Annotated in this window: 49 protein-coding genes (2 of these 49 only partly in view); 12 read left to right on the top strand and 37 right to left on the bottom strand. The window is 67.3% G+C overall.

Annotation, left to right across the window (positions count from 1 at the left end):
* A protein-coding gene (locus tag ACS5PM_RS15790; protein ID WP_439388606.1) for a GlxA family transcriptional regulator crosses the window boundary here: on the top strand, window positions 1-788 show its 3' portion. Its footprint begins 178 nt before the window's first position; 788 of the gene's 966 nt are visible here — the last part of the coding sequence; the start codon falls outside the window, past its left edge; the stop codon is at window positions 786-788.
* Window positions 789-791: 3 nt separating this feature from the next.
* On the opposite strand, the gene ACS5PM_RS15785 is transcribed toward ACS5PM_RS15790, so the two are convergent.
* From ACS5PM_RS15785 to tal, 3 genes are read right to left on the bottom strand one after another with little or no spacing between them, the layout of a single operon-like run.
* On the bottom strand, window positions 792-1415 hold the full coding sequence (locus ACS5PM_RS15785; RefSeq protein WP_439388605.1) for an HAD family hydrolase: 624 nt from the start codon (window positions 1413-1415) through the stop codon (window positions 792-794).
* Window positions 1412-3007, bottom strand: a complete 1596-nt coding sequence (gene pgi, locus ACS5PM_RS15780; RefSeq protein ID WP_439388604.1) for a glucose-6-phosphate isomerase — start codon at window positions 3005-3007, stop codon at window positions 1412-1414. The genes ACS5PM_RS15785 and pgi overlap by 4 nt, the downstream gene beginning before the upstream one ends.
* Window positions 3004-3957 carry a transaldolase gene (gene tal / locus ACS5PM_RS15775; RefSeq protein WP_439388603.1) on the bottom strand — a complete coding sequence of 318 codons (954 nt, stop codon included), beginning with the start codon at window positions 3955-3957 and terminating at the stop codon, window positions 3004-3006. The genes pgi and tal overlap by 4 nt, the downstream gene beginning before the upstream one ends.
* A gap of 172 nt (window positions 3958-4129) precedes the next feature.
* Between tal and zwf the strand changes: the two genes are divergently transcribed.
* Window positions 4130-5575 carry a glucose-6-phosphate dehydrogenase gene (gene zwf, locus ACS5PM_RS15770; protein WP_439388602.1) on the top strand — a complete coding sequence of 482 codons (1446 nt, stop codon included), beginning with the start codon at window positions 4130-4132 and terminating at the stop codon, window positions 5573-5575.
* Window positions 5576-5695: 120 nt separating this feature from the next.
* Window positions 5696-6565: a MurR/RpiR family transcriptional regulator gene (locus ACS5PM_RS15765; protein ID WP_439388601.1), complete on the top strand. Its 870-nt coding sequence runs from the start codon at window positions 5696-5698 to the stop codon at window positions 6563-6565.
* A 30-nt stretch (window positions 6566-6595) separates the two neighbouring features.
* Here the strand turns inward: ACS5PM_RS15765 and ACS5PM_RS15760 are convergent, their stop codons facing one another.
* From ACS5PM_RS15760 to ACS5PM_RS15700, 13 genes are all read right to left on the bottom strand, one after another.
* Window positions 6596-6871 carry an STAS domain-containing protein gene (locus ACS5PM_RS15760; RefSeq protein WP_439388600.1) on the bottom strand — a complete coding sequence of 92 codons (276 nt, stop codon included), beginning with the start codon at window positions 6869-6871 and terminating at the stop codon, window positions 6596-6598.
* Window positions 6872-6895: 24 nt separating this feature from the next.
* Window positions 6896-7525 (bottom strand): MlaC/ttg2D family ABC transporter substrate-binding protein, encoded by a 630-nt coding sequence (locus tag ACS5PM_RS15755; protein WP_439388599.1) that lies wholly within the window; start codon window positions 7523-7525, stop codon window positions 6896-6898.
* 126 nt (window positions 7526-7651) lie between these two features.
* Complete coding sequence (locus ACS5PM_RS15750; RefSeq protein ID WP_439388598.1) at window positions 7652-8464, bottom strand: MlaA family lipoprotein; 813 nt, start codon at window positions 8462-8464, stop codon at window positions 7652-7654.
* Window positions 8461-8952 (bottom strand): outer membrane lipid asymmetry maintenance protein MlaD, encoded by a 492-nt coding sequence (gene mlaD / locus ACS5PM_RS15745; protein WP_439388597.1) that lies wholly within the window; start codon window positions 8950-8952, stop codon window positions 8461-8463. The genes ACS5PM_RS15750 and mlaD overlap by 4 nt, the downstream gene beginning before the upstream one ends.
* A 24-nt stretch (window positions 8953-8976) precedes the next feature.
* Window positions 8977-9756: a lipid asymmetry maintenance ABC transporter permease subunit MlaE gene (gene mlaE, locus ACS5PM_RS15740; RefSeq protein WP_439388596.1), complete on the bottom strand. Its 780-nt coding sequence runs from the start codon at window positions 9754-9756 to the stop codon at window positions 8977-8979.
* Window positions 9753-10574, bottom strand: a complete 822-nt coding sequence (locus tag ACS5PM_RS15735) for an ABC transporter ATP-binding protein (protein WP_439388627.1) — start codon at window positions 10572-10574, stop codon at window positions 9753-9755. The genes mlaE and ACS5PM_RS15735 overlap by 4 nt, the downstream gene beginning before the upstream one ends.
* A gap of 113 nt (window positions 10575-10687) precedes the next feature.
* Window positions 10688-11200 (bottom strand): hypothetical protein, encoded by a 513-nt coding sequence (locus tag ACS5PM_RS15730; RefSeq protein ID WP_439388595.1) that lies wholly within the window; start codon window positions 11198-11200, stop codon window positions 10688-10690.
* A 31-nt stretch (window positions 11201-11231) separates the two neighbouring features.
* Entirely contained in the window at window positions 11232-15167 is a 3936-nt protein-coding gene (locus ACS5PM_RS15725; protein WP_439388594.1) for a pilus assembly protein, read from the bottom strand.
* A gap of 37 nt (window positions 15168-15204) precedes the next feature.
* Window positions 15205-15834, bottom strand: coding sequence for a pilus assembly PilX family protein (locus ACS5PM_RS15720; RefSeq protein WP_439388593.1), 630 nt, complete (start codon window positions 15832-15834; stop codon window positions 15205-15207).
* A 6-nt stretch (window positions 15835-15840) separates the two neighbouring features.
* Window positions 15841-17061 carry a PilW family protein gene (locus ACS5PM_RS15715; protein ID WP_439388592.1) on the bottom strand — a complete coding sequence of 407 codons (1221 nt, stop codon included), beginning with the start codon at window positions 17059-17061 and terminating at the stop codon, window positions 15841-15843.
* 2 nt (window positions 17062-17063) lie between these two features.
* Complete coding sequence (pilV, locus tag ACS5PM_RS15710) at window positions 17064-17501, bottom strand: type IV pilus modification protein PilV (protein WP_439388591.1); 438 nt, start codon at window positions 17499-17501, stop codon at window positions 17064-17066.
* Window positions 17498-18106, bottom strand: a complete 609-nt coding sequence (locus ACS5PM_RS15705; protein WP_439388590.1) for a GspH/FimT family pseudopilin — start codon at window positions 18104-18106, stop codon at window positions 17498-17500. Before ACS5PM_RS15705 ends, pilV begins: the two co-directional genes overlap by 4 nt.
* Complete coding sequence (locus ACS5PM_RS15700; RefSeq protein WP_439388589.1) at window positions 18100-18540, bottom strand: type IV pilin protein; 441 nt, start codon at window positions 18538-18540, stop codon at window positions 18100-18102. Before ACS5PM_RS15700 ends, ACS5PM_RS15705 begins: the two co-directional genes overlap by 7 nt.
* A 226-nt stretch (window positions 18541-18766) precedes the next feature.
* Between ACS5PM_RS15700 and ACS5PM_RS15695 the strand changes: the two genes are divergently transcribed.
* On the top strand, window positions 18767-20995 hold the full coding sequence (locus tag ACS5PM_RS15695) for a winged helix-turn-helix domain-containing protein (RefSeq protein WP_439388588.1): 2229 nt from the start codon (window positions 18767-18769) through the stop codon (window positions 20993-20995).
* Window positions 20996-21017: 22 nt separating this feature from the next.
* On the opposite strand, the gene ACS5PM_RS15690 is transcribed toward ACS5PM_RS15695, so the two are convergent.
* Window positions 21018-21554 carry a GGDEF domain-containing protein gene (locus tag ACS5PM_RS15690; RefSeq protein WP_439388587.1) on the bottom strand — a complete coding sequence of 179 codons (537 nt, stop codon included), beginning with the start codon at window positions 21552-21554 and terminating at the stop codon, window positions 21018-21020.
* Window positions 21551-22360, bottom strand: coding sequence for a helix-turn-helix domain-containing protein (locus tag ACS5PM_RS15685; RefSeq protein WP_439388586.1), 810 nt, complete (start codon window positions 22358-22360; stop codon window positions 21551-21553). The genes ACS5PM_RS15690 and ACS5PM_RS15685 overlap by 4 nt, the downstream gene beginning before the upstream one ends.
* A 283-nt stretch (window positions 22361-22643) precedes the next feature.
* Here ACS5PM_RS15685 and ACS5PM_RS15680 point away from each other — a divergent pair, with 283 nt between their 5' ends.
* Both ACS5PM_RS15680 and ACS5PM_RS15675 read left to right on the top strand, forming a co-directional pair.
* Window positions 22644-24755 (top strand): winged helix-turn-helix domain-containing protein, encoded by a 2112-nt coding sequence (locus ACS5PM_RS15680; RefSeq protein ID WP_439388585.1) that lies wholly within the window; start codon window positions 22644-22646, stop codon window positions 24753-24755.
* Between the two features lie 112 nt (window positions 24756-24867).
* On the top strand, window positions 24868-25539 hold the full coding sequence (locus ACS5PM_RS15675) for a TetR/AcrR family transcriptional regulator (protein ID WP_439388584.1): 672 nt from the start codon (window positions 24868-24870) through the stop codon (window positions 25537-25539).
* A 16-nt stretch (window positions 25540-25555) separates the two neighbouring features.
* On the opposite strand, the gene ACS5PM_RS15670 is transcribed toward ACS5PM_RS15675, so the two are convergent.
* From ACS5PM_RS15670 to ACS5PM_RS15615, 12 genes are all read right to left on the bottom strand, one after another.
* On the bottom strand, window positions 25556-27022 hold the full coding sequence (locus ACS5PM_RS15670; protein WP_439388583.1) for a glutamate synthase subunit beta: 1467 nt from the start codon (window positions 27020-27022) through the stop codon (window positions 25556-25558).
* Between the two features lie 13 nt (window positions 27023-27035).
* On the bottom strand, window positions 27036-31817 hold the full coding sequence (locus ACS5PM_RS15665) for a glutamate synthase-related protein (protein WP_439388582.1): 4782 nt from the start codon (window positions 31815-31817) through the stop codon (window positions 27036-27038).
* Between the two features lie 120 nt (window positions 31818-31937).
* The gene (locus tag ACS5PM_RS15660) at window positions 31938-32657 is read right to left on the bottom strand and encodes a transposase (RefSeq protein WP_439388581.1); all 720 of its coding nucleotides are present in this window, start codon (window positions 32655-32657) and stop codon (window positions 31938-31940) included.
* A 51-nt stretch (window positions 32658-32708) separates the two neighbouring features.
* A complete protein-coding gene (locus tag ACS5PM_RS15655) occupies window positions 32709-33890 on the bottom strand; it encodes a deoxyguanosinetriphosphate triphosphohydrolase (protein WP_439388580.1) in 1182 nt (393 codons plus the stop codon).
* Window positions 33891-33901: 11 nt separating this feature from the next.
* Window positions 33902-35020: a 3-dehydroquinate synthase gene (aroB, locus tag ACS5PM_RS15650; RefSeq protein ID WP_439388579.1), complete on the bottom strand. Its 1119-nt coding sequence runs from the start codon at window positions 35018-35020 to the stop codon at window positions 33902-33904.
* Between the two features lie 12 nt (window positions 35021-35032).
* On the bottom strand, window positions 35033-35581 hold the full coding sequence (locus ACS5PM_RS15645) for a shikimate kinase (protein WP_439388578.1): 549 nt from the start codon (window positions 35579-35581) through the stop codon (window positions 35033-35035).
* Window positions 35578-38001: a hypothetical protein gene (locus ACS5PM_RS15640; RefSeq protein WP_439388577.1), complete on the bottom strand. Its 2424-nt coding sequence runs from the start codon at window positions 37999-38001 to the stop codon at window positions 35578-35580. Before ACS5PM_RS15640 ends, ACS5PM_RS15645 begins: the two co-directional genes overlap by 4 nt.
* Before the next feature lie 34 nt (window positions 38002-38035).
* On the bottom strand, window positions 38036-40240 hold the full coding sequence (locus ACS5PM_RS15635) for a type IV pilus secretin PilQ (RefSeq protein ID WP_439388576.1): 2205 nt from the start codon (window positions 40238-40240) through the stop codon (window positions 38036-38038).
* Window positions 40237-40764 (bottom strand): pilus assembly protein PilP, encoded by a 528-nt coding sequence (locus tag ACS5PM_RS15630; RefSeq protein ID WP_439388575.1) that lies wholly within the window; start codon window positions 40762-40764, stop codon window positions 40237-40239. The genes ACS5PM_RS15635 and ACS5PM_RS15630 overlap by 4 nt, the downstream gene beginning before the upstream one ends.
* The gene (locus ACS5PM_RS15625; protein ID WP_439388626.1) at window positions 40761-41468 is read right to left on the bottom strand and encodes a type IV pilus inner membrane component PilO; all 708 of its coding nucleotides are present in this window, start codon (window positions 41466-41468) and stop codon (window positions 40761-40763) included. Before ACS5PM_RS15625 ends, ACS5PM_RS15630 begins: the two co-directional genes overlap by 4 nt.
* An 8-nt stretch (window positions 41469-41476) precedes the next feature.
* Window positions 41477-42097 (bottom strand): PilN domain-containing protein, encoded by a 621-nt coding sequence (locus ACS5PM_RS15620; RefSeq protein WP_439388574.1) that lies wholly within the window; start codon window positions 42095-42097, stop codon window positions 41477-41479.
* On the bottom strand, window positions 42094-43131 hold the full coding sequence (locus ACS5PM_RS15615) for a pilus assembly protein PilM (RefSeq protein WP_439388573.1): 1038 nt from the start codon (window positions 43129-43131) through the stop codon (window positions 42094-42096). Before ACS5PM_RS15615 ends, ACS5PM_RS15620 begins: the two co-directional genes overlap by 4 nt.
* A gap of 340 nt (window positions 43132-43471) precedes the next feature.
* Here ACS5PM_RS15615 and ACS5PM_RS15610 point away from each other — a divergent pair, with 340 nt between their 5' ends.
* A complete protein-coding gene (locus ACS5PM_RS15610) occupies window positions 43472-45829 on the top strand; it encodes a penicillin-binding protein 1A (protein WP_439388572.1) in 2358 nt (785 codons plus the stop codon).
* A gap of 105 nt (window positions 45830-45934) precedes the next feature.
* On the opposite strand, the gene cyaY is transcribed toward ACS5PM_RS15610, so the two are convergent.
* On the bottom strand, window positions 45935-46288 hold the full coding sequence (gene cyaY, locus ACS5PM_RS15605; RefSeq protein WP_439388571.1) for an iron donor protein CyaY: 354 nt from the start codon (window positions 46286-46288) through the stop codon (window positions 45935-45937).
* On the opposite strand from cyaY, the gene lptM reads away from it, so the two are divergent.
* Together lptM and lysA are read left to right on the top strand one after the other, a co-directional pair.
* Window positions 46287-46535: an LPS translocon maturation chaperone LptM gene (gene lptM / locus ACS5PM_RS15600; protein ID WP_439388570.1), complete on the top strand. Its 249-nt coding sequence runs from the start codon at window positions 46287-46289 to the stop codon at window positions 46533-46535. The genes cyaY and lptM overlap by 2 nt on opposite strands.
* Entirely contained in the window at window positions 46532-47803 is a 1272-nt protein-coding gene (gene lysA / locus ACS5PM_RS15595) for a diaminopimelate decarboxylase (protein WP_439388569.1), read from the top strand. The genes lptM and lysA overlap by 4 nt, the downstream gene beginning before the upstream one ends.
* A gap of 21 nt (window positions 47804-47824) precedes the next feature.
* Here the strand turns inward: lysA and ACS5PM_RS15590 are convergent, their stop codons facing one another.
* The 5 genes from ACS5PM_RS15590 to ACS5PM_RS15570 all read right to left on the bottom strand — a co-directional run bounded on the left by ACS5PM_RS15590 (window position 47825) and on the right by ACS5PM_RS15570 (window position 52936).
* The gene (locus tag ACS5PM_RS15590; protein WP_439388568.1) at window positions 47825-48841 is read right to left on the bottom strand and encodes an ABC transporter ATP-binding protein; all 1017 of its coding nucleotides are present in this window, start codon (window positions 48839-48841) and stop codon (window positions 47825-47827) included.
* Window positions 48838-49824: an ABC transporter ATP-binding protein gene (locus ACS5PM_RS15585; protein ID WP_439388567.1), complete on the bottom strand. Its 987-nt coding sequence runs from the start codon at window positions 49822-49824 to the stop codon at window positions 48838-48840. Before ACS5PM_RS15585 ends, ACS5PM_RS15590 begins: the two co-directional genes overlap by 4 nt.
* Window positions 49821-50774 (bottom strand): ABC transporter permease, encoded by a 954-nt coding sequence (locus ACS5PM_RS15580; RefSeq protein WP_439388566.1) that lies wholly within the window; start codon window positions 50772-50774, stop codon window positions 49821-49823. The genes ACS5PM_RS15585 and ACS5PM_RS15580 overlap by 4 nt, the downstream gene beginning before the upstream one ends.
* An 18-nt stretch (window positions 50775-50792) precedes the next feature.
* Window positions 50793-51776 (bottom strand): ABC transporter permease, encoded by a 984-nt coding sequence (locus ACS5PM_RS15575; RefSeq protein WP_439388565.1) that lies wholly within the window; start codon window positions 51774-51776, stop codon window positions 50793-50795.
* A 173-nt stretch (window positions 51777-51949) separates the two neighbouring features.
* The gene (locus ACS5PM_RS15570; protein WP_439388564.1) at window positions 51950-52936 is read right to left on the bottom strand and encodes a porin; all 987 of its coding nucleotides are present in this window, start codon (window positions 52934-52936) and stop codon (window positions 51950-51952) included.
* Between the two features lie 276 nt (window positions 52937-53212).
* Between ACS5PM_RS15570 and coq7 the strand changes: the two genes are divergently transcribed.
* Window positions 53213-53833 carry a 2-polyprenyl-3-methyl-6-methoxy-1,4-benzoquinone monooxygenase gene (gene coq7, locus ACS5PM_RS15565; RefSeq protein WP_439388625.1) on the top strand — a complete coding sequence of 207 codons (621 nt, stop codon included), beginning with the start codon at window positions 53213-53215 and terminating at the stop codon, window positions 53831-53833.
* Window positions 53834-53846: 13 nt separating this feature from the next.
* Here coq7 and ACS5PM_RS15560 read toward each other — a convergent pair whose 3' ends face one another.
* The gene (locus tag ACS5PM_RS15560; RefSeq protein ID WP_439388563.1) at window positions 53847-54272 is read right to left on the bottom strand and encodes an OsmC family protein; all 426 of its coding nucleotides are present in this window, start codon (window positions 54270-54272) and stop codon (window positions 53847-53849) included.
* A gap of 338 nt (window positions 54273-54610) precedes the next feature.
* Here ACS5PM_RS15560 and ilvA point away from each other — a divergent pair, with 338 nt between their 5' ends.
* Both ilvA and ACS5PM_RS15550 read left to right on the top strand, forming a co-directional pair.
* On the top strand, window positions 54611-56191 hold the full coding sequence (ilvA, locus tag ACS5PM_RS15555) for a threonine ammonia-lyase, biosynthetic (protein WP_439388562.1): 1581 nt from the start codon (window positions 54611-54613) through the stop codon (window positions 56189-56191).
* A 116-nt stretch (window positions 56192-56307) separates the two neighbouring features.
* Window positions 56308-56664 carry the start of a tetratricopeptide repeat protein gene (locus tag ACS5PM_RS15550; protein WP_439388561.1) on the top strand. It continues 825 nt past the right edge of the window, so 357 of the gene's 1182 nt are visible here — the first part of the coding sequence; it begins with the start codon at window positions 56308-56310; the stop codon falls past the right edge of the window.

Below are 56664 nucleotides of genomic sequence, written 5' to 3'. Positions count from 1 at the left end.
CCCTCTCGGGGCTGGAGCCTTTGCCGGACGAACTCGGTGCGCGCAGCTGGGTGGTGCTGCTGGGCCGGCCGGGCGAGGCTACGCAGGTGGTGCGTCGTCATCCAGCCTGGCTGTCGGCCAGGGATTGGCTGTCGCGCGTCGTGGCCCCGGCGATCGAGGCCCCCGAGGCATCCCACCGCCTCCTCACCGTCTGCGTCGGCTCGCTGCTGGCGGCCGATGCCGGCCTGCTGGGCCGGCGGGCCGTCACCAGTCACCACGAGCTGCTCGACGAACTCAGGGCCCTGGCGCCCGCCGCGCGCGTCGTCGGCAATCGCGTCTTCGTCGAGGACGGCCCGCTGGCCAGCAGCGCGGGCATCACCGCCGGCATCGATCTCGCGCTCCACCTGATCTCGCAGGAGCTGGGCGAGGCGCTGGCCTCGGCCGTGGCCCAGGTGATGGTGGTCTTCCATCGCCGCGCCGGGGACGATCCCGAACGCTCCCCCTTGCTGGCCGGCCGCAGCCACCTCCATCCGGTGGTGCATGCGGTGCAGAGCGCCGTCGTGGAATCGCCCGGCGAGGACTGGTCGCTCGAGCGCATGGCAGAGCTGGCTCACGTCACGCCGCGACACCTGGCGCGCCTGTTCCGCGAGCACGCAGGCGTGACCCCGCGCGAGCATGTGGAGCAGGTGCGCCTGGCGCTGGCGCAGCAGGCCCGCCAGGCGGGCTTGCGCACGCCGCAGGCGCTGGCTCTGGCGGGCTTCAGCTCGGACAGGCAGTGGCGCCGCGCGCGGCAGCGTGCAGGCAGCTGATCGTCAGAGCAGGCCGCGCTCCTGCAGCGCCTGTTCCAGCTTTTCGTGGCCGACGAACTGCACGGCCTGCCAACCCAGCGCACGGGCCGCATCGACGTTGGGCGCGTGATCGTCGATGAACAGCACTTGCGCCGGCGGCAGGCCGAACTGCTGCAGGGCATGGTCGTAGATCGCCCGCTCGGGCTTGTTCACCCTGGCTCGCGAAGAGAACACGCCGCCGTCGAACCAGTGCATGAATTCGTGGCTGCGCTCGAGGTGCTCGGCAAAGGGCGCCGGCATGTTGGAAAGGAAGTGCAGCCGCCTTCCGGCATCCTTGAGTCGCTGGATCAGGGCGATGGTTCCAGGCAGCGGCGTGAGCGAGGCCGGGGCCGCGTCGACCACCGCCTGTACCTCGGCCCCGGTGAGGCCCGTTCGGGCGGCGATGCGCTCCACCAGCGCGGGGATCTCGACCTCGCCGCGGTCGAAGTCGCCCCAGTCGCCCTGGTAGCCCTGGAAGATCTCGTTCGCCCAGTGGGCTGCGGCCTGCGGCGAGGACGCGCGTACAGGAAGGACCCGGGACACCAGCGCCTCGGGCTGCCAATCGAACACGACCCGGCCGAAGTCGAAGACGATCGCCGGATGGCTCATTTCAGGCGGGCCAGCAGGCCGGCGGTCGAGGCGTCCAGGCCGGCCGTGTCGCCCGACTGGAAGCGGGGCAGCAGCTGGTTGCACAGCGCCTTGCCCAACTCCACGCCCCATTGGTCGAAGCTGTTGATGCCCCACACCGCGCCGCTGACGAAGACGCGGTGCTCGTACAGCGCGATCAGCGCGCCGAGCGAACGCGGGTTCAGCGCCTGCAGCAACAGCGTGGTGCTCGGCCGGTTGCCCGGGAAGCTGCGATGGCGTGCCAGCACGGCGCGGTCCAGCGTCTTCGAGGCCGTCGGCGCCTGTTCGGTGGCCGCCTCGTCCGCCGTCTTGCCGAGCATCAGGGCCTGGCTCTGCGCGAGGCAGTTGGCGAGCAGCTTGGTGTGCAGGTCGGCGTGGCCGTGGCTCGGCGTGCGCACGGCGATGAACTCGACCGGAACGACGTCGGTGCCCTGGTGCAGCATCTGGAAGTAGGCATGCTGGCCGTTGGTGCCCGGCTCGCCCCAGACGACGGGGCTGGTGCCGAAGGGCAGCGGGCGGCCCTCGACATCGACGCCCTTGCCGTTGGACTCCATCTCCAGCTGCTGCAGGTAAGCCGGCAGCCGCGCGAGGCCCTGGTGGTAGGGCGCGACCGAGCGGCTGGTGAAGCCGTGGAAGTTGCGGTACCAGACGTCCAGCACGCCCAGTTGCACCGGCAGGTTCTGCGCGAACGCGGCGGTGGCGAAATGCTCGTCCATCGCCCGGGCGCCGCCCAGCAGCGAGCGGAAGCCTTCGGCGCCGATGGCGATCGCCAGCGGCAGGCCGATGGCACTCCACAGCGAGTAGCGGCCACCGACCCAGTCCCAGAAGCCGAAGGTCTCGGCGATGCCGAACTTCGCCGCCGCTTCGACGTTGGTCGTCACGCCGACGAAGTGGCGCGCGGTGTCCCGCCCGCCGTGGGCGACGAACCATTCGCGCGCCACCGCGGCGTTCGCCATCGTCTCCTGCGTGGTGAAGGTCTTGGAGGCGATGATGAAGAGCGTGCGCTCGGGCTTCAGGCCGTGCAGCACCGGCGTGATGTCGTGGCCATCGACGTTGGAGACGAAGTGCAGTCGCAGGCCGGGATGGCAGAAGGACTGCAGCGCCAGCGCCGCCATGCGAGGGCCGAGGTCCGAGCCGCCGATGCCGATGTTGACGATGTCGGTGAAGCCGTGGCCCGCCTCGGCACGGATGCGCTCGGCGAACGCCAGCATGGCGTCGAGCACCTCGTGGACATCCGCGCTGAAGGGGCCGGCACCGCGTGGAGCGCGCAACGCGGTATGCAGGACGGCGCGGCCTTCCGTCGTGTTGATCGGCTCGCCGGCCAGCAGCGCATCGCGCCGGGCGCCCAGCTGGCACTCCTCGGCCAGCTCCAGCAGCAGCCGGCGGGTGACTTCGTCCCACCGGTTCTTCGACAGGTCGGCGAAGACCTCCGGCGCCTGCAGAGAGAAGCGCGAGAAGCGCGCCGGATCGTCGGCAAAGGCCTGGCGCAGGTCGAGCGTCCGGCCGTGCGCCTCGTGGTGACCGCGCAGCGCGGTCCAGGCGACCGTTTCGTCGCAGCGCGGTGCCTTCGTCATCGTGAGGCCTCCAGGATCAGGTGGTCGAGCTTGGCCGCGTCCACGGCGAACAGACGGATGCCCTCGGCCAGCTTCTCGGTGGCCATCGCGTCGTCGTTGAGCGCGTAGCGGAAGCTCGCCTCGTTGTAGACGACCGCGTGCAGGTCCATCAGCTGTGCCTCGCGCACATCGAGCGCCGGCGTGACGGGGGCCTCGGCGGCCTGGAGCTGGCCCAGCAGGTCCGGGCTGATGGTGAGCAGGTCGCAGCCGGCCAGCGCCAGGATCTGGCCGGTGTTGCGGAAGCTCGCGCCCATCACCTCGGTCTCGATGCCGAACTTCTTGTAATGGTTGTAGATCTGCACCACCGACTTCACCCCGGGGTCGTTGGCGCCGGCCATCGCCACCTCATCCCACGAGGCGCCGGCCTGCTTCTTGTACCAGTCGTAGATGCGACCGACGAAGGGGCTGATCAGCGTGATGCCAGCCTCGCCGCAGACGACTGCCTGGCAGAAGCTGAAAAGCAGCGTGAGGTTGCAATGGATGCCCTCGTGCTCGAGGGCCCGCGCGGCCTGGATGCCCTCCCAAGTGGCGGCCACCTTGATCAGCACGCGCTCGCGCGGCACGCCCGCCGCTTCGTACAGCGCGATCAGGTGGTGGGCGCGGGCGATCGATGCTGCCGTGTCGAACGACAGGCGCGCATCGACCTCGGTCGAGACCCGGCCCGGCACGACGTTCAGGATCTCGCGCCCGAATCGCACCAGCACCTCGTCGACGAGGTCGGGCAGCGGCGCGCCACGGTGCGCCTGCACAGCCTCCTCCAGCAGGTGCGCATAGTCCGGCTGCTGCACGGCCTTCAGGATGAGCGATGGGTTGGTGGTCGCGTCCCGCGGCGCGTACTGCGCGAGCTGCTTGAAGTTGCCGGTGTCGGCCACCACCGTCGTATAGGCCTTGAGTTGTTCGAGCTGGTTCATGGTTTCCCGTCGGGCGCCGGATGAAGCTGGAAGGCGCAGCCGTGATTAGAAACCCTGCCCGGCGCCCGGCGGTTTCGGACCGGTTACGCCCTGCAGGGCAGTCGGCGTCGATTGACCGGTCGAAGAAACTCATGCATCATCAAGCGTGTAACTTTGTTTCACCTCCTCGAGCATGTCCTTCGATCTGGTTTTCTTCGGCGGCACCGGCGACCTGACCTGGCGAAAGCTGATGCCGGCGCTCTTCCAGGCCTTCCGCCACGGCAAGCTGCCGCCGGGCGGACGCATCCTGGCGGTGGCGCGCGACGAACGCAGCGACGACGACTACCGCGCCTTCATCCGCGATCGCTTCGCGGAAGTGGAGCAATCCAAGCGCCCGAGCGACGACGAGTTCGCGCGCTTCGCGGCCCTGCTTCACTACCGCCGCATGGATCTCTCGCAGCCCTCCGACTACGCCGGCCTGAAGGCCTGGCTGGACGAACGTTCGGCCGAGACCGCGGTGCTGTACCTGGCCACCAGCCCGCACCTGTTCCCGGTGATCTGCGAACAGCTCGGCGCGGCCGGCCTGAACGGCCCGCGCGTGCGGGTGGTGCTCGAGAAGCCCCTCGGCCATGACCTGGCGAGCGCCCAGGAGATCAACCGGGTGGTGCGTTCGGTGTTCAGCGAGCGCCAGGCCTTCCGCATCGACCACTACCTCGGCAAGCCGGCCGTGCAGAACGTGATGGCGCTGCGCTTCGCCAACGCCCTGTTCGAGCCGCTGTGGCGGCGCGAGAGCATCTCCAACATCCAGATCACCCTGGCCGAGTCGATCGGCGTGGGCACCCGAGGCGACTTCTACGATCGCACCGGCGCCCTGCGCGACATGATCCAGAACCACGCGCTGCAGCTGCTGACCATGATCGCCATGGAGCCGCCGTCGACCAACGATGCCGACGCGATCCGCGACGAGAAGCTCAAGGTGCTGAAGTCGCTCAAGCCTTTCACGCCGGCCAGCGTCGCCCGCGACGTGCTTCGCGGCCAGTACAAGGCCGGCACGGTCGACGGCCGGCCGGTACCCGGTTATCTGGACGAGACCAAGGTACCGCGCGGCAGCACGACCGAGACCTTCGTCGCCCTGCGCACCGAGGTGCAGAACTGGAGATGGGCCGGCGTGCCCTTCTTCCTGCGCACCGGCAAGCGCCTGGCCGCGCGCGATGCGCAGATCGTCGTCAATTTCCGCGAGGTGCCGCATCCGATCTTCCCCGGCACGACCCGCGCCAACAAGCTCGTGATCAAGCTGCAGCCGGAGGATGGATTGGAGCTGCATCTCCTGGCCGCCAAGGGCTCGGGCCAGGGCGACTCGCTGAGCCCGGTGTTCCTCGACCTCGATTTCGACAAGGCCTTCCCCAGCGAGCGCGTGGGCGCCTACGAGCGCCTGCTGCTGGATGCGATCGCCGGCCGCCTGAACCTGTTCGTGCGCAGCGATGAGCAGGAACAGGCCTGGCGCTGGGTCGAGCCCATCCTCGACAGCTGGGCCCAGGACTCGAGTGACCTCAAGACCTATGCCGCCGGCAGCTGGGGCCCTCCGGCCGCCAGCGCCTTGGTCGCGCGCGAAGGTTTCGCCTGGGCCGAGGAACAGTGATGTCGACCCCTCGCCCCATGAGTGGAAGGGTCGGTCTCCCGAGGGGACCGGGCCCGGCCCGGGAGCGGCCCTGCGCTGCGGCCCGAATCGTCTGCCTCCTCGCGGCCCGAAGGCCCTCCCATGCTTGACCGGATTCGCGCTTCCATCCCGGCCCTGCCTCCGGCCGAGCAGCGCGTGGCCAAGCTGGTCCTGTCGGATCCGCGCAGCTTCGCCTCGATGCCGGTCGGGGAGCTGGCGGAGCGATCGCACGTCAGCAAGCCCACGGTGGTGCGCTTCTGCCGTTCGGTGGGCTACGACGGCCTGGCGGACTTCAAGCTCAAGCTCGCCGGCACGGTGAACGAGGGCGTGCCCTTCGTCCACCGTTCGGTCGACGAGGACGACAAGCCCTCGGACATCATCGTCAAGGTGATCGACAACGCAGTCAGCGCGTTGCTCAAGTACCGCAATGACGCGGCGAGCCACGCCTTCGAGCGGGCCATGTCGGCCATGGTGGAGACAGCTCGACAGCAGGGCCGCGTCGAGTTCTACGGTGTAGGCAATTCCGGCATCGTGGCGCAGGATGCGCAACACAAGTTCTTCCGCCTGGACATCAATGCCGTGGCCCTGAGCGACGGCCATGTGCAGGTCATGAGCGCGACCATGCTCAAGCCGGTGGACTGCGCCGTCGTCATCAGCAACTCCGGCCGCAGCCAGGATCTGCTCGGCGTGGCCGAGATCGCGCTGAAGAAGGGCGCGACGCTGATCGTCATCACCGCCAGCGGGTCACCGCTGGCGCAGCTGGCGCAGGGGGCGGGCCAGGTGGTCCTGGCCGCCGACCACCCGGAGGACTACGACCGCTACAGCCCCATGGTTTCGCGGATGCTGCACCTCATGATCATCGACATCCTGACCACCGGCGTCGCGCTGCGCCTGGGCCAGGCCCTCAGGCCTGTGCTGCAGGAGATCAAGCGCAACCTGCGCACCCGGCGCTACGTGACCGCAGCAGGCTGAGCCGGCCGCTACCCACGCACGCGCCGACCATCAGTCCATGTGCAGCAGCTCGGCGACGCCGTAGAGCCTCGCCAGCTCCACCAGCCTGACCGGCGCGTTGCGAACCTCGAAGCCGCGCTGGCGTTCTTCGGCGAGGCGCCGGCATTGCAACAGCACGGCGAGGGACGCCGAGTCGATCTGGCTCAGGGCACCGGCGTCGACGGTGATCGTGGCCTCGTCCGCCTGCGCGATGGCGGGTTCGAGCGTGGCGAGCGCCGAGCGCGCATCGCGCAGCGTCAGCGCTGCCGGCAAGGTGAGGGTGGTCATCGTCGCGCCGTAGTCGAGCGGCCGTCAGCCCTTGGCTGCGGCCTTGTTCTTGTCGGCCAGCTTGTTGATCAGGCCGTCGATACCGACGGCACCGATCTCCTGGGCGAAGCTGTTCTTGTACTGCTCGACGAGCCACACGCCAAGCACGTTCACGTCGTAGATCTTCCAACCGCTGTCGCTCTTTTCCAGGCGGTAGTCCAGCTGGATCGGCTCGCCCTTGCCCTTGATCTCGGTGCGCACGACGACTTCGGTGTCGGTGGGCGCGGCGCGGTAGGGCTTAAGAGCCACACTCTGGTCGCGAACCTGCGTCAGCGCACCGGCATAGGTGCGAACCAGCAGGGTCTTGAACTCGGTCTGCAGCTTCTGCTGCTGTTCCGGCGTGGCGCTGCGCCAGTTGCGCCCGACGGCCATCGCGGTCATGCGCTGGAAGTTCACGTTGGGCATCACCTTGGTGTCCACCAGGGCGATGATCCTGGAGACGTCGCCCGACTGGATGGCCTTGTCGGCCTTGATCGAGTCGATGACCTCGGTCGACAGCTGCTTGATCAGGGCGTCGGGAGGCGTCACGTCGGCCCGGACAGCGAAGGGGCTGGCCAGCGCAGCGGCGGCCAGGGTGGCCAGGGCCAGGCGGCGGGTCAGGGCAAAGGCAATCATGCAGTCAATCCTTCCTTGGTCTGTGTGCGACGGCTGACATTCCACCGTCCCGGCAAACAACGCGCCAGCCCGATCGGCGGTTCACCCGGGCCGGTGACAAATTGCAGCGAGCACGCGCTCACTTGCCTATTTGGGCGGCGCGGGTTCGGGCTTCGCCGGCGGCTGATCTTCGTCTTCTTCTGCTTCCGGAGGGCTTCCGTCGTAGACCTGGCTTTGGCGCCGGGCCAGATAGGCATCGCGCAGGAAGCTGTACTTGTCCAGCGCGATGTCGTCGAGCACCCGACTGGCCCCGAGCAGGTTGGAGCGTGCATTGACCACCTGAAGGCCGGTCACACCCAGCACCGTCGCCGTCTTGTCGTCGATCAGCGAAGCGGGCGTGGCCTGCAGATCCAGGGGCAACGCTGCCGTGTCCCGCACGGTGGAAGGCCCGAGAACAGGCAACATCACGTAGGGACCGGCCGGGACACCCCACTTGCCGAGTGTCTGGCCGAAGTCCTCCGATTGCTTCTCCAGGCCGATTTCGCTGCCGATGTCGAGCAGACCGCCGAAGCCCAGCACGCTGTTGACGGCGAAGCGAAAACCCATTTGCAGGCCGCTCTCGACCTTGCCCTGGAGCAGGTGGTTGACCGCCGACCAGGCATCGGCGACGTTGCCGATGACATTGGTGACGAGGTTGCGAACGTACTCCGGCACCACGTCGTGGTAGGCCTGCGCTACCGGCTTCAGTACCGCGGCGTCGAGCGATTCGTTGAAGCCGAAGATCGAGCGGTTGAAGCTTTCGAACGGGTCGCTCTTCGAGACCGGCCGGGCCCCGCCGGAGCCCGCCGCCACTTCGCCGGCGGCGGACGCCGCAGACGCCGCCGGGGCTGCGTCACCCTCGGCCGCCAGCACCGGCGCCGTCAGCGCCAGAGCGAGCAGCAGCGCGGGCGCCGCTCTCACTTCTTTTCTCCGGCGGCCGGAGCCTCGTTGCTGGCGTCGGCAGCCTTGCTGAAAAGGAACTGGCCGATGAGGTTTTCCAGCACGACGGCGGACTGGGTCTGCTTGATGACGTCGCCGGCGACGAAGTTCTTGTCGTCCGCGCCGGGCTCGATGCCGATGTACTGGTCGCCCAGCAGCCCGGAGGTCAGGATCTTGGCCGAGGAGTCCTTGGGGAACTCGACGCCCGAATTGATGTTCAGCGTGACCACGCCCTGGTAGGTCTTGGGATCCAGCTTGATCGAAGTGACACGGCCGACCACCACGCCGGCGGAGCGCACCGGCGCGCGCGCCTTGAGGCCGCCGATGTTGTCGAAGCGGGCCTGCAGGGGGTAGGTGTCGCCATTGCTGAAGTTGCCGAGGTTGGCAGCCTTGAGGGCCACGAACACCAGGGCGGCGATGCCCAGCAGCACGAACAGGCCGACCAGGGTTTCGATGCTCTTCTTTGCCATATCCGAATCTTTCCTCGTCCTTCCCTAACGCGCCGAGAACATCAACGCCGTGAGGATGAAATCCATGCCCAGCACCGACAGCGACGAGATCACCACCGTGCGGGTCGTCGCGTAGGCCACGCCTTCCGGTGTCGCCTCGGTCGTGTAGCCCTGGTACAGAGCGACGGCGGTGCAGATGACGCCGAACACCGAACTCTTGACCACGCCGTTGCCCACATCGCGCCAGACATCCACCCCGTTCTGCTGGATGGACCAGAAGTTGCCGGGGTCGATGCCGATCAGCGCCACCGCCACCACCCAGGCGCCGATGATGCCGACGGCCGAAAACATGATGGCCAGCAGCGGCATGGAAATGATGCCGGCGATGAAGCGCGGGGCCAGCACGCGCTGGCGCGGGTCGATCGCCATCAGCTCCAGCGCCGCGACCTGCTCGCCGGCCTTCATCAGGCCGATCTCGGCCGTCAGCGAGGTGCCGGCGCGGCCGGCGAAGAGCAGCGCGGTGACCACCGGACCCAGCTCTCTGACCAGCGAAAGATTCACGATGAGGCCCAGCGACTCGGTGGCGCCGTAGGTGACCAGCGCGTAGTACATCTGCAGCGCCAGCACGAAGCCCACGGCCAGGCCGGAGGCCAGGATGATCAGCAGCGACAGGTTGCCGATCGCATGGATCTGATCCACCACGAGCCCGAAGCGGCGCATGGCGGCCGGCAGGGCCTTGACCACGTCGGCGAAGAACAAGCCGGCACGCCCCCACCCTCGAAGACTGCGAAGCGCCCAGGCGCCAATCCTCGCCAGGAAATTCATGCCGCCACCCCCAGGCCGAAGTCCTCGGCGATGGGGCGCGCGGGGTAGTGGAATTTCACGGGTCCGTCGGGCTCGCCTCGAACGAACTGGCGCACCTCGGGCTCGGTGCTGTTCATCAGCTCTTCGGGAGTGCCTTGCGCGACGATGCGCCCGCCGGTGGCCATCAGGACCACCCAGTCGCTGATCGCCATGCACTCGGGCACGTCGTGCGATATCACGAGCGAGGTCGCACCGGTCACGTCATTCAGGGTGCGGATGAGCTTGGCGGCCACGCCCATGGAGATGAGGTCCAGGCCGGCGAAGGGCTCGTCGTACATGATCAGCTCGGGGTCCAGCACGATGGCCCGCGCCAGCGCCACGCGGCGTGCCATGCCCCCTGAGACTTCGCTGATGCGCAGGTTCGCCGCGCCGCGCAGGCCGACCGCGTTCAGCTTCATCAGCACGATGTCGTGGATCAGCACCTCGGGCAGGTCGGTCATTTCCCTCAGCGGGAACGCCACGTTGTCGTAGACCGAAAGATCGGTGAACAAGGCGCCGAACTGGAACAGCATGCCCAGGCGGCGGCGCAGGCGGTAGAGCTGCTCGCGATCCTGGACGTTGACGACCTCGCCGTCGAAGACCACACGGCCCGAGTTGGGGCGGTGGACACCTCCGATCAGGCGCAGCAAGGTGGTCTTGCCGCAGCCAGAGCCGCCGAGGACGGCCGTGACCTTGCCGCGCATGAAGCGCAGGCTCACATCGTTCAGGATCGTCCGGCTGGCGTCATATCCAAACGTGACGTGGTCGATCTCAATGAATGGGTCGCTCATCTCTGGCAGGGATTTCCCGCAGATTCTCGCATGCGGTCTCGAATAGGCCGTTGCATGGCCAGGACTTTGCGCGTCTGCACAACGGCCCTTCGTGTGGCAACGGCCACAGCGAAGTGCCAGGCTCAGCCGCCGGGACCGAAATCCAGCGACACCACCTTGTCGGAGGCCACGTCTTCGCCATCGCGGCGTGCGGGCACATGCGGCGTGGCCAGCAGGATCTCGACCAGGCGCTGCACGAAGGCGGCGTCGCCAGGGTCGGATTCGAGCACGTCGACCGGGCCGACGCGGCCGTTCGCGTCGATGTGCAGGCGCAGGCGGATCGCCGCCGTGGGTGCCGGCAGCTCCGCCAGCGGCGCCAGGTCCGGAGCGGTGATCGGCAGCGCCGGCCGATCCGGCTGGCGTATCACCGGCGCGGATACCGGCTCCGCGGTCGGTGGCGGCAGGGGCATCGGGCGGCCCGTGTCAGTGGCCGGCTGTTGCACCGCCTGGGGCGAGGTGCCCGCGCCATCGCGCTCGCTGATCAGCATCACCTGCAGCGGCGGGGGCTCCACCGCTGGCGGCTCCCGCACCGGCACGCCGAGGCCCCAGCCCGCGGCGATCAGCAACCCGTGCAAGCCGACTGTGGCGGCCAGCATGAGCTGGCGCCACGTCGCTGTCGGGCGGGGTTCAATCCACCGTGGAGAGTTCACGCCAGCTGAGGAACTTGAACTTGGAGATGGCGTTGTCCACCTTGTTGGTGGTGACTGTTGCCGTCCCTTTGGTCACCCCGCCGCGGGTGAGCGACATGCTGCCGTCGGGGTCCTTGGTGAACAGCAGGTCGGTGGTGGTGTCGGTGCTGCTGATGTATTCGCTCACGTTGCCGCCCGAATCCACGAACGCGCTCTTGCCCGTCGCGAAGCGCACTGCGAAGGTCCGGCTCGACCCCCCCGGCGAGCAGGCGTCGCCGTCAGGCAGGTTGGCCGAGAAGCCCACCAGGCCCAGCGCCACGTCGCCCTCCACGTTCACCCTCTCGGCGATGCCGGTGCTGCCGCTGGACAGGTCGTAGTACCAGCCCATGGCGGAGGCCTCCTTGCCCAGCTCCGACTTGAAGCTGGTCACCGCGGTCAGGTCGCTGCGTGAGATGGGGAACTTGTAGGGCGAAGGCAGCGTCTTGTCGGTGAAGAAGCCACCCGTGTCGCCCGTGCCGTCGACGATGGCATAGAAGGCCTGCAGGGTCGTGCTGTTGATGTCGCTGTCCGACAGCTGCTGGCCGGTGCCGACCATCACGTAGCGCTTCTTGGTCGTCGGGTCGACGCCCAGCAGCGGCGGGGTGGTCGTCGGCAGCAGATCGCCGCTGGCGTTGGTGAGGGTGGCAATCTTCGTCGGCGCGGCGTAGGTGTCGCTGCCGGTGAGGTCGAAGCGCCAGAGATTGCCCCGCAAGTCGGCGGCGTAGACCGAATCTGCGGTGTAGTCGTCGTAGTCGTTGATGAAGGCGCGGATGTGGGCCAGGTTGATCGGCGACGAAGTGTCGCCGCTCGGCGTCGCGATCGCCTGCAGCAAGGCACCCGTGCCGGGGTTGACGATGAAGATGTAGCCCTTGCCGTCGCTGTTGTTGTAGCCGGACGGAAGGATCACGACCCAGCCGTACTTGGCCGTCTTCACCACGTGCGCGTCACCGAAGGTGTAGCCCATGCGCGAATCGGTGAACTCCCACAGCACCTTGCCGGCAACGGCGGATTCGCTCGTCCAGGTGGAAGGGTCGGTGACGTCGATGGCGTAGTAGCCCTTGCCGCCCTTGCCCATCCCGCCGATCAGCAGCGTGCGCCAGTTCGTGTTGTTCGATGTCGAGCCCGCCGCATTGGCCAGGTCGACGTCGAACTGCTTGGGCGTCGCGTTGACGAAGTAGTGGTGCGAATAGCTCGGGTTGCCGAGCGAGGCCAGGCCGTAGGTGCCGAAGTAGCGGTCGGACGTGGCCGAGTTGTCCCCGTAGGTGAAGCTCGGGATGTAGGCGAAGCGCTCCGTGCCCTTGGTCGTGCTGGTGAGCGAGCCGTCGAAGGCATGCATCATCCCGTCGTTCGCGCCGACGTAGACGATGGTGTCGCGCTTGGCGTAGCTGCCCTTGAAGCCGCTGTAGCCCGGGTTGTACTTGTCGAAGTAAGGGAAGCTCGGCGCCGCGACGATCTCGACCTTGGAGTCCACGATGTCGCCCAGCAGGAAGCTGCGCTTGCGATAGACGCCGCCGCTGCCCACTTCCTTGGTGGTGTCACCGCGGAGGTACGACACGAAATTGGCAGCCGACTGGCCGGTGGCAGCCACGCCGGGCACGCTCGCGAAGGACGTGTAGTTGGTGCGCGTGTTCAGGGTGGCTCCGCTCAGCGCGCTGCTCGTGAAGGGCAGCGCCGCACCGGCCGAGGTGCAGCAGGTGACGATCTTGCGGTCGCTCGGCTTCGTGTCCTGCAGGATGGTCTGTGCGTCCCAGATGTCCGTGCTGGTGGTGGTTCCGTCGGAATTGGCCACCAGCTTCGACGCGATCACCTTGCCGGTCCAGTTCGCCGGGTCGTAGCTGGCGCTGTAGTTCGCCATCCCGGCGGACGAGGTCTTGCGCGTGAGCGGGCTGAAGGCCGTCGTTGTCGTGGCGCTCGACTCCTTGGCGATCTTGGCGAAGGCCTTGGTCAGGCCATCCTTCATCAACTCGGGCCGGTTGCCGGGGAAGTAGTTGTCGGGCCGCTTGTCGCTGCCCTTCGACGAGTTCTGGCCTGCCACGTCGGTGGAATAGTTCAGACCGATCTTGCCGACCGCCAGGGTATCGGTGGAGGTGTACCAGGTCGATTCATCCAGCGTGCCGGTGCCATTGCCGCTGGCGTACGGAGAAAAGCCCGTCGGCACGTCGAAACCACCGTACTTGGCGGCCAGCCAGTACTGGTTCTTGTGCTGGAAGACCTGGTTCTCGAGCACGTCCATCCAGTAGGTGTTGACCGTCTGCTCGCCGGCCAGATCGCTGCGGATGTCCTTGGTATGCGAGTCGTAGGCCAGCCCGGCGACGTAGTACGAATGGCATTGGCTGCCGGAGTTGGCGCAGGTGGTGCCGTTCGAGTCACCGTAATAGTTGGCCAGGTTGCTGATGCCCTCGAGTGCGCCCACCATGTTGGTGGCCGTGGCGACGTTGACCGAAGTGTCGGCCGTGACCTCGCTCGGCAATGCCGGCTCGAGGCCGCTGCGAATGGTGCTGCCGTTCAGGTTGGCGTCACGGTGCGTGTTGACGTCGCCGATGCCCAGCACGAAGTTCTTCTGGCAGGTGTAGAGCAGCGGGTCGTCCCAGCTCGTGATCATCGGGAACCCGTCGAGCCAGCGTTGCGCGGTGGCGCTGCTGCCGGCATTCGACAGCCGCGTGTACGAGCTGACATTGCCCAGGTTCTTGAAGTACCGCAGGGCCGCGTAGTACATCTCGCTGACCGGGTCCTTTTCCTTGTAGCTCTGGGAGAAGTACCCGAACTTGTTCAGGTAGTTCATCACGCCACTGTTGTCCACGGACACGGTCCATCCGGCGCTCGCTGCCGTACTGACGGTGTCCTTGGCATCGGCGGTGTCCGGGTTCACCACCATGATGCCGGTGGTGCTGTCCCATTCGGTCGCGCCGTTGGTCACCGCTGCAGAGCCGGGAACGGGCTTGGTGGGGCCGATGTACTTCATCCGGGCCCGCATCACGCCGCCGTCGCGCTGCTGGCTCGTGTCGCCGTTGTGGTTCAGGTAGCCGAAGGTCGAGAAGCGCAGCTTAGAAGCGTAGGCCTGCATGAGGCCCTCGGGCTTGTAGCCGCCGGTGTAGGACGTGCAGTTGTCCTCCACACCTACCGTCGTGTCGCAGACCTTGACATTGACGTAGACCTCGTACGTCGTGGCCGGGTCTGCATAGTCGCTGCTGTTCTTCTTGACGTACGAGTTCTGGCCGTTGTACGCCACGATCTTGGCATCGGACTGGGCCGAACCCGAGGTGAACGTCGTGTCCGTTCCCGCGATCCACATCCGCGTGCCGAGAAAGCGCACCCGCGTCGTGGCGCCGGTGGTCCAATTGTCCGACGTGAACGGCGTCGCACCGGCCAGGGACGAGCTCGACAGCGTCCTCTCCGGCATCACCCCGCTGTTCTGTGCCGCGTAGGTCTTGGTCAAGACCGTGTTGTTGACGAGATCCACGCTCCGGTAGCCGCCCGTCAACACCCACCGGAAGGCATCCAGCGTCTGCATGGACGACCAGTTCATGTAGTTGCCGCTCCACAGCTGCACCGAGGAGCTGCTGGAACAGGTATGCGAGCTCGCCTTCCCGTAGGGCGTGAAGTAGCTCTTGGACGGCGTGGTCGAGTCGTAGACGTACCGGTAGCACTTGTTCGGATCGAAGTACCCGTAGAACGTGCTCGTCGCGGCGTACGCCGTCGTGCTGGGATAGGCCGGCGTCGTCGCCGTCGGCCATTCCACCGACAGCGCCAGGATCAGGTTGCCCGGCACCGAGATGGACGAAAACAGCGGCGAGTCCGCCAGGGTGACGGCGTTGGCCACCAGGGCCACCCCGGCCAGCGTGGCCGCCACCGCAGCGTGCCGGAATCGTTTCACAAGCGAGAAGGTCGGGTTCATCGATCGTTCTTGGAAGAGGCAGGGGCGGGCGGACGCGTCAGCGCGCCACGGTGGACTGGAAGAAGGCCTGGGTGCCGCGCGGGCCGTCGACCCGCACCGAGATCCGGTAGACGACCAGGTTGATCGAGCGGAAGGACGTGTCGGCCTTCTGCGAGTTGCTGTCCTGGCCGTTGTTCTGGACCACCACGTCGGTCTTGCTGCAGCTGGCAGCGTCGGTGGTGCCTGTGGCGAGACAGAGGCGGTCGATCACGTAGCGCGCCTTGACCCCCGAGGTGGCGTTGGCCTCGGAGCTGTCGGCATCGACGATGTTGACCGTGTAGCCGGCCGCCTTGAAGTCCGAATCGCTCTTCAGCAGGACCTTCGGGATGCCGTTGTCGTTGGCCTCGAGTTGAACCGCCGAGTAGTTGGACGAGGCCAGGCTGGTCAGGCGCGTCGTCGCGGCCGACAAGGCACCGGACTTCAGCGAGGTGATGGCCATCGACATGGCCCGCTCGCCCTGGTTCTTCAGGTCGCGGCGAAAGCCGATCTGGCCGGCCAGCGCGCTGGAGGTGTCCGACGAGCGCATGAGCGCCACGCCGCCCAGCAGCAGCACGGCCAGCGCGATCAGCGTGACCACCATGATGATGCCGCCTTGGCCGCGGCGGGATGAGCGTGAAATCGAGCGCATGCGGCGTCAGTCCTTCATCACCGTGTTGTTGCGCAGCACGAGCGTGGATTCCATGGTCCGGTAGCGATAGCGCAGTTCATCGCCCTTGAGGTCACGCGTATACGTCAGCGTCTCGCCCAGGTCCTCGAAGAGGTTCAGCGCTCCAGGGGTCGAGGTGTCCTCGGCGCTCTTCTCGGGCAAGGGGGTGCGCAGGATCAGGCCGATGCGTACGGCCTTGATGCGCTTGATCAGCGTCTGCGCCGCGGTCGTGCCGGCCATCAGCTTGGCCACCGCGTAGTCGCCGCCGTCCGCGCCGGTCACCCATTGGTCCACTTTGCCGTCCGCATCCTTGTCGACGCCGTACAGCGCGTGCATCTCGAACACGTTGTCGGCCCGCGCCTGCAGAGCTGAATCGGAGCCGGCGAGCTGAAGCAGGTCGTAGCTGTAGAGCGTGTTGTTGTCGCCCACGCCGAGCACCAGGAACTGAGGCGCGTTGGTGGTGGCCGAGCCCATCGGGAGCAGCACGCCGCTGTCGTGCTTGAAGCTCTCGGCGACCGATGTGCCGTCGACGGTCGCGGCGTAGAAGTCGCCTCCCAGCGTCAGCGTCGTGGCGGCGCCTTTGTCGCTCTTGAAGCTGCTCGAGACCTGGGTCAGCAGGCAGGTGCTGCCGACGGACTTGTCCGCCATCATCAGCAGGTCGCCCGCCGAGAAGGCCAGCGTGTTGTTCAGCGACAGGCTGTCCGACGAAGGATCGGCCGTCATCGACAGGCCCGCGCCGCCCATGCTCGACGCCCCAGCCATGATCACCAGCACGTCCGATGCCCTGCCGCTCTCGCCCGGTGTCGTCTTGCCCGGCAGGATCATCACCGGCATCAGCGGGAAGTTGCCTTCGCCGTCAGGGTCGACCGATGCGAAGGGCGCCGGCAGCGCCTCGGTGCGCGGCAGCGTCTGCTCGTTCTTCCGCATCGCGCGCAGCAGGCAGCCGTAGGCACTCTTGTCGACCACCGCGGTTCCGGAGAATCCGCTGCCCGCGCTGCGCACCCACTGGTCGAGCTGGTACAGCGAGAGGTTGCCGGCCTGCTCGAGGTCGTTCAGGCCCGTGGTGACCCGCTTGCGGCTTTCTGCCGTAGCGAGCACTCCGAAGACCGCCAGGGTGAGGACCATGCCGACGGCCAGGGCCACCATCAGCTCGACCAGACTGAAGCCGCGCTGGCTCGTGCGCGGCAGGTCATGAAGGGGGGACTGCATGCTCATTCCGTGTCGGGCGGCATCGCGAATTCGGTGATGTAGGTGCTCGTCACGTTGTCCCGCACCGGCGAGGTCCAGGTGATGGTGATCAGCACGCTGCCGGCGGCGTCATCCAGCTCGGTGATGACTCCCTTGCCATCGAGCAGGCCGGAGACCGTCGTGTCGGCCAGCCGGTCTCCCCAGGCCTGCACCACGTCCTCGCTGAGCGAGGTATCGCGGGCCTGCCACATCTGGGCGATCAGTTCGTTGGCCATCAGGGCAGCACGGCTGCGCTCGGAGGCATCGACGGACGTTCGCGTGGACATCGCCTGCAGTCCGGCCATGCCGAGGATGCCGACCGAGAAGACGAGCAGCGAGACGAGAACCTCGATCAAGGTGAAGCCGCGCGCCCGAGTCCGTGCAGGACGGCTCGACGCGCGGCGCGGGCGCAGGGTGCTCATGAGGCAGTCGACGGGCAACCGTCGGGTTGGGATTCGGAGAAGGTCTTCTCGGCGTCGCACAGCCGGACCTTGCCGCCCAGGTTGACCAGCACCTTGAGGGTGCGACCACTGATGCGGCTGAAACTGACGGCGGTGTTGTCGCTCTTGTCGCAGTCGACCGACAGGCCGTTGGCAGTGCCACTGAGCCCGGTCTGCTGGCCCAGGGCGTTGAAGCAGATCAGGCTGATGTCGCCGCCCACCGTCACGTCACCCGACGAGGCCTCGCCGCCGCCACGCACGAAGAGGCTGCCCTCGTCGTCGTCCGTCGTCGATCGCTCGAGCAGCCGGACCACCCACCTCTTTCCGTTCTTGTTCGGCTTGGCGTCGATCGATGGCGTGCTGTCGGTCAGCATCACGACCGCCGTGCGGCTGCGCTTGACCGCCTCCGCCTGAGCCAGCCGCACCGCGTTCTGGAAGGACTCGGCGGCCGTGCGCACACGCGCGTCCGACACCCAGCTCTGCAGGGCCGGCACGGCCACCAGCAGCAGCAGGGCGACGATGGTGATGGCGATGACCAGCTCGATCAGCGAGAAGCCTCGCTGGCCTTCCCGGGTCCTGGTCAGCATGTGCCACCCGGCTTGGTGATCCAGCAACCGGACTTCGCGGTGCCCCAGTCCGATGGCAGCCCGGTGGTCGCCATGGTGCCGCTGGCATTGATCGTGTACTCGAAATCAGACAACCCGCCCTGCCCCTTGGCCACGACGGTGTAGGCCGAGCTGCCCACGTCGGTGCAGCTGAACTTGAACTCCGTGGTGTCGTAGTTGCCGGCCGTCGAACAGGCGCTGGTCTTGCCTTCGTACGTCCGGTTGTCCTGGTAGAACTGCTCCATCTTGGCCCGCAGGAACGTCAGCTTGTTCGTTCCGTCGACGATCTTTCCGCGCAGCACGTAGTTGCGGTACGACGGCAGCGCGACGGCGGCCAGGATGCCGATGATCGCCACGACGATCATCATCTCGATCAGGGTGAAGCCGGCCGAGCGGTGGTTTCTGTTGGATTTCAAGCGATACCTCTAACGAACGAAGTCAGTGCCGGTCGGACTGGCGACGCGCAGTCTCGAAGGCTAAGGTTTCCGCGCCGCAACCCGTGTGTGTCATGGCGGACACACGGGACGTTGGGCGGATGAGCGGCACGGTCCTGGCGACGAACGGAGTCCGTGTCATCAGGGTGCAACGTGGTGTTCCCGCACGGCACAATCGATCAGGACTCCAGGACGTCTCGCGCCCCCGATGGAAGATCCCGAATACCGATTTGCAGACTGCTTGCTGGATGCCGCGCGACGCGAGCTCTGGCGAGCCGATGTTCGACAGCCCATAGAGCCCAAGCCCTTCGACCTGCTGCACTACCTGCTGCGCCACCGAAGCCGGGTGGTGAGCCACGATGAACTGCTGGCCGCACTGTGGCCTGGCCAGCGAGTGAAGGCCGGAACGCTGTCGCGTGCCGTCATGCTGGCGCGCCGCGCCGTCGGCGAAGTGGCCGGCTCCATGATCCAGACCTCGTCGCGCATCGGCTACCGCTTCGTGGGCCAGGTGGCGACTGCAGGCGAAGGCCGCCCGTTGCCGCTCGCCCTGCTTCCGTTCGACAACCAGACAGGCGATCGCCAGCTCGACTGGGTGGAGTTGGGATTGATGTCGCTGGTGGCGCGCGCGCTCGCGATGCAGCCGCACCTCGAAGTCGCTTCGACGGCCAACGTACTGTCGGCCCTCGAGAGCCTGCCGCCCGAAGCGCCGGCACGCGAACGCGCCGATGCCTTGCGTCGCCTGCTCGGTGTGCGACGCGTGGTGGCCGTCAGCGTGACCGGCCAGGCTTCGACCTTGTCCCTGCGCGCTCGATGGATCGGCGCGGACGATGCGGAGCGCGCCGAGGGCGGCTTCGTGACGGGCATCAGTGCCCGGCCCACGGAGCTGGCCACCGGCCTGGCCCGCCAACTGGCCGATGCCTTGCTGCCCGGACTGCGTCGCAGCGCCATGGGCGATGAACCGGGCGACCCGCTGATCGACGAAGCCATGGCCCGTGCGCTGCAGGCAGCCGCGGAACAACGCTGGCCGGCTGCGGTGAACCTCATGCGCATGGTGCTCGATGCGGCCCCGGACAACGAGACGCTGCAGCTCGAGCTGCTGCGCTGCCAGTCCGCGCTGGGAGAACCTTCGGCACAGGCGGCGGGCCAGGCCCTGCTGCAGCGCGCCGTCGCCAGGGGCGACCGCCGGCAGCAGGCCCGCGTGGAACAGGCCCTGGGCCGTCTCGCCCTCAACCAGGGCGCCTACGTCGAAGCCGGAGTTCATCTCGCTCGCGCGCTGGAGCTGGCCGACTCCCAGGAGCCGACCGCCTGGATGATCCAGACCTTGCTGTGGCAGTCGGCAGCCGCTCTCAGCCGGGGCGCCTGGGCCGAGGGCGAGGCGCCGCTCGATCGGGTGCGGCAGCTCTGCGAAGCCAGCGGCAACCGCATCGATGCCCTGGCCTGCCTCACGCACCGCGCGCTCATTGCCGCGAACCGGGGCGACCTGGCGCAGTCGATGGCGCTGTCGCGTGAGGTCATGCAGCGCAGCCGCGAACTGCGCCTGCATCGCTACTTCGTCGACGCGGCCAACAACCTGGCGGAGGACTACGCCGCCTTCGGGCGTCTGCATGAATCCGCCGACGCGTCGGAGCAGAGCATCGCCGCAGCCGCTTCGCTGCCCGACCACTATCACCTGGCCGCGGCCTGCACGCCGCTCGGATTGACCTGCTTCCACCTGCGCCGGGCCGACGCTTCCGATCGCCTGCTCGCGCGCCTGACCGGGCTCGGGCATGGTTCCGACCCGGAAGGCGACGAGATCGAACTGCTCTCGGTGCAGGCCTACAACGCCGCGGTCCATGGCAACGCGACCCGTGCGGCCAGGCTTCTCGAAGCGGCACGACACCGCTCGATCGAACGCGGCGAGCAACCGACACAGGCCGAGCTGTTGCCGTGGTGGCTCCTGTTCGCCATCCGCGCCGGCCAGCTCGATGAAGCGGAGTCCGTCCTGGCCGAGCAAGACCCTCGAGACGCAGCGGCGTCGCTGAAGGCAGGACTGGCGTATGCGCGCGCCACGTTGCTGCATGCCCAGGCAAGGCACGAAGCCGCCCGGCAGGACCTGGCCCGACTGATCGGTCAGGACGTGGCGCCGTGGTCCGCCCTGGCCGGCATCGACGCGGCTTGGCTCGACATCGAGGCGGGGGACCTGGAACGGGCCCGCCGACGGCTCGATGGCCTGGGCGCGTGGCACGACGAGCATCCGGTCGCCCAGGCCGTCGAGGCGCGCTGGCACGCCGCGCGGGGCGATATGAGAGCCGCGCAAATGTTCCAACGCCGGTTCGACGCGGTGGCGACCGCCCCCGCCGCCCGGGCACTCAGCGAGTTCGGGCGATGCTACGAGGCCGCCGCCGATGGCAGGGCGCTGGTCGTGCCGCCGGCGCCCTGGCTGCCGACCCTGTGGTGAAGACCTTTTCACCGCTCGCTTCCTAGGCGGCGCCGACCGGCGCGCGGACGCAGACATGGCAGGCCTGCGAGGCCCGGGCTTGCGCGAGCGCCGTCTCGGCGGCCTCGCGCATGGCCTTCGCACCACAGCGCGTACCCTGCACTCTCGAAGCGGCTCCGGTCGTCGCCGTCAGGCGCACCATGCGGCCATCGAAGCTGGTGACCTGCGCCGCGATCCGCCGCCGCAGGGCCTCGGCCAGCGACTGGCCCATGCTGGCGTTGGTACTGGGCAGCAGCAGACCGAAGCGGGGCCCCTCCAGGCGGAAGGCCTGCGCCGGCACGCGGCCCAGGCCGTCCTGCACGATCACGGCGACCTGCCGCAGGCAATCCTCGGCACGCGACGGACCGTGCCGCAGCACGAGGCGTTCGAAGCCGTCGAGTTCGAGGATGACCACCGACAGCGCGGACAGCGGCGCCGACTCGCACAGGGCCGACAGCGTCTGCTCGAAGTCCGCGGCATCGCCGAGCCGAGCCGGCTGCTCCTGGACCATGAGCGTCAGCGCCGACCGCGCCAGGCTCATGACGCACTCCATGAGGACTGCACTGCGAGGGCCCGCGCCTGGCGGGGCGCGCGGCCGTAGCGCTGGCGGAAGACCCGGCTGAAGTGCGATGGGTCGTTGAAGCCCCACTGCAAGGCGAGGTCGATGATGCGCCCCTGCCATTCCGGTCGCGCGAGCGTGTCGCGGCATCTCTCCAGCCGCCGGTCGCGGATCCATTGCGCCACCTTCAGGCCTTCGCGCTCGAACAGCAGGTGCAGGCTGCGCACCGACATCCCGTGCGCCGCGGCCAGGGACTGCGGCGTGAGGTCCGGATCCCCGAGGTGGGCATCCGCATGCGCCAGCACGCGGGCCAGCATGGGATGCGGGGCGGGAGCACCAGAGGCCAGACGCCGGCCGTCCACCCAGCGGTTCAACAGGGCCTGGGCCATGTCGACGACGATCGCCCCGTGCTGCTCGTCCATGTCGGGCAGTCGCCGGCCCAGGCCATCGAAGAATCCCGCCAGCATGGGACCGATGGGGCTGTCGTGGCAGATCCGGATGCAGGGCGCATCCTCGTCCGGATGAACGAGATGGGCCCACCGCCGCGGCGGAAGCGCCATCGACAGCAGGTGCAACTGACCGGTGACGTGAAGCGTGACTGAACGCTCGTCCGGCCAGATCGCGAGATCGCCGGCGGTCAAGGTCTGGCGCCGACGGCCGCTGGTGGCCAGGGCCGAGCCGTCCACCACATAGCTCAACCACAGGGCGCCATCGAGGCCGGCGGGTCGGCGGGCCGAGCAAGGCCCGAGCCGCATGGAGTCGACAGGGACGCCGTCCAGTGGCCGCACCGCATACTCACGCAGAGGCGGTTCGTCTGTCCTGGCGCGCAAACGCCAGCCCCCCGGGTGCGCCACGGGCATGGCGTCGGGCGGATCGGCGGCGAGATCTAGTTCAACTTCAAATGGACGCATGTCATTGACAAGGCTGTCATCATCACGTGTCCCGAAGACTAGGGGGGTGCTGAACACCCGTCATGATCGATTTCTGATGGAGTGCTGACGCCGGCCGAGTGCGCCGCCCCCGAACGGCAATAGTCAACGGATCGCACGTTCAGGACCCACCCCGACACAGATGCAAGACAAGGAATTCAGGTTCGAGGACTGGGAGCTGTGCCCCGGCCGGCGCGTGCTGGCTCGTGCGGGCCAGCCGGTCGCGCTCGAACCGCGCGTGTTCGACCTGCTGGCTTGGCTGGTACGCCACCACGACCGCGTCGTCACCAAGGAGGAACTGCTGGACGAGGTCTGGCCCGACGAGCCGGTGTCGGTGGGCGTCATCGCGCGCGCCGTGATGAAGGCGCGCCGGGCCCTGGGCGACGACGACCGCGACGGCAGGCTGGTGCGGACCGTGCCGCGCGTCGGCTACCGGTTCGTCGCCCCGGTGTCTGTCGTGCCCACGGCGATGCCGGGCCGGCGCGCGCAGACCGCGACCCCGTCCGTCGCGCTGCTGCCCTTCGAGAACCGGACCGGACGCCCGGAGTTCGACTGGGTCGAACTCGGGCTGCTGACACTGACCGTCAAGGCCCTTGCCGGCGATCCTCGCCTGGTGGTGGCGCCGGTCAGCTCGGTGCTCATGGCATTGAACGCCCTGCCGGCAGGCGCCGACGGGCCGGCGCGAGCGCAGGCGCTGCGACCCATGCTGGCGGTGCAGCGGGTCGTCCAGGGCATCGTCCTCGCCGAGGGCGTCGACTTCGCGCTCGACGTGACGGTGCACGGGGAAGACAGCAGCCGCCGCCATCGCCTGCAGGGCGCGGATCTGCCCTCGCTCGGGCGGGCCACGGCGGACTTGCTGGAGCATCTGCTGCTCGACCAGCGCGCGAGAAGCCTGCCGGCGGCCTATCCGGTGGCCGATCCCTTCGCGTCGCGCGCCCTGATGCGCGGCCTGCAGATGGCAGCCGAGCAGCGCTGGCGCGAGGCCGCCAACCTCTTCCGCGTGGTATTGGATGCGGAGCCGCAGGCGCGGGAAATCGAACTCGAGTATCTGCGGGCGTTGGCGCCGATGGGCGACGAGCGTGCGCTCGCGGTGGGTGACCGTCTCCTGGCCGATGCCCTGGCGGCAGCCGACTTCGCACGGGCCGCCGAGATCCGCCAGGCGCTGGGACGCACCTGGCTCAACAAGGGCCTGCTCGAGCCTGCCCGCGAGCAGCTCGACGCCGCCATCCGCCTGACGGCCGAGGCCGAACCGTCGGAGTCACAGACCCTGACGCTCCTGCTGCGCTCCACCCTTGCCATCCGTCAGCGCGACTTCGACCTGGCCCGGCAACTGCTGTTGCAGGCGCGGCAGTGCAGCGAGCGGCACGGCAATCTCCACCAGGGCCTTTGGGCGGAGGTGAGCCTGGCCAGTGTGCGTGCGCGCACGGGAGACCTGGAAGGCGGCTACGAGGCGATCCGCCTGGCCGCGCGTCAGTCGGACGGCGATCGGCTTCGCCGCGACCTGGCCTCCACCATCGACCTGGAAGGCCGGATGGCACTGCAGCTCGGCCGGCTGGACGAAGCCGGCGAATGTGCCGCCTCGGCGCTGCGTTCGGCCGACGAAATGAATGCGCTCGGCGTGCTGAGCTCGGCCGCAGAGACGCTTTGCCTGCTGGGCCGCCTGACGGGCGAGCCGGCACGCGGAGCGCAAGCCATCGCCGCACTCGCCCGCCGTGGCCTCAGCGGCCAGCCCGGCGCCGAAGCCAGCGCCAACATGGCCAGAGCCCATCAGGCATGGGCCGAGGGCCGGCTGCCCGAAGCCATGCTCACGATGGCTGAAGCGGTGTCGCGACACGAGCGCGCCGGAGCCTGGCTGCACGCACACGACACTGCTCCGTGGCTCGCGGCGCTGTATATGGACGCTGGCGAGCACGCCGCCGCCGCAGAAACCTTGACACGAATCGTTTCGTTCCCGGCGGCGCACCAGGACGCCGAGCTGCAGAGCGCGTTGACATGGCTTCGCGCGCGCCGCGCGGCGGCCGAGGGCTCGTCCGACACCGCGCTGGCCCTGCTGCGCGACGCGGCCGAAAGCGCGCCGGCGAGCGTGTGGCGTGCGCTGGTCATGGCGGACCTGGCACAGGCCCTGTTCGAAGGCCGCCAGTTCGCGTTGGCGGCCGGCGTGCTGCAAAGGCTGGGGGCGTGGGCGGAGGCCTTGCCCCCCTGCCGCGGGCTGGCTGCGGAGCTGGGTGTGGAAACTCACCCCCGCTTGCGCTGATCGTCAAGCCGGCTTGCGCCCACGTGCGAGACGCCTGGACGCTTGATCCGTAGTCTGAGGGTTCCTATGTTGTTCAGTGCCGGCCGCTCGCGCGGTACGGCCGCGTGCCCTGATGGAACTCTCCGAACCGCTGGTCCAGGACGAAGTCCGTTCCTGCCTGTCCTTCGATGCCGGCATGTCCTTGCGGCAACGGCGAATCCTCCGCGTGGCGTTGCGCCTGTTCGCCGAGAACGAGTACGCCGGAGTGTCCCTGCGGGACATCGCGAGCGAAGCCGGCGTGAGCCTCACGCTCATCGACCACCACTTCGGCGCCAAGCACGCACTGTTCGCCGCCGTGGTGCGAAGCTGGTGCCCCGTCTTCGGCCATGCAGCGCTGGAGATCAGGCATGCCCTGGCCCAGGCCCGCGTCGGCGATGCGCGAGAGCTCCTCACGATGGTGCTGAGTCCGGTCGAGACCCTGCTGGCCGATCCGGATGGCCCGCCGGTGCTGCGGCTGTGGGCCCGGCACCGCCACGGCACCGAGCTCGCCATCAGCGGCCCCATGGGGCTGGCCATCGAGCCGTTCCGCTCGATGATCGAGCGCGCTCTCGAACGAATCTATCCGGACAGCGCAGCGAACGATCGCGCCTGGGCGGTGGCTTTCGCCATCGCCGCGATCCTGGAGTTCGCCGTGGCCGAGCTCCCGGGAAGCGACCCGGCCCTGCCCGCCGGAACGCCGTCGGCCGGCCGGGGCCACCTGATGCGCCACATCGCCGCCGGCTGGCAGGCCAGCCTCGGCGGCTGACCCGCCATCCCCGCCCTCAGCGGGGCAGGCTGGTCGAGCCCATGAGGAACTCGTCCACCGCGCGGGCCGCCTGCCGGCCCTCGCGGATGGCCCAGACGACAAGCGACTGGCCGCGGCGCATGTCACCGGCGGCGAAGACCTTGTCCACGTTGGTCCGGTAGCCGGTGGCCGCATCGGTGCCGGCCTTGGCGTTGCCCCGCGCATCCAGCTCGACGCCGAAGCCCTGCACCACGGTGGCCACCGGGCTGACGAAGCCCATGGCCAGCAGCGCGAGATCGGCCTTGAGCACCTGCTCGCTGCCGGGGACCTCGTTCATCTTGCCGTTCTTCCACTCCACGCGGACGGTCTTCAAGCCGGTGAGCTTGCCCTTCTCGCCGACGAACTCCTTCGTCGCGATGGCGAACTCGCGCTGGCAGCCCTCCTCGTGGCTGGAGGAGGTGCGCAGCTTGTAGGGCCAGTACGGCCAGGTCAGCGGCTTGTCCTCCTGCTCCGGCGGCATCGGCATCAGCTCGAACTGCGTCACGCTGGCCGCGCCGTGGCGGTTGCTGGTGCCCACACAGTCGCTGCCGGTGTCGCCTCCGCCGATCACGATGACGTGCTTGCCGTCCGCGCGCAGCTGACCCTTGAGCTTGTCGCCCGCATTGACCTTGTTCTGCTGCGGCAGGAACTCCATGGCGAAGTGCACGCCATCGAGATCGCGGCCCGGCACCGGCAGGTCTCGGCTGGCCTCGGCCCCGCCGGCGAGCAGAACCGCATCGAACTGAGCCTTCAGTTCATCGGGCGTGACGGTCGACTTGGCCCAGTTCGTGACCTTCGAGCCCTTGGGCAACTCGCCGACCATGACGCCGGTGCGGAACACGACGCCCTCGGCCTCCATCTGGGCGACGCGGCGGTCGATGTGCGACTTCTCCATCTTGAAGTCCGGGATGCCGTAGCGCAGCAGGCCGCCGACGCGATCGTTCTTCTCGAACACCGTCACCGCATGGCCCGCACGCGCCAGCTGCTGCGCTGCCGCCAGGCCGGCCGGGCCCGAGCCGACGACGGCGACCTTCCTGCCGGTCTTGACGGCTGGTGGCTGCGGCACGACGAAGCCCTCTTCCCAGGCGCGGTCGATGATGGCGTGCTCGATCGACTTGATGCCGACCGGGTCGTCGTTCACGTTCAGCGTGCACGCGGCCTCGCACGGTGCGGGGCAGATGCGGCCGGTGAACTCGGGGAAGTTGTTGGTGCTGTGCAGCACCGTGATCGCGTTCTTCCAGTCGCCCCGGTAGACCAGGTCGTTGAAATCCGGGATCACGTTGTTGACCGGGCAGCCGCTGTTGCAGAACGGCGTGCCGCAGTCCATGCAGCGGGCGCCCTGCACCTTGGCCTGGTCGGCCGCCAGGCCGATGACGAATTCCTTGTAGTGCTTCAGTCGCTGCGGGACGGGCGCGTAGCCCTCTTCGATGCGCTCGTACTCGAGGAAGCCGGTGACTTTTCCCATGGTTCTCGTGCTCTTACTTGGAGGTCAACGACTTGCCGGTCTTGGCGGCACCCTTCTTCACCGCCGCCTTGCCTATCGCTTCGATGGTCTCGCGGGCCGCATGCAGCTCGCCCAGCGCCCGCTTGTATTCGGTCGGGAAGACCTTGACGAACTTGGAGCGCGAATCGGCCCAGTGGTCCAGGACCTCGCGCGCCCGCAGCGAGCCCGTCCACTTGTGGTGGTCCTCGATCAGCTTCTTCAACAGCGACTCGTCGGTCTGCTGCTGGTGCCAGATGGCCGGGTCGACGGTGTCTTCCTGCTCCTGGCCGGTCAGCACCTTCTCCAGCGTCACCATCGCGGTGTTGCAGCGCTTGGCGAACTGGCCGTCCTCGTCGAACACGTAGGCGATGCCGCCGGACATGCCGGCCGCGAAGTTGCGGCCCGTCTTGCCCAGCACCACCACCGTGCCGCCGGTCATGTATTCGCAGCCGTGGTCGCCCGTGCCCTCGACCACCGCGGTGGCGCCAGACAGGCGCACCGCGAAACGCTCGCCGGCCACGCCGCGGAAGAAGGCTTCGCCCCGCGTCGCGCCGTACAGCGCCGTATTGCCGACGATGATGTTGGCCGTCGCGTCACCGCGGAAGTCGATGCTGGGCCGCACCACCACGCGGCCGCCCGACATCCCCTTGCCGGTGTAGTCGTTCGCCTCGCCGATGAGGTAAAGCGTGATGCCCTGGGCCAGGAAGGCCGCGAAGCTCTGGCCGCCGGTGCCCTCGAGCTGGATGAACACCGTGTGGTCGGGCAGGCCTTCGGGATGGCGGCGGATCAGCTCGCCGGACAGCATCGCGCCCACCGAGCGGTTGACGTTGCGCGTGTCCTCCATGAACTGGATCTTCTCGCCGGCATCCAGCGCATCGCCGCAGCGCTTGATCAGCTTGCGGTCGAGCGACTTCTCCAGCCCGTGGTCCTGCTCCTCGACGTGGTAGCGCGCCACCTCGGCCGGTGCCTGCGGCCGATGGAAGATGCGGCTGAAGTCCAGGCCCTTGGCCTTCCAGTGGGTGATGGCCTTGCGGGTGTCCAGCAGGTCGGCGCGGCCGATGAGGTCGTCGAACTTGCGGATGCCCAGCTGCGCCATGAGCTGGCGAGCCTCTTCGGCCACGAAGAAGAAGAAGTTGACGACGTGCTCGGGCTTGCCGGCGAATTTCTCGCGCAGCACCGGATCCTGCGTGGCCACGCCCACCGGGCAGGTGTTCAAGTGGCACTTGCGCATCATGATGCAGCCCTCGACCACCAGCGGCGCGGTCGCGAAGCCGAACTCGTCGGCGCCCAGCAGCGCGCCGATCACGACATCGCGGCCGGTCTTCATCTGGCCGTCTGCCTGTACGCGCACGCGGCCGCGAAGGCGGTTGAGCACGAGCGTCTGCTGCGTCTCGGCCAAGCCGAGCTCCCACGGCGTGCCGGCATGCTTGATGGACGACCACGGCGAGGCGCCGGTGCCACCGTCGTGACCGGCGATGACGACGTGGTCCGCCTTGCACTTGGCCACGCCGGCGGCGATGGTGCCCACACCCACTTCCGACACCAGCTTGACGCTGATGGAGGCGCGCGGGTTGGCGTTCTTCAGGTCGTGGATGAGCTGCGCCAGGTCCTCGATCGAGTAGATGTCGTGGTGCGGCGGTGGGCTGATCAGGCCGACGCCCGGCACCGAGTAGCGCAGGAAGCCGATGTAGTCGCTGACCTTGCCGCCGGGCAGCTGACCGCCCTCGCCGGGCTTGGCGCCCTGGGCCATCTTGATCTGGATCTGGTCGGCCGAGACCAGGTACTCGGTGGTGACGCCGAAGCGGCCGGAGGCGACCTGCTTGATCTTCGAGCGCAGGCTGTCGCCTTCCTTGAGCTCGTAGTCCGAGGCCACCACGCCGTTGCCGATCACGTCCGACACCTTGGTGCCGGCGGTGATGGGAATGCCCTTGAGCTCGTTGCGATAGCGCGCGGGATCCTCGCCGCCTTCACCGGTGTTGCTCTTGCCGCCGATGCGGTTCATGGCGATCGCGAGCGTCGTGTGGGCCTCGGTGGAGATGGAGCCCAGCGACATGGCGCCGGTGGCGAAGCGCTTGACCAGCTCGACCGCCGGCTCGACCTCGTCGACCGGGATGGCCTTGGCCGGATCGAACTTGAACTCGAACAGGCCGCGCAGCGTGAGGTGGCGCTTGCTCTGGTCGTTGATGATCTGGGCGTATTCCTTGTACGTCTCGAACTTGCCGGTGCGGGCGCTGTGCTGCAGCTTGGCGATGGCGTCCGGCGTCCACATGTGCTCTTCGCCGCGGGTGCGCCAGGCGTACTCGCCGCCCGCGTCCAGCATGCTCTGCAGCAACGGGTCGTCGCCGAAGGCGGCGCGGTGGTTGCGCAGCGCTTCTTCTGCGACCTCGAACACGCCTATGCCCTCGACCTGCGTGGCGGTGCCGCGGAAGTACTTGGACACCATGTCCTTGTTCAGGCCTATGGCCTCGAACAGCTGGGCGCCGCAGTACGACATGTAGGTCGACACGCCCATCTTGGACATGATCTTCGACAGACCCTTGCCGATCGCCTTGACGTAGTTGTAGACGGCCTTCTCGGCAGACAGCTCACCCGGCAGCTCCTGGTGCATCTCCACCAGGGTCTCCATCGCGAGATACGGATGCACCGCCTCGGCGCCGTAGCCGGCCAGCACCGCGAAGTGGTGCACCTCGCGTGCCGAACCCGTCTCGACCACCAGGCCGGCCGTCGTGCGCAGGCCTTCACGCACCAGGTGGTGGTGGATGGCCGACAGCGCCAGCAGCGCCGGGATCGCGACCTGCGAGCGGCTGACCCGGCGGTCCGTGATGATCAGGATGTTGTGTCCGCTCTTGAGCGCATCCACGCTCTCGGCGCACAGCGAGGCCAGCTTGGCCTCGATGCCGGCCTTGCCCCAGGCCAGCGGGTAGGTGATGTCGATCTCGTAGGACTTGAACTTGCCGCCGGTCGAGCCCTCGATGGCACGAAGCTTGGCCATGCCCTTGAAATCGAGGATGGGCTGCGACACCTCCAGCCGCATCGGCGGGTTGACCGCATTGATGTCGAGCAGGTTGGGCTTGGGGCCGATGAAGCTGTTCAGGCTCATCACGATGGCCTCGCGGATCGGGTCGATCGGCGGGTTCGTCACCTGGGCGAACAGCTGCTTGAAGTAGTTGTACAAGGGCTTGTTCTTGTCCGACAGCACCGCCAGGGGCGAGTCGTTGCCCATCGAACCTATGCCCTCCTCGCCCGCCGTGGCCATGGGGGCGAGCAGGAACTTCAGGTCCTCCTGGGTGTAGCCGAAGGCCTGCTGGCGATCGAGCAGGGATTCGCTGGAAGCGGGCGGCTGCGCCTCGCTGGCGGGGATCGAATCCAGCCGCACGCGGACGTTGTCGATCCACTGGCGATAGGGCCGCGCGCTGGCGAACTGGTTCTTCAGCTCCTCGTCGTCGACGATGCGGCCCTGCTCCAGGTCGATCAGGAACATCTTGCCCGGCTGCAGGCGCCACTTCTTGACGATGCGGTTCTCGGGGATGGGCAGCACGCCGGACTCCGAGGCCATCACGACCAGGTCGTCGTTGGTGACGATGTAGCGCGCGGGGCGAAGACCGTTGCGATCCAGCGTGGCGCCGATCTGCTTGCCGTCGGTGAAGACCATGGCTGCCGGACCGTCCCAGGGCTCCATCATCGAGGCGTGGTACTCGTAGAACGCGCGGCGGCGCTCGTCCATCATCTCGTGCTGCTCCCACGCCTCGGGGATCATCATCATCGCGGCGTGGGCGAGCGGATAGCCCGACATCGTCAGCAACTCGAGCGTGTTGTCGAAGGTGGCGGTGTCGGACTGGCCGAAGAAGCTGATGGGATAGAGCTTCTTCAGGTCCTCGCCCAGCACCGGCGACTTCATCACGCCTTCACGGGCGCGCATCCAGTTGAAGTTGCCCTTGACGGTGTTGATCTCGCCGTTGTGGGCCACCATCCGGTACGGGTGCGCCAGCGGCCATTCCGGGAAGGTGTTGGTCGAAAAGCGCTGGTGCACCAGTGCCAGGGCCGACACGGTGCGCGGATCGGCCAGGTCCTTGAAGTACTGGCCGACCTGGGTGGCCAGCAGCAGGCCCTTGTAGATGATCGTGCGGCAGCTCATGCTGGGCACGTAGTACTCGCGGCTGTGCGTGAGCTTGAGCGCCTGGATGGCAGCCGAGGCGGTCTTGCGGATGACGTAGAGCTTGCGCTCCAGCGCGTCGGGCACGATGACGTCGGCCCCGCGGCCGATGAACACCTGGCGGATCACCGGCTCCTTGGTGCGCACGGCGGGAGACATGGGCATCTCCATGTCCACCGGCACGTCGCGCCAGCCGAGCAGCACCTGGCCCTCGGCCTTGATCGCCCGCTCCAGTTCCTGCTCGCAGGCCAGCCGGGACGCATGCTCCTTCGGCAGGAAGATCATGCCCACGCCGTATTCGCCCGGCGGCGGCAGTGTGACACCCTGGGCCGCCATCTCGGAGCGGAAGAAGTCGTCTGGGATCTGGATCAGGATCCCCGCGCCGTCGCCCATCAGCTTGTCCGCACCCACCGCGCCACGGTGGTCGAGGTTCTCCAGGATCTTCAGACCCTGGGTGACGATGGCGTGAGCCTTCTGGCCCTTGATGTGGGCGACGAAGCCGACGCCGCAGGCGTCATGCTCGTTGGACTTGTCATACAGGCCGTGGTGGGCCAGGGATTCGATTTCTTCGTGCCGCGTCGTCTCGACAGCGGCGGCGGGAAACTGCGGCGTGGCCTCGGGCATGGCAACGCTCCTCGACGTTGGCTAAGGGGAAACGCGAGGGTACGAGAAAGCCATGCGGGGGACAAGTGCTTTTAATGAGGGTCAGAGACGTATTATTAACTGCACCATTTCGAAACAGTTTTAATTGGGGACACTGTCGTGCGGGTCCGGAATCCGCACCTTCGGAGGGCGCCCTCGCTTCCGGGGCGCCAGGGACAGCCCCGTGAGCTTCTCGAGTTCGGCAAGATAGGCGGGATCCCCCAACGGACGTCCGCTCACCAGGGACGAGACCATGCGCTGCACTTCGGCCGCAGACACCCCTTGCTCCAGCCACGCCTGATAGGCCGCTTCCCGCTCGAATGGCGTGTTGCCCAGCGCCCAATACGGCGCAGGATCGGTGATCAAGGGATCCCTCGCGCCTCCCAGGTGATGAAGCAGGCTGGACCAGGCGTACTCGCGCAGGCCGGTGGCCAGGCCGACACGTTGGGGGTTGAGCTCGATGAATCGCATGCAGGCGAGCACGTTGCTGGCGCCTCCCAGCAGATGCGCCCGGTAGCGTCCTTCATAGAGCGTGCCGGACCGCCCGTGGCGGTGGTTGAAGGCCCCGACGTAGCGACGCCCGAGGTTCTGGACGCTCCGGCTCAGGCCTTCGGCGTTGTGCGGGGTGGCCAGCAGGTGAAGATGGTCCGGCATCAGCACATAGGCGTGAACCGCGACCTTCTGCTCTCTCGCCACCTCGGCCAGCAGGCTCAGCAGTCGGCGTCGGTCCTCGTCGTCGACGAAGATCGGCTGGCGGTTGTTGCCCCGGATGAGAAGGTGGTGCGGGTGACCTGGAAAGGTCAGTCTTGCTTGCCGTGCCATGACCGGAGTCTAGGCGGCTTCCCGACCCCGACCCCTTTTAGAAGGCTGGCGTCAATCGGCGAACAGCCGGGTGCCGGTGAGGCGGATGTGCTCCCGGATCGCGAATCTGTCCGTCATGCCGGCGATGTAATCGGCCATGGATCGCATCGGATCGGCCGTTCCGGCATGGTCCGGCGGCAGCTCGCCTGGGCGGTCGCGGTAGATCATGAACAGGTCGGCGATGACCTGCTTCGCCGCATCGGTGGTCGCCATCACCTGCGGGTGGCGGTAGAGGGCGCGGTACAGGAATCGCTTCATCTTGGCGCTGCCCTCGCGCATCGCCGGACTGAAGCCGACCAGCGGCGGCATCAATTTCACGGCGTCGGGGCTGTCAGGCCTGGCTTCGTCGAGCCTGGCCCGCGTCGTGTCGATCACGTCGTAGACCTGCGCAGAAAGCATGCGGCGCAGGATCTCTGCCAGCAGTCTTCGATCGCCTCTTGCCGCCAGCCCGGGATGCTGCGCAAGCGTGTCTTCGTGGAACCGCTCGAAAAGCTCCACCTCCCGAAGCTGGCTCATGGCCAGCAGGCCTGAGCGCACGCCATCGTCGATGTCGTGCGCGTTGTAGGCGATCTCGTCTGCAAGGTTGGTCAGCTGCGCCTCGAGGCTGGGCTGTTGGCCGCGCAGGAATCGCTGGCCGATCCCACCCGCTTCCGTCTCCTCCCAGCGGCGCGCCAAGGCCAGGGGACAGCGCTTGAGGATGCCCTCGCGGGTCTCGAAGCACAGATTCAGGCCATCCCACTCCGGGTAGCGCTGCTCGAGCTTGTCGACGACCCGCAGGCTCTGCAGGTTGTGCTCGAAGCCGCCGTGACCGGCCATGCACGCATTCAGCGCGTCCTGGCCTGCATGGCCGAAAGGCGTATGGCCGAGGTCATGGGCCAGTGCGATGGCTTCGACCAGATCCTCGCTGAGGCCCAGGCTGTGCGCGATCGACCGCCCCAGCTGGGCGACTTCGAGCGAATGGGTCAGCCGGGTGCGAAAAAGATCTCCCTCGTGGTTCAGGAAGACCTGCGTCTTGTAGACCAAGCGTCTGAAGGCGCTGCTATGGACGATGCGGTCGCGATCGCGCTGAAAGTCGGTGCGGGTCGGCGCCGGCGGCTCCGGGACCTTTCGCCCACGACTCGCGGCGGCGCTGCTGGCCCAGGGTGCGAGACCGGACTCGCGTGGCGCGGGTTCGAAGGGACCGGCGCCGGTCATGCTGCGGGCCCTCAGCCGCAGTGGGCCGCAATGCATTCGGCCACGAGGCCGTCTGGCGCGGTACGCAAGGCGGCCCGTCCCAGCCCCTCTATCACGACGAAACGGATATCACCCGCCTCGGCTTTCTTGTCGACGCGCATGTGGCGAAGGTATTCGTCCGTTCCCAGCGCGGGGCCGCGGGAAGGCAATCCCGCCCTCTCGATCAGCCGGGCCAGCCGCCGACACAGGCCGGGCGGCGTGAGGCCCAGCCGCTCGGAAAGTTCGGCGGCCATCACCATGCCCGCTGCCACCGCCTCGCCGTGCAGCCACGCCCCGAAGCCGAGTCCCGCCTCGATGGCATGGCCGAAGGTGTGGCCGAAGTTGAGGATGGCCCGCAAGCCGCCTTCTCGTTCGTCGGCCCCGACCACCTGGGCCTTGATCTCGCAGGATCGCCGGACGGCATGGACCAGCAGATCCGGCTGGCGCCTGCGCAGCCCCTCGATGTTCTGCTCCAGCCATTCGAGGAAGACCGGGTCCGCGATCGGACCGTATTTGATGACCTCCGCCAAGCCGGCACTCATCTCGCGCGAAGGCAGTGTGGCCAGGGTGTCCAGATCGCAGATCACCCGAGCGGGCTGATGAAAGGCCCCGACCATGTTCTTGCCCAGCGGATGGTTGATCGCTGTCTTGCCACCCACCGATGAATCCACCTGGGCCAGCAAGGTGGTGGGCACCTGGACAAACGGCACACCGCGCATGTAGCAGGCCGCCGCGAATCCTGTCATGTCGCCAACGACACCACCGCCCAGCGCGAAGAGCACCGTCTTGCGGTCGCAGCCCTCGGCCAGCAGTACGTCGAAGATGCGATTCAAGGTGGTCCAGTCCTTGTAGGCCTCGCCATCGGGCAGGCCCAGGAGGTGGACCTGGCGGTACGTCGCCGAAAGACGGGCCGCCAGTTTCTCGGCGTACAGCGGGGCGACCGTCTCGTTCGTGACGATCAGTGCGTGGCTTGCCGCCGGCAAGCCCTGCCACACGAGCTCATCCGCCAGCAGCCCCGGGCCGATGAGGATGTCATAGGACCGTTCGCCGAGGGAGACCGGCACTCGCGTGGGCAGCGGCTGCCCCATGCCCGGATTGGCCTTGGTATTCATAGGCGGGCGAGTTTAAGCGCCCGGCTGCGGCCCACCCGGCTTGGCATTCAGGCCCGCCATCTCGAGCTGCATGTGCAGCAGATTCACCAGCGTCGGCACGGAGGTGCGCCCCGTGTCGAGCACGAAGCTGGCAACCTCCCGGTAAAGCGGGTCCCGCTGCCGGAACAGGTCGCGCAGGCGCCGCAGCGGATCGCCCCCTTGCAGCAGGGGCCGGTGGGTGTCATGGCGCAGGCGCCGGGCCAGGTCCTCCGGCGTCGCTCTCAGGTAGACGACGTGGTTGCCCGGCTGCGCCAGGGCGCGCCGATTGGCTGGCCTCAGCACCGCCCCGCCGCCCGTGGCCAATACCAGCTGCGAGGGGCGGGCCAGGCGCTCGACGACCTCCTGCTCGATCTCGCGGAATCGCTCTTCACCCTGGCGATCGAAGAAGCTGCGGATCGAGCAGCCTATCTGCCTTTCGATCTCTGCATCCGAGTCCGCGAAACTCCAGCCCATCTGCCGCGCCAGCTGACGCCCGGCTGTGGATTTGCCACAGCCGGGCATGCCGACGAGGACGATGGTCACTGGCTACACTGGCTCTTGCCGGTGTCCGGCGTCGTCGCGGTCGTGACATCGAACGAGTACGACGTGGCGACACCCTTGGGCGAAGTGGTGGTCACCGAGATCGCGCCAGCCGCAGCGTCAGTGAACTTGTACAGGATGGACGCACCCGTGGCCGAGGAGGTGCTGGGGATCGGCGTACCGCTGACCGACACCGAGATGCCCGACGTGGCACTGACCGTGACCGCCGTGCCCGCCGGCATCGGGTTCAACCGGTTGGTGTTCGTGTCGGAGACCAGGAACTTCAGGCTGCCCTGGCTCGGCATGTTGTACAGCTTGCCCGCGCCCATCAGGAAGTAGGTGCCGCTCGCTCCACTGTCGCCGACCACCGAGAACGTCTGGCAATCGCTGTCGATCTTGGCCGTGCCGACATTGGCAATCACGCCGGCACCGGAGCGATACCACATCAGGCGCGACGTCGAGGTCGAGAACACCGTCTCGGTGGCGCGCCGGACATAGGCGCGTCCCCAGGCGCCGTCGCAGGTGGTGCCGGCCACCGACGGGATGGTCGCGTCCAGCGTCAGCAGCCCGCTCGGGTCCTTCACCGGATCAACTGCCGCGCAGGCCTTGGAGCCGGTGATGCCGAGCGAGATGAACTGGTCCAGCACCGGATCGTAGGTCTGGCTGAAGCTGCGGCTCAGGAAAACGTCGCCCAGGTCCTGGAACGTCTCGCTGCCGGTGGTGAAGATGTTGTCGCCATTGACGTCGAGGAAGGATTCCTCGCCGAGCGCGTAGGCCAGCACCGTGACCCGGCCGTCCGCGGGACGAGGCGACGAGGACCGGAAATTGACCGTGGCGCTTCCGATGCCGTCGGTGATGCTGATCTGCTTCGTGGACTCGATCTGGCCGCCTTCGGTGACGAAGTTGATCGACGTGCCGGCCGGCACCGGGTTGCCCAGGCGATCGGAGGCGTAGATGGTGTAGTTGTTGACCGTCCCGTCGTAGTCCATGCCCTCGATGTTGATCGTGGCCTGCGAGAGCGAGAAGTTGAGCTGCGAAGGCAGGCCCACCGCGATGCTCAGGCTGCTCGAGACGGTCGAGATGTTGGTCCCCTCGAGGGTGGCCTTGATCCGCACCGGGGTGGGCACCGTGCCGGAATTGATCCGCACCGTGACCTGCCCGTTGGAATCACTCAGCTTGGTCACCGCCGAAGAGCCGCCGTCCATCGTCAGGCCGCCGGCCAGCGTGGTCGGCTCCAGCACGACACTCTGGTTCGGCAGCGCGTTGCCCGCCTCGTCCTTGACCACGAAGGTGACCGTCGAAGTCTCAGTGAAGCCCGAGTTCTTCAGGTAGATCGTCTCGGGCGATGCCGACACGAAGCCCAGGCTGCTGGCGCTGGGCGAAGCCAGCGGGATGGTCAGCGAAGAGGACGTGGTGGTGCCGGTGATCGTCACCTGCACCGTGTCCGCGCTGTCGGTGGCGCCGCACTGGGCATCCTTGTAGGTGAAGCTGGCCGTGCCGTTGGTGGTCGTCTGCGCCTCCGGCGTGAGGGTCGCCTTGTTCTTGTTGGCGCACAGCGAGACGATGGACAGGGCCACCGGTGTCCCGGGCGTCGTGCCAGCCAGAGTCACGGTCAGGTTGGCCTGGCCATAGGCACTCAGCGTGCCACCGCCCAGGTCGGAGGTGAACGACGCGATGGTCACTTCCGTCGCCGTGATCTGGAAGCCGCTGGTCGCCGTGACCACGGTGCCATCGACCGTTGCACTCGCAGTCACCGTGTCGGCACCCGAGGTGGTGCTGGACGCCGGATACAACGCCACCGATGCCTGGCCGGACGTGTTGGTCAGCGCCGTGTTGGCGCTGAAGGTGCCCAGGCCGCCCACGGTGCCGAAGTTCACCACTGCGCTGGGAACGGCGACGCCCGAGGCGTCGCGCAAGGTCACCGTCACCGTCGCCGGCGACGTGGCGGTCACGGTCTGGCTGGAAAGGCTCATCACCATTTCCGGCGAGCCCCCGCCCGAGCCTTCGACGACCGCAAAGCTCTTGGTACGGGTCACGCTGCCGCTGGTGACGGTGATCGTGATCGTGCGGGGGGTCGTGTCGTCGCCGATGCTCACCGTGGCAGACACTTCGCCGCTGTCGTCCGTTTCGGTGCCGTCCGCTATGACCACACCACCGTTGTCGGCGGTGATGGTGACAGCCGCGCCCGAGACCACCTGGTTCGAGGAATTGACCGCGGTGACCGTCATCGACACCGGATCGGCCGATCCGTTGGCCAGCGACGTCGGGACGCCACTGATGATGAGGTTCGCGACCTCCGAACTTCCGCCGCCGCCGCCGCAGCCCAGAGCGCAGTCGCCTGCGCTGCCTCCGCCACCACCGCAACCGGCCAGCAGTGCGGTCATGGTCAGCCCGAGTGCCCAGGCCTTCATCCGTCGAATCATTGAGAGCTCCACTATGCGTCGTCAGCGAGCGCGATCAGCGCGCCGCCGAATGGTCGTTCACGATCTTCGGCGTGATGAAGATCAGCAGTTCGGTGCGTGTGCTGAGCTTGACCTTGTCCTTGAACAGGTAGCCGAGATACGGGATGTCGCCAAGGAGAGGAACCTTGTTGACGTCCTCACGATCGTTCTGCGTGAAGATGCCACCGATCACCACCGTGCCGCCGTTCTCGACCAACACCTCGGTGGTGACTTCCTTCTTGTTGATGGCCGGGCCGGCGGTCGTCGCCTCGCCGCGGCTGTCCTTCGACACGTCCACCGACAGGATCACGTTGCCCTCGGGCGTGATCTGCGGGGTGACTTCCAGCTTGAGCGTGGCATCCCGGAACTGCACCGAGGTCGCACCGCTGGATGTGGCCACCAGGTAGGGGATTTCCTCGCCCTGCTTGACGATGGCGCGCTTCTGGTCAGCGGTGATGACACGCGGGCTGGAAACGATCTTGCCGCGGCCTTCGGCTTCGAGGGCCGAGAGCTCGAGGTTCAGGAACCGATTCGCGGTGGCGCTGAACAGCGACAGCGCGAAGGTCGCCGCCGACGCGGTACTGATCGTGCCCGTGCTCGCCGGCAGGTTCACGAATTGGGTGTCGTTGTAGCTGGTGGGCGTGTTCGGCGTCTGCAGTGTCTGCACGCCCACGTTCGAATAGTTGCCCCCGACGGTGAGGTAGTTGCCGTTGCCCACCGAGTATCCCGGGATGCCTCCACGCAGGCCGCGAAGATCCGCACTGCCCAGCTTCACGCCGAGCGCGCGGCCGAACTTGTCGTCGGCCTCGACGATGCGAGCCTCGATCAGCACCTGGCGTACCGGCACGTCGATCTTGGCGATCATCACCGCGACTTCCTCCAGCTTGGAAGGGATGTCGGATACGAAGAGCTGGTTGGTGCGTCCTTCGGCCATGACACTGCCGCGCGGCGACAGGATGCGGATGTTGTTGGAGCCGGAGCCGGCGGTCGTCGTCACGCTGATCGCCTTGCCGTCGGCACCCACCATTTGCCCCAGCAGAGCCCGGGCGATGTCCTCCGACTTCGCATAGTTCAACTGGAAGGACTGGGTTCGCACCGGCTCGAGGTCGGCGATCTTCTTCTTCGATTCAAGCTCGACCTGCTCCTTGGCGGCGAGCTCTTCCTTGGGCGCGATCCACAGCACGTTGCCGGACTTTCGCATGCCCAGGCCCTTGGCCTGGAGGATGATGTCCAGCGCCTGGTCCCAGGGCACGTCCTTCAGGCGAAGCGTCACATCGCCGGTGACCGTATCGCTCGTCACCACATTGAAGTTGGTGAAGTCGGCAATCACCTGCAGCAGCGATCGCACCTCGATCTTCTGGAAGTTCAGCGACAGCTTCTCGCCTTGATAGCCCGGACCTTGGGTGACCTTGTTGGGGTCGAGCTTGACCGGCCGGACTTCGAGAACGAACTGCGTGTCGGTCTGGTAGGCACTGTGCTCCCAGGCGCCGCGCGGCTCGACGACCATCCGCACGCGGTCGCCGCTTTGCACCGTGGAAATGCCTTGGACCGGCGTGCCGAAATCGGAGACGTCGAGCTTTCGACGCAACGCTTCGGGCAGGGTCGACCTGAGGAACTCGACCACCAGGTTCTGCCCCTGCTGGCGCAGGTCCACGCCGATCTGGGTACTGGCCAGCCCGACGATGATGCGACCCGAGCCGTCTGCTCCGCGGCGGAAGTCGATATCACGCAGCGGCAGCTGCTCGACGTTCTGGCTGTTCGCAAAGTGGACAGGTTGCGACGGGGCCGCGCTGGCCACCGCCCCCGATGCCGACGGCTGATCCAGCGAGATCAGCAGCACCTTGCCCTGCAGTTCAGTGCGGTAGTTGGTCGCCTGCTTGAGGTTCAACACCATGCGAGTGCGCTCGCCGGCACTGGCGATGTTCACGCTGCGCACGTTGGCCGAATTGATTTCCACGGCCGATTTGCCCATGCCGTTGGCGACGTTGGGCAGGTCGATAGCCACACGGGGCGGGGCCTGGATGACGAAGCCTGCCGGCGCGGAAGCCAGCGGTTCGCTCAGCTCGACGCGGATCACCTCCCCCGTGGACTGCTGATTGCTGCTGATCGATCGGATCAGGTTCTGCGCCCAGGTCAGCCCCGGCATCGCGAGGCCGAGGGCCACCAGCAGCCCACCCACAGTCCAACTACGCATCTTGCGTGACTCCAACTCGTTATTCATCGCGCCTTCTCCTGCAGCTGGAGGGTCGTGGTGCGCTCGATCCATTCGCCCGCCGCGTCCTGCACGAGTTCGCGCAGCGACAGTTCCGTTTCGTCGATCTTGGTGATCTGGCCGTAGTTCTGGCCCATGTATTCGCCGGCCTTGACGTAGTGCAGCAGCTTGTCCACCTCGACGAGGGCATACGGGCGGCCCTGGCGTGACACCATGCCGACCATCTTCATCGCATCGAGGGGATAGGCCTCCAGCGGCTCCTTGCGGCGTCGCATCTGGGCGGCCAGCATGGGGTTGGACTGACCACCGTCCACGCGGGTGCCCGTCGCAATCTTCTGGATGCTGAAGGGTTCGACACCCGTGATTGCACTGTAGGGCTGGGGCGCGAACTTCTTGGGCGCGACGATGGGCTCGACGTTCGGCTTGGCGGCGCGCTTTTGCTGCTCCATCCACTGCGTCAGCTCGTCGATGTTGGCGCCGCAGCCGACGACCACGAACGTGGCGCCGAGCAGGCTCAGACCAAGGCGCTTCATGACTTCTTGCCCTTATCTTTTTGCTTCGCCTTGGCAGCCGCCGCCTTGACCTCGGCGACTTCTGCGGCATCGAGATAGCGGTACGTGCGCGCCGTAGCCTCCATCGTCAGATTGCCCGACGGATCCTTCTCCTTCGGCGGCGGTGTGATCGTGAGGTTGTGCAGGGTCACGATGCGCGACAGGTTCGCCACGTCGGCCACGAACGAACCCACGTCGTGGTAGCGGCCCGAAACCTTGATCGCGATCGGCAATTCGGCGTAGTAGTCCTTGACCACCACCTGACCGGGCCGGAACAGCTCGAACTGCAGTCCTCGCCCGATGCCGGCCTGGTTGATGTCGGACAGCAAGGCATCCATCTCGGCCTTGCCCGGCAGCTGCTTCTCGAGCTGGGTCACGTACTCCTGGACCTGCTCCTTCTGCCGCTTGAGTTCATCGAGATTCACGGCTTGCGCCAGCTTGGCGCTGTAGTCGCTCTTGAGCCGGGGCTCCTTGTCGCGGGCCGCCTGGAGGCCGGCATCCGCGTCGCTGAGCACGGCCACCCAGCCGAGCACGACGACGGCGATGGCCACGGCGATGCAACTGGCGATCTTCGGCAGGATGGGCCACTGGCCCGGCTCCTTCGGATTGAGCTCGCGGAACTGGGCTGATGCGCGCCGAAGGGCGGCGCCAACATCAATGCGGGGGGTAGTGGACTTGGTCGCCATCATGCGCCTCACGAGACCTTGGCGGGCTTGGCCTTGGGAGCGCTGGCTGCACTGCCCGCTCCTGTCGGCGCCTGCGGGCGCTTGATCGACACGCGCATCGAGAAATCGAACAGGCGGCGCGCCTCCCGGTCCTTGCCGAGCGTGACGGCCTTGATCTCCACCAGCTCGGGCCGCTCCAGCCACGGCGAGCTGTAGGCGGTGTTGCGCAACATTTCGGACACTCGCTCGTTGGTTTGCGACATGCCGCCGATCGTCACGATGTTGCCGCTCTGCTTGACCGAGGTGAGGTAGATGCCTTCGGGGGTCTGCTTGACGAGTTCGTCCAGCAGATAGACCGGCACGTTCCGGTCGGTCTGCAGATCCTCGACCGCCTTCTGCCGCGCCTTCAGGGCTTCGATCTCCGCCTTCAGCGTGGCCACGTCCTTGATCTGCTCTTCGAGCTTCTTGATTTCTTCGGCCAGGAACCGGTTGCGGGACTCCTGCGCCGAAGTCATCTGCTGCAACACGCCGAACCACAGGATCACGATGCCCGCGCCGACGAGTGCGGCCAGGCCCAGGGCCGAGAAGAAGGCCCTCTTGCGTTCCTGCCGGCGCGCCTCGCGGTGCGGGAGTAGGTTGATCAGGATCACTGCACGAACCTCCGCATCGCCAGACCACAGGCCGTCAGGTATGACGGCGCCTCGCGCCGGAGCTTGGCCTCGCGCACGGACGAACCGAGTTTCATGCTTTCGAATGGATTGACCACCTTGGACGCGAAACCGGTCACTTCCTTGACCCGCTCGCGCAGGCCAGGCATGGCCGCCGTCCCACCGGCCAGCATCACGTAGTGCACCTTGTGGTGCGGCGTGCTGGTGAAGAAGTACTGCAGGGCCCGCCCGATCTCGTGGGCCAGGCTGTCGACGAAGGGCGTCAGCAGCGTGGACTCGTAGTCCTCGGGGAGGTCGCCGCTGATCTTCTTCTGCTCGGCTTCCTCGTAGGAGAAGCCGTACTGACGCGAGATCAGCTGGGTCAACTGCGATCCGCCGAAGGATTGGTCGCGGTCATACAACATCTCCTCCTCGCGCAGGACCTTGAGGCTGGTGGTGTCGGCACCGATCTCGAACAAGGCCACGAGCGAATCCTTGCCTTCGTCCGGCAGGGCATTGATCAACCGGCCCATCGCGAGCCGGGAGGCGTGGGATTCGATGTCCAGGACCACCGGCGTCAAGCCGGCAGCCTCTGCCAGACCCTGGCGATCCTGCACGCGGTCCTTGCGCGAGGCGGCGATCAGCACATCGACGTCGCCAGCCGAATTGGCGTTCGGGCCGATGACGCAGAAGTCCAGACTCACTTCGTCCAACGAAAACGGGATGTATTGATGGGCTTCGGATTCGACCTGGAGCTCCATCTCGTCCTCGCGCAGCCCGGCCGGCAGCACGATCTTCTTCGTGATCACCGCCGACTGGGGCATGGCCATGACGACGTGGCGCGTCTTGGTGCCGCTTCGGCTGACGAGGCGGCGAACGGCGTCGGCGACCTCGTCGAATTTTTCGATCTGGCCATCGACGATCCAACCCTTTTCGAAGGGTTCGCTGGACAGACGCTCCAGAACCAGTTCGCCGGATGCGGACTGAGACAGTTCCACCAGCTTGACACTGGAGGAGCTGATATCGAGGCCAATCATCGGCGGATGCTTCTGGCCCAACAGGCGGTCAAGGAAACCCACGGATCGCGGCTCCAGCAGCGCCACAAGCGGACGCAAAGTTAACAAAGCACTTCAATGCTAGCAGTACAAGTGTTGGGAAACAAAGGAAAAACGGCCAGCAAATCACGCTCCTCGTTGTGAATCTCACACGTGTTTCGGTCATCTCCAAAAAGGCCCACCGAGGGTTTTCACCAGCGTCTGTGACCAAGCGTTTACGGACGCAAGCAACTGTTGGCACGGACCCATTTCAAAGGGCCGTCGACGGCTCCGGGTTCCATTTCCCCCATTTCTATAATCGGCCCGCCTTTGCAGGAGCCTCATGAGCGACGAGCGTGAAAAATCCCCTTCGACCACCGCGGGCGGAGCCGCCCGGAGCTGGTGGCGTCTACCGGCTCGTTTGCTGTTGGGGGCTCTGGGGCTGGTCACCGCCGGCGTCGCGGTCGTCCTGATCGGCGCGGCCATCGCCCTCGCGGTGGCCTACCCCAACCTCCCGGAGCTCGACTCGGTCACCGACTACCGCCCGCGGCTGCCGCTGCGCGTGTTGTCCGCCGACGGCGTGCTGCTGGGTGAGTACGGCGACGAAAAGCGAACCTTCACACCGATCGCCCAGATCCCGAAGGTGATGCAGGACGCCGTGCTGGCGATCGAGGATGCGCGCTTCTATCAACACAGCGGCGTCGACTACATCGGCGTGCTGCGCGCCGGACTCGCCCAGTTCGGCTCGGTCGGCAGCCAGGGGGCCTCCACCATCACCATGCAGGTGGCGCGCAACTTCTATCTTTCGACCGAGAAGACGCTCACCCGCAAGCTCTACGAGATCCTTCTGGCCCTGAAGATCGAGAGCCAGCTCAGCAAGGACCAGATCCTCGAGCTGTACATGAACCAGATCTACCTGGGCCAGCGCGCCTACGGCTTCGCGGCCGCCAGCGAGATCTACTTCGGCAAGCCACTGAAAGAGATCTCCATAGCGGAAGCTGCCATGCTGGCCGGCTTGCCCAAGGCCCCGTCCGCCTACAACCCGATCGCGAACCCGAAGCGCGCGACGCTGCGACAGCAATACATCATCGACCGCATGCTGGACAACGGCTTCATCACGGCCGAGCAGCACGCCACCGCCAAGGCCCAGGAGCTGAAGTACCGGGTCCAGACCGACGTGGCGGTTCACGCCGAGTACGTGGCCGAGGTGGCACGCCAGCTGGTCTTCAGCCAGTACGGCGCGGAGACCTACACCCGCGGCCTGCAGGTGCAGCTGACGGTGCGCGCCTCCGACCAGCTGATCGCCTACCGGGCGCTGCGCCGCGGTCTCCTGGACTACGAGCGGCGACAGGTCTATCGAGGCCCGGAGGCCTACATCGACCTGCCCGCCGACCCGAAAGCGGTCGATGCCCGTGTGGCCGAGGCGCTGGCGGACCATCCGGACAACGACGAGCTCAAGGCCGCCGTCGTGCTGGAAGCCGGGCCGAAGAAGGTCGTGGCCGTCCTGCAGTCGGGCGAGTCCATCACGGTGACCGGCGATGGACTGAAGCCCGTCGCCTCCGGGCTCGCGGCCAATGCCGATGCCAAGCGCCAGATCCGACGCGGTGCCGTCGTGCGGGCCATCAAGGGCACCAAGGGCGACTGGACCCTGACGCAGCAACCCGAGGTGGAAGGCGCGTTCGTGTCCATCGAGCCCGCCAACGGCGCCATCCGTGCCATGGTGGGCGGCTTCGACTTCGGCAAGAACAAGTTCAACCATGTGACGCAGGCCTGGCGACAGCCCGGCTCCAGCTTCAAGCCGTTCATCTACTCGTCGGCGCTGGAAAAAGGCTTCACACCGGCCACCGTCGTCAACGACGCCCCCCTGTTCTTCGATGCCGGAGCGACCGGCAGCCAGCCGTGGGAGCCCAAGAACTACGACGGCAAGTTCGAGGGACCCATGCCGCTGCGCACCGCGCTCGCCAAGTCCAAGAACATGGTGTCGATCCGGATCCTGCAGTCGGTGGGTGTCGACTACGCGCGCGACTGGGTCACCCGCTTCGGTTTCGACCGCGAGAAGCACGAGCCCTACCTCACGATGGCGTTGGGGGCCGGCTCCGTCACCCCGATGCAGATGGCCACCGCCTACAGCGTCTTCGCCAACGGCGGCTACCGCGTCACGCCGGTGCTGATAGAGCGCATCTACGACTCACGCGGCAAGGTCTTGCACCAGGTCGACCTGAAGTCGCCCGACGAATCGCAGCGCGTGATCGACGCACGCAACGCCTTCGTGATGGACAGCCTGCTGCAGGAAGTGACCCGCTCGGGCACCGCGGCACGCGCGCAGGCGACGCTGAAGCGGCCGGATCTCTATGGCAAGACGGGCACCACCAACGATTCGATGGACGCATGGTTCGCGGGCTTCCAGCCGAGCCTGGCGGCGATCGTCTGGATCGGTTACGACACGCCTCGCAAGCTGGGCGACCGTGAGACGGGCGGCGGCCTCGCGCTGCCGGTCTGGATCGAATACATGAGCCAGACGCTCAAGGGCGTCCCGGTGGCCGAAGCCAAGGTGCCCGAGGGCGTGATCAACGTGGCCGGCGAGTGGTACTACGACGAATACAGCCCGGGACAAGGCATCACGACCCTGGGGACCGAGGATGCCCTGCCGCAGGCCCCCACCGAAGACGAGAAGAAGGGCATTCTCGACTTGTTCCGCTGACCCCCACGCCCCCTTCCGGGGGCTGCCTCCTCGAGGGGCCTCTTGCAGCGGACCGGCCAACCCCGATCCGCGACAGCGGCCTGGATCCGATGGGCGCTTCGCGTGTCAGGCAGGCGCGGCGAATGCCAGCGGCTTGCCCGCTTGGGCGGTGGCCTGGTCGGACAGGCGCTGGAAGAAGTCGGCGCCGTCGCGGGTGTCGAGCCAGCGGCCGTCTGGCTGGAGGCGGAAGTGGTAGCCGCCGGCCTTGGCCGCGAGCCACAGTTCATGCAAGGGTGGCTGGGCATTGATGATGAGCTTGCTGCCGTCAGGCAGCGCCAGCTCTAGCAGCCCGCCGGTGCGATGGCTGTCGATGTCGATCACGTCCTCGTCCAGCCAGCGGTCGATCTGAAGCTCGATCGCGGCCAGCGCGGCATGGGCCCGCTGAAGGTATTCGGCATCGGAGAAGGAGGAAGCGGTCATGGTCGTCGGTACACTTCGCGGCATGCCGTACCGCGCCGCGTCGAGTGTAGTGGCGCCTGACCCGCGCCTCGTCCCCGGGGTCTTCCGCCACAGCACAGGAGCCCTCCTCGCGCTGGCTCTTCTGGCCGGATGCGGGCAACGCGGCCCGCTCGTGCTGCCCGGGGCAGCTCATGGTGCATCGTCGCCCGCCGCTTCGGCTCCCGCCGCCTCCACTCCACCGCCTGCTGCCGCCTCCGCTGCCCGATGACCCTGCCCGGCCACCCTTTCCTCGCATCGCACGACGATCAACTGACCCTCGAAGGTCACTCGCTGACCGAACTCGGGCGGCGCTTCGGCACTCCGCTGTACGTGTATTCGCGCAACGCGATGCGTGCCCAGGCGGCGAGCTACCAGCGCGCCCTGGCCGGCCGCTCGCACCTGGTCTGCTATGCCATGAAGGCCAATTCGAGCCTCGCGGTGCTGCAGACTTTCGCGGAGGCAGGCTGCGGCTTCGACATCGTCTCCGGCGGTGAGCTGCAACGGGTGCTGACGGCCGGGGGCCGGGCGGACCGCATCGTCTTTTCGGGTGTCGGCAAGACGGCCGAGGAGATGCGCCTCGCGCTCGATGCCCGGGTGCGCTGCTTCAACGTCGAGAGCGAAGCCGAGCTGTCCGTGCTGTCGGAGGTAGCCCACGCCATGGGACGCCGCGCGCCGGTCAGCCTGCGAGTCAACCCCGACGTCGACGCCGGGACCCATCCCTACATCTCGACCGGCCTGAAGGCCAACAAGTTCGGCATTGCGCACGAGCAGGCGCTGGCCGCGTATGCCCGTGCGCGCGCGCTGCCCGGCATCGAAGTGATGGGCATCGATTGCCACATCGGCTCGCAGATCACCAGCGCCAGCCCCTACCTCGATGCGCTGGATCGCCTGCTGGATCTCGTCGACGCGCTTTCGGCGCAGGGCGTAGACCTGCAGCACATCGATCTTGGCGGCGGGCTGGGCATCACCTACACCGATGAAGAGCCGCCCAGCGCCGAGGATCTGGTCCGCCAGATGCTGGGGCGCATCGACGCCCGCGGGCACGGTCACCGCGAGGTCCTCGTCGAGCCCGGCCGGTCGCTCGTCGGCAATGCCGGCGTCCTGCTGAGCTCCGTGCTCTACCTCAAGCCCGGGGAAGAAAAGAACTTCTGCATCGTGGACGCCGCGATGAACGATCTGGTGCGTCCCGCGATGTACCAGGCGTGGATGCGGATCGAGCCTTGCCAGCGTCGCGGCTCGACCGTGGCGCGCACCTGGGACGTGGTCGGGCCGGTGTGCGAATCCGGCGACTGGCTGGGTCACGACCGCAAGCTCGCGGTGGAACAAGGCGACGTGCTGGCGGTGCTGTCCGCAGGCGCCTACGGAATGACCATGGCCAGCAACTACAACACCCGGCCGCGCGCGGCCGAGGTGATGGTCGATGGCGATGCCGTGCACCTGATCCGCGAACGCGAGTCCATCGAGCAATTGATCGCCGGCGAGCGACTCATCGGCTGACGTCCCGGGCCGTCCGGTCGGTCAGATCCGCCCCTCCTCCACGGCGTGGCAGGCGATCTTGATGCCCTGCAACGACTGCCAGACCGGGCGCTCGCTGCGGCAGCGCGCATTCGCATGCGGGCAGCGCGGGTGGAACGCGCAACCGCCAGGCGGCTGCAGCGGGTTGGGCACCTCTCCCTGCACGGGCGTGCGCGGCCGCCCGCTCATGTGCAGGTCCGGGATCGCATCCAGCAGCATGCGCGTATACGGATGGCGCGGCGAAGCAAACAGCCGCGCTTTCGGTGCCAGCTCGACCAGCCGGCCCAGGTACATCACCCCGACTTCATCGCTGACATGGCGCACCACGGCCAGGTTGTGCGAGATGAACAGATAGCTCAGGCCGCGCTCGCGCTGCAGATCCTTCATCAGGTTGAGCACCTGGGCCTGGACCGACACGTCCAGCGCCGAGGTCGGCTCATCGCAGACCAGGAACGCCGGGCGTGTGGCCAGCGCCCGCGCGATCGAGATCCGCTGCCGCTGGCCACCGGAGAACTGGTGCGGATACCGGCGCGCATCCAGGGCGGACAGGCCGACGGCCCGCAGCAACTCGTCCACATTCGCATCGAGCTCGCCGCGATCGCGCACGAGCCCGTGCTCACGCAGGGGCTCGGCCACGATTTCGCGCACCCGCCAGCGAGGATTGAGGCTCGCGTATGGGTCCTGGAAGATCATCTGCATCCGGCGCCGCAAGGCCAGGGTGCGGGCCGATCGCTCGTGCCAATCGGCTCGCTGGCCGTCGAACAGCACCTCTCCACGCGTCGGCGCATGCAGGCCCACCAGCAGCCGGGCGACGGTGCTCTTGCCGCAACCCGATTCTCCGACCAGCGCCAGCGTGCGGCCCGCCTCGATGTCGAAGCTCACGCCGTCCACTGCGTGCACGTAGCGTCTCGGTTGACGTTCCACGAGGCGGTTCAGCCAGGGCGAGGAGACGTCGAACAGCTTGGCCAGATCGCGCACCTCGACGAGCGGCGGCTGCGTCTGCTGGTCCGCCTGCGTCACACGGCCCCCTCGGCGAGAAGCCAGCAGGCGGCGCGGGTGGCGCCCGCTTCCATCAACTCGGGGCGTTGCTGCGGGCAGCGGGGCATCACGCAGGCACAACGGGGGTGAAAGGCACAGCCGGTCGGGATGGCGTTCAGCCGCGGCATGGTGCCGTCGATCTGTGCCAGGCGCTCGCGGTCCTCGTCCATCGCCGGAATGGACCCCATCAGGCCGCGGGTGTAGGGATGCGCCGGCTGGTGGATCACCTGCTGCACCGGCCCTATCTCCACGATGCGTCCGGCATACATCACCGCGACGCGATCGCAGGCCTCCGCGATCACGCCCATGTCGTGCGTCACCAGCATCACGGCGGCGTGATGCTCGCGCGCCAGGCGCTTGAGCAGGAAGATGATCTGCGCCTGGATCGAGACGTCGAGCGCGGTCGTGGGCTCATCCGCGACGATCAGGCGCGGCTCGGCAGCCAGCGCCAGCGCGATCACCACCCGCTGCCTCATGCCGCCCGAGAACTGGTGCGGGTACTGGTCGATGCGCGCCTCGGGCGCGGGAATGCCGGTCTGGCGCAGCAGGTCGATCGCCCTTTCGCGCGCCTGAAGGGCCGACAGCGGCAGGTGCGTGCGAATGGTCTGGACCAGTTGGTGACCGACGGTGTAGAGCGGGTTCAGCGAAGTCAGCGGATCCTGGAAGATGGCGCCGATCTGCCGACCCCGCACGCGCCGCATCTCGGCCGGTGGCAGATTGTCGATGCGACGGCCGTCGAGCCGGATCTCGCCGCCGGCGATGCGCCCGGGCGGCTCGATCAGGCCGATGATGGCCGCGCCGGTGAGCGACTTGCCCGCCCCGGATTCGCCCACCACGCCGAGGATCTCGCCTGCAGCGATGGAGAAGCTCACCTCGTCAAGGGCGAGCAGGGCGCCACGCCGGGTCGGAAACTCGACGCGAAGACGCTCCACCTCCAGCAATGGGACCTGGGCCTCCGACCTCACTGCAGCCTCGGGTTGAGCGCGTCGCGCAGCCAGTCGCCCAGCAGGTTCACGCTGAGGGCGATGATCATCAGCATCGCGCCGGGGAAGACGGTGATCCACCACTCGCCAGAAAACAGGTGGTCATTGCCAATGCGGATGAGCGTCCCCAGGGACGGGCTCGTGGGCGGCACGCCCACGCCCAGGAAGGACAGCGTGGCCTCGATGATGACGGCCGAGGCGACATCGATGGTGGCCAGCACCAGCACGGGCCCCAGCACATTGGGCAGGACGTGCCGCCCCATGATGCGCCAGGGCGCCACCCCTATCACTCGAGCGGCCTGGACGTACTCCTTGTGTCGCTCGACCATCGTCGAGCCGCGTACCGTGCGGGCGTACTTCACCCAGCCGGTCAAGGCGATGGCCAGGATCAGCACCGTGAAGGCGAGCGTGTCATGCGCATTGGGAAACAAGGCCCGGCCGACTCCATCGATCAGCAGCGCGACCAGGATGGCCGGGAACGAGAGCATCACATCGCAGACCCGCATGATGAAGGCGTCGACATAGCCGCCCGCGAATCCCGCCAGCAGCCCGAGGACCACGCCCACCAGCAGGGACAGCACGACCGCCGCCATGCCGACGAACAGCGAGATGCGAGAGCCGTACATCAGGGCCGAGAGGATGTCGCGACCCTGCTCGTCGGTGCCGAGAAGGAAGCGCACATTGCCGCCATCGAGCCAGGCCGGGGGCAAGCCGGCGTCGGCCAGCTCCACGGTCGCCAGGTCGAAGGGATCATGCGGCGCCACCCAGGGCGCGAACACGGCGCAAAAACCGGTGATCAGCACCAGCAAGGTCGCCACCTGCGCCATCGGCAACTGGCGGAAGCTGTACCAGAGATCACCTTCCCGGAACCGGCGCCAGAAGCCGGCCGCTTCCGGGACGGCCGATGGGCCGGGCGGCCGGGGGTCTGGCATCAACTCCGCCATCTCGACTCAATGGGCCGTGACGGCGCGGTCCACCCGCAGCCGGGGGTCGACCGCGAAATAGAGCAGGTCCACCACGAGGTTGATGACGACGAAGATCAGCGAAATGAGGCAGAGGTAGGCGGCCATCACCGGGATGTCGGCGAACTGGACCGCCTGCACGAACAGCAGGCCCATGCCCGGCCACTGGAACACCGTCTCCGTGATGAGGGCGAAGGCGATCAGGCCGCCGAGCTGCAGGCCGGTGATCGTCATCACCGGGACCAGCGTGTTCTTCAGGGCATGACCGAAGTGGACGGTCCGCTCGGCCAGGCCCCGCGCCCGGGCGAACTTGATGTAGTCCGTCTGCAGGACCTCGAGCATCTCGGCGCGCACGAGTCGCATGATCAGAGCCAGCTGGAACAGGGCCAGCGTCACGGCCGGCAGCACGAGGTGGCGCCAGCCGTCGACAGTGAGCAGGCCGGTGGTCCAGTAGCCGAGCTGTACGACCTCCCCGCGGCCGAAGCTCGGCAGCCAGTTCAATGCCGTGGCGAACAGCAGGATCAGCAGGATTCCGATCAGGAAGGTAGGCAGCGACACGCCTATCAGCGAGAACGCCATCAAGGCCTGCGACAAGGGATGGCCTCGACGCAAGGCGGCCACCACGCCCATGGGTATGCCCAGAGCCAGGGCGAGCAGCGCTGCGATCAAAGACAGCTCCAAGGTTGCCGGCAGTCGCTCGGCGATCAAGCTCGACACCTTCCGCCCCTGCCGCAAGCTGAGCCCGAACTCGCCATGCACCGCGTTGGCCGCGAATCGCGCGAACTGGACGAACGCCGACTGGTCCAGGCCGAGGTCTGCACGAAGCTGCGCCCGCTGCTCCGGCGTCGCCTCCTGTCCCATCAGGTTGTTGACGGGATCACCCACGAACTGGAACAGGGCGAAAGCGATCAGGCCGACCGACACCATCACGACAAGCGCTTGAACGAGGCGACGGATGACAAAGGCAAGCATGCTGGGTCGGAGCTTCGCAAGCGGCATGCCGGATTGGCACGCCGCGGCGAGTGTAGCGGCGCCTGCAGTTCCGGCCGCCCCGGCGTTTGCCCGGGGCCGAACCAGCACCCCATGAAAAAAAGCCGCCCGAGGGCGGCTTTGGATCCAGGCATCGCGCCGTGGCGCGAACAGGCTTAGAAGGTGTGCTTCAGGCCCAGGTCGTAGCCGGTCTTGTTGTCCAGTGCGCTGGTGGCGCTGCCGCCGATCTTCGCGACGTCGGCATAAATCTTGGTGCGCTTGGAGAAGTTGTAATGCGCGCCGAGACCGACCTTCTTCGTTTCGCCGATGCCGTCGATGTCGTTCGTGGCGTACACGCCCTTCAGGTCGAATGCGCCGAGCGGCACGGTCGCGCCAACCAGCCAGCCCTTGGCATCCGCCCCGGCGGCCGTCGTGCCCTTGGTGTAGCCAGCGGCGAAGGTGGCGAAGCTGAAGGTGTAGCGCCCGCCGATGTTCCAGCCCTTGTCGTCGGCGTCCGCCGGATTTTCGTAGCCGACACCGATCCAGAACGGGCCAGCTGCGTAGTTGCCGGCAATCGAGAACGGCTTCTTGTCAGACACTCCGCCGTTGTTGCTGGCGCTCTCAGCGACCGAAACGCCGAGGTTGAAGCCGGCGACGGACAGGTCGTAGCGCACTGAATCGACTACGCGAGTCTTGTAGATTGCGGAAGCAGTAGAGCCGCCAGCGCCCACCACGCCATAGCGAAAACCAACCTCACGACCCTGGGCGACCGTCTCGCCGCCGAACGGGTCGATCTGGTTCTGGATCATCGTGAACGCGGGAACGTACTGGTAGCCGAGGTTCACGGCGCCGAAAGGCGTGACCAGACCCACGGTGCTGTAGCCGCGCCAGAAGGTGGCGTTGTTCTGGTTGCCCGTGTCAGCGTTCAGGCGATGCTCGAGGCCGAAGGTGGCCTTGTAGCCGTTGCCGAGATCTTCGACGCCACGGAAGCCCAGACGGCTGCCGCCACCGTAGAAGGAGCCGTCAGCAATCATCTTGTCTTCGCTGGCGTACGGCTTGGTCATCGACTGATCGATGAAACCATAAACGGTGACCGACGACTGCGCCTGGGCGGCACCGGCGAACGCGCCCAGCGCGGCCAGAGCGATCAGAGATTTATTCATGTCAGAGATCTCCTAGGTTTTGAACAAGAGGTCCCGATCGAGGGAGAAACCCGGATCACCGAAGCTGGTGGGGCCGATCAGGCCAACCTCCTCATCGGAAGTTGCCGCTATTGCACCAGAGCCCCTCTGGGGGCGCAAAGAAATCGCCCCGTTCGAGGGCGCACTTGTTGTCGTGCAACAACGGGTCGCACAGGCCTGGGCGCACCAATATGGCGCAGCGGCAACAGGACCTGCCCCGATGGCGGGTATGCTGGCGAAATGGCCACCCTGTCACCGCTGGACAACTGCCTCACCGCTCTGGACAACGCCATCCGGACCGTCTCCGGCGCGGCCCATGCCAGCCGGCCGGCACCTGGCAATGCGGACCTCCGCGCGCCCGCGCTGACATCGGACGCCAAGCGGCTGTCAGGCGCTCTCATGCGCGTCAACCACGTCGGCGAGGTCTGCGCACAGGCCCTGTACGAGGCTCAGGCGCTGACCGCGCGTAGCGAAGCGGTGCGGCGGCAGATGGAACATGCCGCACGCGAGGAGACGGACCATCTCGCCTGGACCGCTGACCGCCTCGAGGCGCTGGGCGACCGGCCGAGCCTGCTCAACCCTCTTTGGTATGCGGGTGCGTTCGCCATCGGACTCGCTGCGGGCCGGGCCGGCGATCGTTGGAGCCTGGGCTTCCTGGTCGAGACGGAGCGCCAGGTGGAGGAACACCTCGCCGGGCACTTGGACCGCTTGCCGCCGGAAGACCACGTCTCGCGCGCCATCGTCTCGCAGATGAAGACCGACGAGGCGGGGCACGCGGATGCGGCCCTCGCGGCCGGTGCAGCGCCCTTGCCGGCGCCGCTGCGCTGGCTGATGCGCGGCGCTGCCAAGGTCATGACGACCACGGCCCACTACGTCTGAAAAGGCGGTCCCTTCAGGCCGCTTCGCGCAGTTCGACGCTCGTGGTGATGCTGGCCGTGTGACCGATCATGGCGGTGGCGGAGCAGTACTTTTCGTGCGACAGGGCCACGGCCCGTTCCACCGCCGCCATGGCCAAGCCGCGGCCGCTCACGATGAAGTGCATGTGCAGGGCGGTGAAGACCTTGGGATCCGTCTGGGCACGTTCGGCACGCAGTTGCACCTGGCAGCCCGTGACGTCGTGCCGCCCGCGCTTCAGGATCAGGACCACGTCATAGGCGGTGCAGCCTCCGGCGCCCGCCAGGAGTGTCTCCATCGGCCGGGGAGCCAGGTTGCGGCCGCCGCCATCGGGCGCGCCATCCATGGTCAGCGTGTGTCCGCTGCCGGTTTCGGCCAGCATCGCCATGCCGGCGTCGGCCACCCAGTGCACGGTGCATTCCATCGTCGTGTGCCTCGCGGCGTGCTGCAATGCAGTGCATTATCGACGCCTGGAGCGGCCTCTCCAGCGGAACATATTGCGGTGCAACAAAAGCCGCGCTAGACTCGTCTTCATGCAGCGGTGAAAGCGCTCTCGCGCCAACCCGCTTCTCCTCTTGTCTCCTCCACCTCCTGACGGTGGATTCAGCCCGGGCCCTCACGGACCCGGGCTTTTTTCTGCCTGGTCCGCCGCCGGATCCGGCCGCCGGAGCAGCGGCAGGGGTGGCATATCATGCGGCGCCGCAGCACGACCGGCCAGGTCGAGTGTCCAGAAGCAGTTCCAAACGACGAGGAGAGACGCCCATGGCCGGCGCCGCCCGCAAGTCCCGTGCGCCGTCGACGGCCCGTGACCCCTTTCCCAGCTCCGCCGACTACTTGCGCCGCATCCTGAATGCGAAGGTCTACGACGTCGCCAAGGAAACGCCGCTGGACCCCGCACGGGCCCTGTCCCGGCGGCTGAACAACAGCGTGCTGCTCAAGCGAGAGGACTGCCAGCCGGTCTTCAGCTTCAAGCTCAGGGGCGCCTACAACAAGATGGCCCACCTCTCGGCCGAGGCGCTGGCCCGCGGGGTGATCTGCGCCTCTGCCGGCAACCACGCGCAGGGTGTCGCGCTCGGGGCCCACCGGCTGAAATGTCGCGCCGTGATCGTGATGCCGACCACCACGCCCAAGGTCAAGGTCGATGCCGTGGCGGCCCTGGGCGGTGAGGTGGTTCTGCACGGCGACAGCTACTCCGATGCCTACGTCAGGGCGCTGGAGATCGAGAAGGCTGAAGGCCTGACCTTCGTCCACCCCTTCGACGATCCGGACGTCATCGCCGGCCAGGGGACCATCGCCATGGAGATCCTGCGCCAGCACCAGGGTCCGATCGACGCGATCTTCGTCGCCATAGGCGGCGGCGGGCTGATCTCCGGCGTGGCGGCCTACATCAAGGCGGTGCGGCCGGAGATCAAGGTCATCGGCGTGCAGACCGTCGACTCGGATGCCATGGTGCGTTCGGTCAGGGCCGGCAAGCGCGTCCAGCTGGCGGACGTGGGCCTGTTCGCGGACGGCACCGCCGTCAAGCTCGTCGGCGAAGAGACCTTCCGCCTGGCGCGCGAGCTGGTCGACGACTTCGTGCTGGTCGACACCGACGCGGTTTGCGCGGCGATGAAGGACGTGTTCCAGGACACCCGCTCGATCGTCGAGCCTTCCGGCGCCCTGGGCGTCGCCGGGATGAAGCAGTATGTCGAGACCCACCGGCCCAAGGGCAAGACCTTCGTCGCCGTGACCTGCGGCGCCAACATGAACTTCGACCGACTGCGCTTCGTCGCCGAGCGGGCCGAGTTCGGCGAGCAGCGGGAGGCGCTTTTCGCTGTCACCATCCCGGAGGAGCGGGGCAGTTTCAGGCGCTTCTGCGAGTTGATAGGCACGCCGGGGAATCCCCGCTCGGTCACGGAGTTCAACTACCGCATCTCCGATGCGAAGGTCGCCCACGTCTTCGTCGGCATCACGATCCACAAGCGTGAAGAGGCGGACAAGATTGCCCGCAACTTCATCCGCCATGGCTTTCCCACCGTGGACCTGACCGACGACGAGCTGGCCAAGGAGCACGTGCGGCACATGGTGGGAGGGCGCAGCGAACTGGCACGCGACGAGCGTCTGTACCGCTTCCAGTTCCCGGAGCGTCCCGGCGCGCTGATGCGCTTCCTGGCTGCCATGCATCCGAGCTGGAACATCAGCCTGTTCCACTACCGCAACCAGGGCGCCGACTACGGCCGGATCCTGGTCGGGATCCAGGTGCCCAAGGCGGACAAGAAGGCCTTCAAGGACTTCCTCGACACCCTGGCCTACCCCTGCGTGGACGAAACCGACAACGCGGTCTACCAGCTCTTCCTTCGCTGAGCCGCCGGGCCGCGCAGGGCGCGGTGGGCCCGGGAGCGCCGCACGAATCGGGCCCTGCAACCGCCGGCCAACCGGCATACGATGCGGGCATCGCCGCCGCTGTTGTGGAGCCCGCGATGTCGTTGTCTGCCCGCCTGCGAAACCTTTCGATGGCCGTCGCCGCCGGCCTGATGCTGGCCGCCTGCGCCAACACCGCCGTTCGCGCCCCAGCAGAGCCCATCGCTCCGCTGCTGCGAGACCAGGCTTTCGAGCCGCCGGCCAGGCCGGTGAAGGTGGAAGACGTCTTCGCGCTCAGCCCCCAGATGGAGCGCTACCTCGGGCACGACATCGCCCGCCAGTTGCACCGCGACGGCCGGCAGCGGGGCCTCATCGACGCCTTGTACGACCGCGAGATGCTTCGCCTGGAGTACGACTCGGCCACCACGCGAACCGCCAGCGAGGCCTTTGCCGCGCGATCGGGCAACTGCCTGTCC

Source organism: Ideonella flava (assembly GCF_051857595.1).
Taxonomy (GTDB): Bacteria; Pseudomonadota; Gammaproteobacteria; order Burkholderiales; family Burkholderiaceae_C; genus Ideonella.
The sequence above is the reverse complement of the archived record's forward strand: the minus strand, read 5'-3'. Positions and strand labels throughout refer to the sequence as shown.

Bases quoted from the DNA above. Each gene is read 5' to 3' on its own strand.
- ACS5PM_RS15785 (WP_439388605.1), bottom strand. From the start codon at position 1,415: ATGAGCCATCCGGCGATCGTCTTCGACTTCGGCCGGGTCGTGTTCGAT.
- pgi (WP_439388604.1), bottom strand. From the start codon at position 3,007: ATGACGAAGGCACCGCGCTGCGACGAAACGGTCGCCTGGACCGCGCTG.
- tal (WP_439388603.1), bottom strand. From the start codon at position 3,957: ATGAACCAGCTCGAACAACTCAAGGCCTATACGACGGTGGTGGCCGAC.
- zwf (WP_439388602.1), top strand. From the start codon at position 4,130: ATGTCCTTCGATCTGGTTTTCTTCGGCGGCACCGGCGACCTGACCTGG.
- ACS5PM_RS15765 (WP_439388601.1), top strand. From the start codon at position 5,696: ATGCTTGACCGGATTCGCGCTTCCATCCCGGCCCTGCCTCCGGCCGAG.
- ACS5PM_RS15760 (WP_439388600.1), bottom strand. From the start codon at position 6,871: ATGACCACCCTCACCTTGCCGGCAGCGCTGACGCTGCGCGATGCGCGC.
- ACS5PM_RS15755 (WP_439388599.1), bottom strand. From the start codon at position 7,525: ATGATTGCCTTTGCCCTGACCCGCCGCCTGGCCCTGGCCACCCTGGCC.
- mlaD (WP_439388597.1), bottom strand. From the start codon at position 8,952: ATGGCAAAGAAGAGCATCGAAACCCTGGTCGGCCTGTTCGTGCTGCTG.
- mlaE (WP_439388596.1), bottom strand. From the start codon at position 9,756: ATGAATTTCCTGGCGAGGATTGGCGCCTGGGCGCTTCGCAGTCTTCGA.
- ACS5PM_RS15730 (WP_439388595.1), bottom strand. From the start codon at position 11,200: ATGCTGGCCGCCACAGTCGGCTTGCACGGGTTGCTGATCGCCGCGGGC.
- ACS5PM_RS15725 (WP_439388594.1), bottom strand. From the start codon at position 15,167: ATGAACCCGACCTTCTCGCTTGTGAAACGATTCCGGCACGCTGCGGTG.
- ACS5PM_RS15720 (WP_439388593.1), bottom strand. From the start codon at position 15,834: ATGCGCTCGATTTCACGCTCATCCCGCCGCGGCCAAGGCGGCATCATC.
- ACS5PM_RS15715 (WP_439388592.1), bottom strand. From the start codon at position 17,061: ATGCAGTCCCCCCTTCATGACCTGCCGCGCACGAGCCAGCGCGGCTTC.
- pilV (WP_439388591.1), bottom strand. From the start codon at position 17,501: ATGAGCACCCTGCGCCCGCGCCGCGCGTCGAGCCGTCCTGCACGGACT.
- ACS5PM_RS15705 (WP_439388590.1), bottom strand. From the start codon at position 18,106: ATGCTGACCAGGACCCGGGAAGGCCAGCGAGGCTTCTCGCTGATCGAG.
- ACS5PM_RS15695 (WP_439388588.1), top strand. From the start codon at position 18,767: ATGGAAGATCCCGAATACCGATTTGCAGACTGCTTGCTGGATGCCGCG.
- ACS5PM_RS15690 (WP_439388587.1), bottom strand. From the start codon at position 21,554: ATGAGCCTGGCGCGGTCGGCGCTGACGCTCATGGTCCAGGAGCAGCCG.
- ACS5PM_RS15680 (WP_439388585.1), top strand. From the start codon at position 22,644: ATGCAAGACAAGGAATTCAGGTTCGAGGACTGGGAGCTGTGCCCCGGC.
- ACS5PM_RS15675 (WP_439388584.1), top strand. From the start codon at position 24,868: ATGGAACTCTCCGAACCGCTGGTCCAGGACGAAGTCCGTTCCTGCCTG.
- ACS5PM_RS15670 (WP_439388583.1), bottom strand. From the start codon at position 27,022: ATGGGAAAAGTCACCGGCTTCCTCGAGTACGAGCGCATCGAAGAGGGC.
- ACS5PM_RS15665 (WP_439388582.1), bottom strand. From the start codon at position 31,817: ATGCCCGAGGCCACGCCGCAGTTTCCCGCCGCCGCTGTCGAGACGACG.
- ACS5PM_RS15660 (WP_439388581.1), bottom strand. From the start codon at position 32,657: ATGGCACGGCAAGCAAGACTGACCTTTCCAGGTCACCCGCACCACCTT.
- ACS5PM_RS15655 (WP_439388580.1), bottom strand. From the start codon at position 33,890: ATGACCGGCGCCGGTCCCTTCGAACCCGCGCCACGCGAGTCCGGTCTC.
- aroB (WP_439388579.1), bottom strand. From the start codon at position 35,020: ATGAATACCAAGGCCAATCCGGGCATGGGGCAGCCGCTGCCCACGCGA.
- ACS5PM_RS15640 (WP_439388577.1), bottom strand. From the start codon at position 38,001: ATGATTCGACGGATGAAGGCCTGGGCACTCGGGCTGACCATGACCGCA.
- ACS5PM_RS15635 (WP_439388576.1), bottom strand. From the start codon at position 40,240: ATGAATAACGAGTTGGAGTCACGCAAGATGCGTAGTTGGACTGTGGGT.
- ACS5PM_RS15630 (WP_439388575.1), bottom strand. From the start codon at position 40,764: ATGAAGCGCCTTGGTCTGAGCCTGCTCGGCGCCACGTTCGTGGTCGTC.
- ACS5PM_RS15625 (WP_439388626.1), bottom strand. From the start codon at position 41,468: ATGGCGACCAAGTCCACTACCCCCCGCATTGATGTTGGCGCCGCCCTT.
- ACS5PM_RS15615 (WP_439388573.1), bottom strand. From the start codon at position 43,131: ATGATTGGCCTCGATATCAGCTCCTCCAGTGTCAAGCTGGTGGAACTG.
- ACS5PM_RS15610 (WP_439388572.1), top strand. From the start codon at position 43,472: ATGAGCGACGAGCGTGAAAAATCCCCTTCGACCACCGCGGGCGGAGCC.
- lptM (WP_439388570.1), top strand. From the start codon at position 46,287: ATGGTCGTCGGTACACTTCGCGGCATGCCGTACCGCGCCGCGTCGAGT.
- cyaY (WP_439388571.1), bottom strand. From the start codon at position 46,288: ATGACCGCTTCCTCCTTCTCCGATGCCGAATACCTTCAGCGGGCCCAT.
- lysA (WP_439388569.1), top strand. From the start codon at position 46,532: ATGACCCTGCCCGGCCACCCTTTCCTCGCATCGCACGACGATCAACTG.
- ACS5PM_RS15580 (WP_439388566.1), bottom strand. From the start codon at position 50,774: ATGCCAGACCCCCGGCCGCCCGGCCCATCGGCCGTCCCGGAAGCGGCC.
- ACS5PM_RS15575 (WP_439388565.1), bottom strand. From the start codon at position 51,776: ATGCTTGCCTTTGTCATCCGTCGCCTCGTTCAAGCGCTTGTCGTGATG.
- ACS5PM_RS15570 (WP_439388564.1), bottom strand. From the start codon at position 52,936: ATGAATAAATCTCTGATCGCTCTGGCCGCGCTGGGCGCGTTCGCCGGT.
- ACS5PM_RS15560 (WP_439388563.1), bottom strand. From the start codon at position 54,272: ATGGAATGCACCGTGCACTGGGTGGCCGACGCCGGCATGGCGATGCTG.
- ilvA (WP_439388562.1), top strand. From the start codon at position 54,611: ATGGCCGGCGCCGCCCGCAAGTCCCGTGCGCCGTCGACGGCCCGTGAC.